The following is a 57,671-nucleotide window of genomic DNA, read 5'->3' as shown; positions in this document are numbered from 1 at the left end:
GAACCCGGATGGGAAGAATCCGCCTAAATATCGATAAAAACTACTTGTTGGTGAAACCGAGCAGGATTCCGCCCGTGATCTTCGTCGCGAGGTTGTACAGAACCGCGCTGATCGCTCCGAGAGCGGTCACGACGATCACGTTCAGGATCGCCACGATCACCGCGAAGCCCATGACCTGCGACAGCGACGCGAAGTCGAAGAGGTCGAAGTTGTCCTGACCGGCGATGTCTTTCAGCAGACCGTTCACCTGGTCGAACACGCCGGTCTGGTTGAGCAGCGACCAGACGAGGAACGACACGACGATCGTGATGATTCCGAGAATCACCGCGAAGAGGAACGACAGCTTGAGGATCGACCAGAAGTCGACATAGACCAGCTTGAGCCGCACCTGCTTGGTGGCTGCGGGGCGCGACGACTTCTTCGCGAGTTTCTCGGCGACATTACTCATTCGTCGATTCTTCCTTTCCGTCGGGCTCTGATTCGCCCTGTGCGGCGGCGGCGCTTTCTGGAACACTATCCGACGCCGCATCGGCATCGAGGTTTCGTTCTGTGTTCTTGGCGAGAGCGATGATTCTGTCTTCGTCTGCGAAACGGGCGAAGACGACACCCATGGTGTCACGGCCCTTGGCGGGTACTTCGGCCACGGCAGAGCGTACCACCTTGCCGCTGGCAAGAACCACAAGCACCTCGTCGTCCTCCTCGACGATCAGGGAGCCCGCGAGATCGCCCCGGGCCTCCTGCAGCTTGGCCACCTTGATGCCGAGTCCGCCACGACCCTGCACGCGATACTGCTCGACGTGGGTGCGTTTCGCGAAGCCTCCCTCGGTGACCACGAACACGTAGCCCTCCTCCGAGACGACCGATGCTGCGAGCAGGTAGTCGTCGCTGCGGAACTTCATGCCGATGACGCCGGCCGTGCTGCGACCCATGGGGCGAAGCGAGTCGTTCGACGCCGTGAAGCGGATCGACATGCCCTTCTTCGAGACGAGCAGCACGTCGCTGTCCTCCTCGACGAGCAGGGCCGAGACGAGCTCGTCGCCCTCACGCAGGTTGATCGCGATGATTCCGCCCGTGCGGTTGGTGTCGTATTCGTCGAGCGCCGTCTTCTTGAGTAGACCGCCGCGGGTGGCGAGCACGAGGTACTTTGCCGCCTCGTAGTCGCGGATGTCGAGGACCTGCGCGATCTGCTCGTCGGGAGCCATGGCGAGCAGGTTGGCGACGTGCTGGCCCTTGGCGTCGCGTCCGGCCTCTTGAAGCTCGTACGCCTTGGCGCGGTAGACGCGACCCCTGTTCGTGAAGAACAGCAGCCAGTGGTGCGTGGTCGTCACGAAGAAATGCTCGACGACGTCGTCGGCGCGCAACTGGGCGCCCTTGACTCCCTTGCCGCCGCGGTGCTGGCTGCGGTAGTTGTCGCTGCGCGTGCGCTTGATGTAGCCGCCGCGCGTGACCGTGACCACCATCTCCTCTTCGGGGATGAGGTCTTCCATGTTCATGTCGCCGTCGAAGCCGAAGACGATCTCGGTGCGCCGATCGTCGCCGTACTTGTCGACGATCTCGCCGAGCTCCTCGACGATGATCTCGCGCTGACGCGCGGGCGAACCCAGGATGACGTTGTACTCGTCGATCTTGAGCTGCAGCGCGTCGGCCTCGTCCATGATCTTCTGGCGCTCGAGGGCCGCCAGGCGACGGAGCTGCATCTCGAGGATGGCGCGCGACTGCAGCTCGTCGATGTCGAGCAGCTCCATCAGACCGTCACGGGCGTCTTCGACCGTGTTGGAGCGGCGGATGAGAGCGATGACCTCGTCGAGCGCGTCGAGCGCCTTGAGGTAGCCCTGCAGGATGTGCATGCGCTCCTGCGCCTCGCGCAGGCGGAACATGGTGCGGCGCACGATGACGTCGATCTGGTGCGAGACCCACTCGCTGATGAATCCGTCGATCGACAGGGTGCGCGGAATGCCGTCGACGATCGCCAGCATGTTGGCGCCGAAGTTCTCTTGCAGCGAGGTGTGCTTGTAGAGGTTGTTGAGAACGACCTTCGCGACGGCGTCGCGCTTGAGCACGATGACGAGGCGCTGGCCGGTGCGGCCCGAGGTCTCGTCGCGGATGTCGGCGATGCCGCCGACCTTGCCGTCTTTGACGAGATCGGCGATCTTGATCGCCAGGTTGTCGGGGTTGACCTGGTAGGGCAGCTCGGTGACGACGAGGCAGGTGCGACCCTGCAGCTCCTCGACGTTGACGACGGCGCGCATCGTGATCGATCCGCGGCCCGTGCGGTAGGCGTCGTGGATGCCCTTGGTTCCGAGGATCTGCGCGCCCGTCGGGAAATCGGGGCCCTTGATGCGCTGGATCAGCGCGTCCTGCAGCTCCTCGCGCGACGCATCCGGGTTCTCGAGCGCCCACACGGCGCCCGCGGCGACCTCGCGCAGGTTGTGCGGCGGGATGTTGGTGGCCATGCCGACCGCGATGCCCACGGAGCCGTTGACCAGCAGGTTCGGGAAGCGCGCGGGAAGGACGACGGGCTCGAGCGTGCGGCCGTCGTAGTTGTCCTGGAAGTCGACGGTCTCTTCCTGGATGTCGCGCACCATCTCGAGCGCGAGCGGGGCCATCTTCGTCTCGGTGTATCGAGGGGCGGCGGCGCCGTCGTTGCCGGCGGATCCGAAGTTTCCCTGGCCGAGGGCGAGTGGATAGCGCAGGCTCCAGGGCTGGATCAGACGCACGAGGGCGTCATAGATCGACGTGTCGCCGTGGGGGTGGAACTGACCCATCACCTCGCCGACCACGCGGGCCGACTTGGAGAACGCGCGGTCGGGGCGGTATCCGCCGTCGTACATGGCGTAGATGACCCGGCGGTGCACGGGCTTGAGGCCGTCGCGCACGTCGGGAAGCGCCCTGCCCACGATGACGCTCATGGCGTAGTCGAGGTAGGAGCGCTGCATCTCGAGCTGCAGGTCGACCTGTTCGATGCGGTCGGTCACCGCACCGGAGGAGTCGGGGGCCTGGGGGATGTCGCCCGTGGTGTCGTCAGTCATGGTGTCCTAGCAGTAGAGCCCGTCGCCGAGCAGAGCGCATCAAATGTCGAGGAAGCGAACGTCTTTGGCGTTCTTCTGGATGAAGTTGCGTCGCGACTCGACGTCTTCGCCCATGAGGGTCGAGAAGATCTCATCGGCGGCCGCGGCATCGTCGAGCGTGATCTGGCGGAGGGTGCGCGTGTCTGGATCCATGGTGGTGTCCCACAGTTCGCGGTAGTCCATCTCGCCCAGACCCTTGTAGCGCTGGATTCCGTTGTCTTTCGGAATGCGCTTGCCCGCGGCCTGACCGCTCACGAGCAGGGCGTCGCGCTCGACGTCGGAGTACACGTACTCGTGGGCCGCGTTCGTCCACTTGAGACGGTAGAGCGGCGGCATGGCGAGGTAGACGTAGCCGAGCTCGATGAGCGGACGCATGTAGCGGAACACGAGCGTGAGCAGCAGCGTCGTGATGTGCTGGCCGTCGACGTCGGCATCGGCCATGAGCACGATCTTGTGGTACCGCGCCTTGTCGGGGTTGAAGTCCTCGCCGATGCCCGCGCCGAACGCGGTGATCATGGCCTGAACCTCGTTGTTGCCGAGGGCGCGGTCGAGGCGCGCCTTCTCGACGTTCAGGATCTTGCCGCGCAGCGGCAGGATGGCCTGGGTCTCGGGGTTGCGGCCCTGGATGGCGGAACCGCCGGCCGAGTCTCCCTCGACGATGAAGATCTCGCTCTTCTCCGGGTCGCGGCTCGAGCAGTCCTTGAGCTTTCCGGGCATGCCGCCGCCCTCGAGCAGCCCCTTGCGGCGGGTCTGCTCGCGCGCCTTGCGGGCGGCGAGGCGGGCCTGGGATGCCTGGATCGCCTTGCGAATGATGTCGCGGGCCTGCGTGGGGTTGCGGTCGAACCAGTCGGTGAGCTCCACACCCACGACGCGCTGCACGAAGGCCTTCGCCTCGGTGTTGCCCAGCTTGGTCTTGGTCTGACCCTCGAACTGCGGCTCTGCCAGCTTGATCGAGATGACGGCGGTCAGCCCTTCGCGCACGTCGTCGCCCGAGAGGTTGTCATCTTTCTCTTTGATGATTCCCTTCTCGCGCGCGTACTTGTTGACGAGGGTGGTGAGAGCGGCCCGGAAGCCCTCTTCGTGGGTGCCGCCCTCGTGCGTGTTGATCGTATTGGCGTAGGTGTGCACGCTCTCGGTGTAGCCCGTCGTCCACTGCATGGCGACCTCGAGCGCGATCTTGCGCACCGTGTCCTCCTGCTCGAACGAGATGATCTCCTCGTTGACGAGATCGTTCTTCTTCGCCCGGTTCAGGTACTCCACGTAGTCCTGGAGCCCCTTCTCGTAGAGGTAGGTCACCGCGACGGGCTCGCCATCGTCGCCGGCGGTCGCTCGCTCGTCGGTGAGGCTGATGCTGAGCCCCTTGTTGAGGAAGGCCATCTGCTGGAACCGGGCCCGCAGGGTCTCGTAGTCGAACTCGATCGACTCGAACGTCTCGGCACTGGGCCAGAAGGTGATGCGCGTGCCGGTCTCGGTGGTGGACTCGTCTTTCGAGAGCGGCGCCTCGGGAACGCCGTTGCGATAGCTCTGGCGGTAGACGTTGCCCTGGCGACGCACCTCGACCTCGAGTTCGCTCGAGAGGGCGTTGACGACCGAGCTGCCCACGCCGTGGAGCCCGCCGGACACGGCATAGCCGCCGCCGCCGAACTTGCCACCGGCGTGGAGGATCGTGAGCACGACCTCGACGGTGGACTTCTTCTCGACGGGGTGCATGTCGACGGGGATGCCACGGCCGTTGTCGGTGACCTGGATGCCGCCGTCGCGTCGCATGACCACGGAGATGGTGTCCGCGTACCCTGCCAGAGACTCGTCGACCGAGTTGTCGACGATCTCGTAGACCAGGTGATGCAGTCCGCGGGGTCCGGTCGATCCGATGTACATACCCGGACGCTTGCGAACCGCTTCAAGGCCTTCGAGCACCTGGATCTGGTCGGCGCCGTACTCGCTGTCGGGGTTCACTTTGTCTGATTCAGACATATAGAAATGGGCTCCTCAGTGCCGCCTCGATGTCAGTCAGGAAGGCGACCCTTAATTCTAGCAAAGCCAACGTGTTTTAAACGGCTCTACGGCGATCTGAGCCGTTTATTCTGACCGGGTGACCGTATTTGCCACGTCAACCGTAGGTATCGCGAGGACCACGCCCTGGAATTGATCTGGAGCCCTTTTTCCAGGACGGTGCGTGGGGTGCCTGAAAGCGAACGGTCTCGATGCCCGCATCCGGGTAGGACTGGGCGATGCGCGTCATGATCATCGTGCGCATGTGCCTCAGCTGCGTCGCCCAGGCCGTGGAGTCGCATTGAACGGTGAGAACGGAGTCGGTGACGTCGAGGGGGAAGCTGTGCTCCGCGGTGTCGGCTCCCGCGATCTCGGTCCATGCGAGAAGCAGGTCGGACTTGGCCAGAGGGGTGGCCCAGCCGAGCTCGCTCGTCATCGCGGTCATCACGTCGGAGATGCCTTTCGGGTCGCGTCCCCGGCCGTAGGCCTCGCTCTCGGCGACCGGTTCCCGGATACGGCGCTTTCGCGTTCCGTATCTGCGGCTCGACGCGTCGCCGAACACCTCTTTGAATCTCAGGTATACAGAGGACGAGAGGCTGGGTCCGTTCCCTGAGCCTGTCGAAGGGCCGGCGTCGCTCACGGCGCCTCCCCTTCGACAGGCTCAGGGAACGGCACGCTCGGGTCGACGATCGTTCCCGCGCTGATGCGCACCGTGTGCGGCGTCAGCGACGGCGGCACGTCGTCGTAGACGGCGGCGGTGATCAGCACCTGCTCGTAGTCGGCGACCGCGAGGGCGAGTCGCTGCCGTCTCGCCTCGTCGAGTTCGGCGAAAACGTCGTCGAGAATCACGACGGGGTCGCCGGTGGGCGACTCGATGCGCAGGAGGGCGGCGGCGGAGAGTTTGAGTGACAGCGCATACGACCACGACTCCCCATGGCTGGCGTATCCCTTGGCGGGCAGTCCGTTGAGTTCGAAGACGAGATCATCGCGGTGGGGCCCGATGAGGGTGAGTCCACGGTCGAGCTCCTGTCGACGCACACGGGTGAGACCTTCGCGGAAGAGGCCGGCGATGACCTCGCGCGTCAGCGCGTCCTTCGTCGTGCCCTCGGGAACGGCGAATCCGTCGTCGCCCTGCTCATCGGCATCCGGATGCGCGGACAGCACGCTGAGGCGATTTCCGAGCGCCGGACGGTGATCGGCTCCCGCGATGGAGCGGTAGGCGTCGACCACGAGGGGGTGCAGTCTGCCGACCAGAGCGACCCGCTCGGCGATCAGTTCGCTGCCGAGCTCCACCAGACGCTCGTCCCAGATGTCGAGTGTCGAGAGATTCGCGCCGCGCAGGCCCTGGGCACGCGCCGATTTGAGGAGCGTGTTGCGCTGCTTCAGCACTCTCTCGTAGTCCGACTGCACGCCGGCCAGCCGAGGAGTTCGCGCGACGAGCAGCTGGTCGAGAAATCGGCGTCGCCCCGACGGCTCGCCGCGGATCAGGGCCAGGTCTTCGGGAGCGAAGAGAACCGACGAGAAATATCGTGGCAGTTCGCGCGGCTTGATGACCGAGCGGTTGACCTGGGCCCTGTTGGCGCTCGAGCGGTTGATCTGCACCTCGACCAGCAGCTCGCGGGCATCGTGCTCGAGCCTGGCTCGCACGATGGCGGCGTTCTGGCCGGCGCGGATCATCGCGTGATCGACCGAGACGCGGTGCGACCCCAGGCTGCTCAGATAGCCGAGCGACTCGACAAGGTTGGTCTTGCCCTGGCCGTTGCTGCCTACGAAGAGGTTCGGCCCCGGCTCGAGGCCGACCTCTGCGGTGACGTAGTTGCGGAAGTCGACGAGGGAGAGATGCCGAACGAGCACGGGGTCTCTCCTGTCTTCCTGATGTTCCGTTCCCTGAGCTTGTCGAAGGGGGCCCCTTCGACAAGCTCAGGGAACGACATCACTTCTAGTCTTCGGCCTTCTTGACGGCGTGGCCACCGAACTGGTTGCGCAGTGCGGCGACGGCCTTCATCGACGGCGAGTCCTCCTGGCGGGAGACGAAGCGGGCGAAGATCGACGCGGAGATCGTGGGCACGGGAACGGCGTTCGCGATGGCCTCCTCGATCGTCCAGCGGCCTTCGCCCGAGTCCTCGACGTAGCCCTCGATCTCTTCGAACTCCGGGTCCTGCTCGAGAGCCTGAACGAGCAGCTCGAGCAGCCAGGAACGAACGACGGTTCCACGCTGCCAGGCCTTGAAGGTTCCCGTGACGTCTTTGATGATGTCTTTTCGGGTGTCGAGCAGCTCGTAGCCCTCGGCGTAAGCCTGCATCAGCGCGTATTCGATGCCGTTGTGCACCATCTTGGCGTAGTGGCCTGCGCCGACCTCGCCCACGTGCACGAAGCCCTCCTCGCGGGGGCCTTCGGGCCGGAGCGCGTCGAAGATCGGCATGAGCAGCTCGACGTTGGCCTTGGTGCCGCCGACCATCAGGCCGTAGCCGTTCTCGAGACCCCAGATGCCGCCCGAGACACCGGCATCCACATAACCGATGCCCTTGGGCTCGAGCTCTGCGGCGTGCTTGAAGTCCTCGGTGAAGCGCGAGTTGCCTCCATCGATGACCAGGTCGCCGTCGGACAGGACAGTGCCGAGCTCGGTGATGACCGAGTCGGTGATCTTGCCCGCGGGAACCATGACCCACACGATGCGGGGGCTGGGCAGGGCGGCTGCGAGAGCCGCGAGATCGGCGACATCGGAGACGGCCGGGTTGTTGTCGTAACCCGTCACCTCGTGTCCGGCGTTGCGCAGGCGCGCACGCATGTTGTTGCCCATCTTGCCGAGACCGACGAGTCCAATGTGCATTACGAAATCTCCTTGACGAAATACGTGGGTGTTGGCGCCCGGGATCCCGGCCGCCGGCATCCGGTGAATTACCGCAGCAACAGGTTCGGCTGCAGCAGGTATTTGTAGTCGTCTGTGCCGGGCTGGTCTTTGGACGACTGGCTCGTGATGAGCACGGGGCCCGGCTTGTTGGGGTTGTCGGTCTTGGTGAACGAGATCCGAACGTATTCCGAGTGCACCGCACTCAGACCATCAAGCAGGAACTGTGGTTTCAGCGAGACGACGGTGTCGGAGCCGGTGAGAAGTGCGTCGATCGATTCGGATGCCTGAGCCTGCTCGGAGCCGATGGCCTCGAGGGTGACACCGTCGATCGTGAAGGAGAAGCGGAGCGCGGCCTCGCGCTCGAGAACGAGGCTGACACGACGGGTCGACTCGATGAGCTCTGCCGTGTTGATGACCGCGTAGTTGTCGACGGTCTCGGGAAACAGACGCTTCACCGGAGGGAAGTTGCCCTTGATGAGCAGCGACGTGACGGTCTTCTTGTCGGCGCGGAAGGCGATCAGCTCGCGATCGTCGGTGTTGGTGATCGAGACCGAGATCGTGCCGGCGTTGCCGAAGGTCTTGCCGACCTCCTGCAGAGTCTTCGCGGGAACGAGAGCGCTGGCCGTGGTGACTCCGGCATCGCCCGAATCCCAATCGATGTTGCGCACGGCGACCCGGTAGCGGTCGGTGGCGACGAGCGAGAGGGTGTTGTCGGACACCTCGAGCTGCACTCCGGTGATGACGGGGGTGACGTCGTCTCGGGATGCGGCCACGGCGACCTGGGCCACGGCGGCGGCGAACTTGTCGGCGGGCAGGATGCCCGACTCTTCACCGATCTGCGGAAGGCTCGGGTACTCCTCGACCGGCATGCTCAGGAGGGTGAATTTGGCAGACCCGCTGGAGACGGTGATGCGGGAGTCTTCGGAAGCGAAGCGTACGGGTGCGTTCGGGAGCTTGCTCGCGATGTCGGAGAGAAGGCGGCCTGAGACCAGGACGGTGCCTGGCTCTTCGACGTCTGCGGCGATCTGGGTCTGGGCCGAGACTTCGTAGTCGAACGACGACAGGGTGAGTCCGTCTTCATCGGCTTTGATGAGGATTCCGGAGAGGATCGGCAGAGTGGTTCGCTGAGGCAACAGCTTGACGGCGAAGGAGACGGCTTCGCTGAAGACGTCTCTGTTGGCTTGGAACTTCACGAAGGCACTCCATACGAGATCGGCCAGTTGAGATGGGTTGCTGATTGGGCTCAATGCTAGCGGGTGACGACACCGTCGACGGTTTTTGTGATTCGAGAGCGACGCCGTCGGAAAGGTTGTCGGGGGCTGGATTAATTGAATTAAACGTTAATGGTCTTAACCGCTGTGGATATGTGGATAACTTCTGTGGATTGCAGTCGTGCGTAGGGAACTACACGAGTGTGAGATGTAGAAATCGTGTGCGGCGCGCATCCACAACTCGACTCCGCGACGAACGTGGGATTAACGACTCCACAACTCGGGGCCATTCCCTCACACATTCGGAGCCGTTATCCACAGCTTCTGCACAAGCTGTGGAAAGTGCTGTGCGATGCGCGGGTGCGAGACGCGATCAGACGTCTTTGTAGCGCTGGTTGTGCTTGATGCGATTGCTCACTTCGGTGACCTGGTTGTAGATCGACCGCTTCTCGGTCATGAGCTTGCCGATCTTGTTGTTCGCGTACATGACAGTGGTGTGGTCCCTGCCCCCGAACAGCTGGCCGATCTTCGGCAGCGAGAGGCTGGTCATCTCACGGCACAGATACATGGCGATCTGTCGTGCGGTCGCGATGGCCTGTGATCTCGATGAGCCATAGAGGTCGTCGACCGACAGCTTGAAGTACTCGGCCGTGTGATTGATGATGTCGACCGGCGCGATGATGTTGTCTTCATCGAGGGTGATGAGGTCTTTGAGCACGGTCTGCACGAGCTGCATATCGACGGGCGTGCGATTGAGGCTGGCGAACGCCGTGACCCGGATCAGGGTTCCCTCGAGCTCGCGCACATTGGACGAGACCTTGGTGGCCATGTACTCGAGGATGTCGTCGGGGACGCGCAGCTTCTCGCTCTGCGCCTTCTTGCGGAGGATGGCGATGCGTGTCTCGAGGTCGGGCGTCTGCACGTCTGTGATGAGACCCCACTCGAACCGCGTTCGCATGCGGTCCTCGAATCCCGTCAGGGCCTTCGGCGGCAGATCGGAGGTGATGACGACCTGCTTGTTGTGGTCGTGCAGAGTGTTGAAGGTGTGGAAGAAGGCTTCCTGGGTCTCGGCCTTGCCCTGCAGGAACTGGATGTCGTCGATGAGGAGCAGATCGATGTCGCGATAGCGGGAGTGGAAAGCCGCTCCCCTGTTGTTCGCGATCGAGTTGATGAAGTCGTTGGTGAACTCCTCGCTCGACACGTAGCGGACGCGCACCCCGGGATAGAGGCTCATGGCGTAATGACCGATGGCGTGCAGGAGGTGGGTCTTGCCGAGCCCTGAATCTCCATAGATGAAGAGCGGGTTGTAGGCCTTGGCCGGGGCCTCGGCCACAGCCACGGCGGCGGCGTGCGCGAAACGGTTCGAGCCGCCGATGACGAAGTTGTCGAAGCTGTACTTCGGATTGAGCCGGGTGTCGTTGTTGCGCGGCGGCCCGACGGTCTCCTGTGCGGGAGTCGGCTGCTGCTGCACAGGCGGTGTCTCGATGTAGACGGGTTCGGATGCCTCGGCCTGGCCGGCCATCTCGGATCCGCTGATCTCGGGATTGACCACCACGGAGAAGTTCGTGACGTCGAGGCCGGAGTCGAGCTGGCCGATGGCCGTCAGCAATGACGGGCGCACTCTCAGCTCGAGCATGTCGCGGGTGAAGTCGTTGGGTACCTCGAGATAGAACGACCCGGCCATGATGCCCTTCGGCACTACCAGCCCGAGGAAGCCGCGGAGTTGCGGTGTGATTCGTTCGTCACGGGACAGTGCCTGAAGTACGGAACGCCACTGGCCCTCCGTCGAGGTGTCATCCTCAGCCATGGAACTCCCGTCGAACAATATGAAAAAAGCAATTCTGCCTGTGGAAAACGAGAGCAGATCGAGCCGGCGTGCTGAGCGTCCCCGAGCGCCAGCGGGCTGGATAACTAAGCTAGTTGCTGCCATGCGGCAGGGCAAGCTCACTGTATTGACTCTACGCGTGTCATGCACAGGCAGTTTCCACAGTCTGTGGATAATTGATTCTTTGTGCCCGTGAAGTTTGACCATTGGCATTCGAGGTCGTAGGTTTAATCAGTTGACTTGTGGCCAATCGGCCCGCACTTACTTTCCCGGTTCCCTGTCGTGCACACGCGATGAGGTCCGGGCCACGGAGAACACACCATGAGCAAGAGAACTTTCCAGCCGAACAACCGCCGTCGCGCCAAGGTGCACGGCTTCCGTCTGCGCATGCGCACGCGCGCCGGCCGCGCCATCCTCGGCGCTCGTCGCCGCAAGGGTCGCACCGAGCTCTCCGCGTAGCAGCCGACCTCGTTTCGCTGTGTTGGCTCACGCCAACCGGATCACGACCGCGGATGACTATCGCGGTGTGGTCCGGCGGGGAACACGCTTCGTGTCCCCCAATGCCGTGACGTACCTTCGTGCACCCAAAAACGACGAGTCCTCCGCCGGTGCTCCCCGGTTCGGGTTCATCGTGGCCAAGTCCGTGGGCGTGGCCGTCATCCGCAACAGGGTGCGTCGGCGACTGAAGGCCGCCAGCTACAGCATGCTCGATCAGGTGAAGCCGGGAACCGATGTCGTGGTCCGGGCTCTTCCCGGGGCTGCATCTCAGCCTTACGGCGTACTCTGCCAGGAGTTGGCCGCATCGCTCCGGAAGGGATCCGCACTCGTATGACGACGGTTCCGGTTTCCTCCATCTCGGCGAAATACGTGCTGATCAGCCTGTTTCTCCTGCCGCGCAATGCCGCTGTGCTTTTCCTGCGCGGGTACAGGGCCGTCATCTCTCCCCTGTACGGCGACGTGTGCCGGTACTACCCGTCGTGTTCCTCGTACACCCTTCAGGCAATCCAGCACCGCGGGCTGTCTGTGGGAACCGGCCTGGGGATCCTGCGCATCGCGCGCTGCCACCCCTGGGCCGCCGGCGGCGTCGACGACGTTCGACCGGCCAAGAACCCCCGATACGCGCTGACGCCGTTCGGTTTCGTTGTTCCACGTAGCCACGGAAAGGGCTAGACGCTTTGGATCTCCTCGGCACCATACTTTGGCCGATCAAATGGGTCGTCGAACTCATCCTGGTCGCATTCCACTACGTCTGGACGTGGGTCGGACTCAACCCCGACGACGGATTGACCTGGGTGCTGTCGATCGTGGGTCTGGTGCTGGTCATCCGTGCCGCTCTCATCCCGATCTTCGTTCGGCAGATCAAGAGTCAACGCAAGATGCTCGAGGTCGCGCCCCAACTCAAGAAGATCCAAGACAAGTACAAGGGCAAGAAGGACCAGTTCTCCCGCGAGGCCATGTCGCGCGAGACCATGGAGCTGTACAAGCGCACGGGCACCAATCCCCTGAGTTCGTGCCTGCCCCTGCTTCTGCAGATGCCGATCTTCTTCTCGCTCTTCTCGGTGCTCAACGACGCGCAGCACGAGAAGCCCGGTGGCGGCGTGGGTCTGCTCAATGAGTCGCTGGCCAAGTCGTTCGGCGAGTCCGATCTCTTCGGTGCCCCGCTCAAAGCGACGCTCGCGAACAACGAGGGCAGTGTGCTCGTCATCGTCTTCGCGGTCACGATGATCGCTCTGATGACCGCCTCACAGTTCATCACGCAGCTGCAGATCATGTCGAAGAACCAGTCGCCCGAGGCCAAGAACAGCCCGATGTTCAAGCAGCAGCGCATCCTGCTGTACATCCTTCCCGTGGTCTTCATCTTCTCCGGCGTGGCCTTCCCGCTGGGCGTCATGTTCTACTGGCTCACCTCGAACTTCTGGACCATGGGGCAGCAGTTCCTGGTCATCCGCAACATGCCCACACCGGGCAGCGAGGCCGCCAAGGCACGCGAGGCGCGACTCGCCAAGCGAGGCAAGCTCGTGATCAAAGACGGTCCTCTGAGCGACGAGGTCGTCGAAGACCAGACCCCGAAGACGACGCAGCGGCAGCAGCCCGTGAGCAAGAACCGAGCCAAGAAGCAGGGTGGATCCAAGTGAGTGACGTGACAACAGACGCCGCAGCCGTGTCGAACGATGAGACAGACGTGGCCGTCGAGGTCGTCGATGAGAACGTCGTCGGCACCGATCCTGTCGAGTCGCCCGAGTCGACGCCCGAGGCGAACCTCGATGACGAGGGCGACATCGCGGCCGACTACATCGAGGAGCTCCTCGACATCTGCGATCTCGACGGTGACATCGACATCGACACCCGCGGTGGCCGTGCCTATATCTCCGTCAACGCGTCCGGCGACAGCAACATCCGGGTGCTGTCGAAGCCCGATACGGTGAACGCCCTTCAGGAACTCACCCGCCTTGCCGTGCAGACCAAGACCGGTGCGTTCAGCCGCTTGATCCTCGATGTCGGCGGAAGCCGCGAGGCTCGGCAGGACGAGTTGGGCCGTCTCGTCGACGCCGCTGTGGCGCGCATCGAGGCCGGCGAAGAGTCGGCAGCGCTGGAGCCCATGTCGTCGTACGAGCGCAAGCTGGTGCACGACATCGTGGCCGAACGCGGATTCGTCTCGGCGTCGGAGGGTGACGGTCGCGATCGCCACACCGTGATCACGCGGGCCTGACCCACTCCCCCACGACCCCGGGCACCACACAGTGAGCATCCCTGAGAACACCGAAGCCGAGCCCGCCGTTGCGGCCGAGCTCTTCGGAGACCGCATCGAGATCGCACGTCGGTTCACGAATGCCCTCGCTACTCACGGCGAGGAGTACGGCTTGATCGGACCCCTCGAGCTGCCCCGCCTGTGGACCCGGCATGTTCTGAATTGCGCGATCGTGGCGCCGCTGCTTCGCGGAGGAACTGTCGGCGACATCGGCAGTGGAGCTGGCCTGCCTGGTCTCGTCTTGGCGATCGCTCGGCCCGATGTGCACTTCACGCTCATCGAGCCCATGGAGCGTCGGGTGAAGTGGCTCAACGATCAGGTGCGAGAACTCGGACTCGACAATGTGGCGGTGCTTCGTGATCGGGCCGAAGATGTTCGTCTACCCGAGGGCTTCGATCAGTTGACGGCCCGAGCGGTGAGCGCCTTTTCGAAGCTGATCCCCATGTGCGCTCCCCTGGTTGTTCCGGGTGGCGAGTTCATTCTGATGAAGGGCATCAACGCTGCGAAAGAGATCGAGGCGGCTGAGAAGCAGATCCGTCGCTTCAAGCTCCGCGACGTCGAAGTCATCGAGCTGGGCGAAGGAATATTGCCCGAGACGACCCGGGTGATCAGAGCCACCGTCGCCTGAGAGAGGCCGATGTTTCACGTGAAACATCGACCGTAGGGATGATCGCTGAAGTTCTCACTCCCCCAGAAGCCGGAGGGCTAGGGCTTCCGCGGCGCGGTTCCGCCTTCTCCGCGTGGAACGTCACGATCTCGGGCGTTGAGAAAAAATGGCGCACCGGCTCGGTCGAGACGTGGCGATCGGCCTGAAGTTGATCGGGTTCCGGTGTACGTGGATGCGGGGCTATGGGGTATCCGCAGCGATCCGTCAGCTGAGCGGGTGCGGGAGGATCACCCCGCATCTGGATCGGGTGTGCAGGCGAGGGTTCTCCCTTACCGAAAGAACAGGGTTGACCGTGCCGCTTTGGTCGTGATGCCCGCTTCTCGTCCCATCGATACTGCAGTAGAGGATTTCGATAGCCGGCTCGTTCCTCGCGCGGCTACTCGCTCGCTGAATTGGTGTGTGGCCAGCGAGGTCCGGCTCGCATTGTCAGGTCGACCCCGGGGTGCGGTTGTTCGCCCTGTTCCAGTGTGTATAACTAGTCAACGAGATGGTCGGGTCGAGTTGGTCGATCGTAGACGAGTCGATTTCGCTCGCAGTGGAGGATTTCGATGCGTCGGCTCGTTCTTCGTGGGCTACTCAATCGGCGCATTGGTGCGGCCAGCGAGATCCAGCTCGCATTGTCACGTCGACCTGGGGCGTGGTTGTTCACCCTGTGCCAGGGTGGATATCCACTCAACGAGATGGGTGGGTCGAGTTGGTCGCTCGTAGACGTATCAATGCCCCAGTGGATGATTTCGATACGTCGGCTCGTTCTTAGCGCGGCTACTCGATCGGCGAGTGGATGTGGTTTTCCGGTCGAACCGCGTGCGGACAGTACAGCTCGAGTCGCTGGTCGACTTGGTCGGTTGTGGTCGTGGCGATGCTGCTGCGGTGGGGAGTTCGGTTCGCTAAGTGGTTGACGTTCGATCGATCAATCGACGCCGTGGATCGAGAATCTGTCGTGATCGGTCGAGATGGATTGGTCCGACGACCACCCGTCACAGCCGCCATGTTTCACGTGAAACATCCGAAGTTCGGGGCCGAATGAGAAAGCTATACATCGAGCAGTGGAACGGGCGCCAGGCCAGGTTCACTTGGAGGCACTCGCTCAATCCGGTGCGCGAGACTCACCTACCGTGCCACACGGCTTGCAGTCAAGAGAGACAACGAATTTTTCGTTCGCTGAAACGGATCCTAAGCGATTTTCGGTCGCTCGGAAAATCTCCGAATCGGGGCCGAATTCGACCTATTTCGGTCTCAACTTAGAGTTTCCAGCGGCGACAGGTACTTTGGTCTAGGGACGATTTCGTTTCGACATTCGATCGCTTCAGTGGTCGATCGATGTCTCCCATCCCCCTCCCCCGACCTCGGGTCTCAACAGGTCGACAACGGAACTCAGCAAGTCAGGATTTGTGGATGTCAACGGAAGCAATCGGCGGAGCCGCATCATTCGATGCGTCGACGCCCCTGGCTCGTGAACTGGCCGACCTCTCGAACCGGCGACGCAACTTCGCCAAACGTGTCGTGCCGCTGCCGGAGACCACTAGGGTGTTCACGGTCGCGAACCAAAAGGGCGGCGTGGGCAAGACCACCACGACCGTCAACCTCGCCGCCGCCCTCGCGCGGAGCGGAGCTCGAGTTCTCGTCATCGACCTCGACCCTCAGGGCAATGCGTCGACCGCACTCGGAGTCGAGCACCGGGCGGAGACGCCGAGCGTATACGACGCGTTGATCCGAGATGAGCCGATGTCGGATCTCGTGCAGAAGAGCCCCGAGTTCGACACGTTGTTCTGTGTGCCTGCGACCATCGACCTGGCGGGAGCCGAGATCGAGCTGGTTCCCATGGTCGCCCGTGAGCAACGTCTGCGCAGCAGCGTCGACACCTATCTGCAGGAATCGTTCGACGCGGGCGTCGCCTATCACTACGTCTTCATCGATTGTCCTCCCTCGCTGGGGTTGCTCACGATCAACGCGTTCGTCGCGGCCCACGAGGTTCTCATCCCCATCCAGTGCGAGTACTACGCACTCGAGGGTCTGAGCCAACTGCTCAAGAACATCCAGCTCATCGAGCGTCACTTGAATCCGACCCTGGCCGTGTCGACGATTCTGCTGACCATGTACGACGGACGCACTCGTCTGGCATTCCAGGTCGCGGAGGACGTGCGCAGCCATTTCCCCGACCAGACCCTGGCCGCCGTCATTCCACGGTCGGTGAGAGTGTCAGAGGCGCCCAGCTATGGTCAGACCGTGATCAGCTTCGACCCCAATTCACCCGGCGCGCTCTCGTATTTCGAAGCCGCAGCCGAGATCGCAGACAGAGGAGCGCCCACCGATGGCAACTAAGAAGAGAACAGGCCTGGGCCGCGGAATCGGTGCGCTCATTCCCACGAACGATGCGGTCGACGCCGACGGCCGGCCGGGAGCCCGGCCTGTCGATGTCTTCTTCGCCGACCGCGGCGATGCGACGGTGTCGACGCTGCCGCAGGCGAGTCGGACCGAGACGGAGCTGGTCGAGGTGCCGGGCGCTCGGCTGGCGCATCTGAACCCCGCCGACATCGTTCCCAACGCGAAGCAGCCTCGCGCCGTCTTCAAAGAGGACGACCTCGCCGAGCTGGTCGTGTCGATTCGGGAGATCGGTGTGCTGCAGCCGGTCGTGGTGCGGCCTCTCCCCGTTGTAGACGGCGAGACGCCCAAATACGAGCTCGTCATGGGTGAGCGTCGCTTGCGGGCCACACGCCAGGTCGGCCTCGACACGATCCCGGCGATCGTCAAGGACACGGCAGATGAGAACATGCTGCGCGATGCGCTGCTCGAGAACCTTCACCGTTCCGAGCTGAACCCACTCGAGGAGGCGTCTGCCTACCAGCAGCTGTTGAGCGACTTCGGCATCACGCAAGACGAGCTGGCCACACGGATCGGTCGTTCGCGCCCGCAGATCACCAACACCATTCGCCTGCTTCGTCTGCCGGCCGCGGTGCAGAAGCGGGTGGCTGCCGGGGTGCTGAGCGCAGGCCACGCGCGTGCCGTGCTCTCTGCCGGAGATGCCGAGGCGATGACTCGTCTGGCTGACAAGATCGTGAACGAGGACCTGTCGGTTCGAGCTGCAGAGGCTGCGGCGACTGCCGTGCCGAAGCCGGCCAAGGCCAAGACGGTCGCGGGCACGAAGCGCGGGCACCTCGACGAGATCGCGGATCGACTGGGTGATCGCCTCGACACGCGTGTGAAGGTCAGTCTGGGCAGGGCGAAAGGTCAGATCGTCATCGACTTCGCGACCATCGGCGACCTGAATCGCATCCTCGCGGAACTGGGCGACAAGGGGTTCGGTCGGCCCTGAGCCTCTCCCCCTCAAGACAACAACCCCGATGTTTCACGTGAAACATCGGGGTTGCATCGTTAATGTGCATCACGGTCATGTTTCACGTGAAACATTCCGACTGCACGTCAGGCGGAGGCGTCTGCGATCGCCTTCTCACCGAGCGCCTCGTATACCTGGCCCAGGTTGAGTCCCGCTGCCTGAATGGCCTGCGGGACGAGCGAGGTCTCCGTGAGGCCGGGCAGCACGTTCGCCTCAAGGAACCAAACGACGCCGTCGTCGTCGACGATCAGATCGACGCGGGAGATGTGGCGAAGTGCCAGCGTGTTGTGGATCGAGAGCGCAGTGGATTGAGCAAGCTCCGTGATGTCGCCGGAGAGACGAGCCGGCGTGAAGAACCGCGTCTCCCCCGCGTTGTAGCGCGCGTCGTAGCCGTAGACACCGAGGCGCGGCTCGATCTCGACGGCGGGCAGCGCGTACGGGCCATCGCCGGTATCGATGATGCCGACGGAGATCTCGGTGCCGGAGACGCGACGTTCGATGAGTGCGACATCGCCGTAGGTGTAGGCCTCGACGACGCCTCGACGAAGGTCATCGGTATCGGCGACCATCGTGACACCCTGGGCCGAACCTCCCATGGCCGGCTTCACGACGAGGTCGGTGCCGAACTGGCTGGCGACGCGATCGAGAACCTGGGCGGAACCGAGCTCCCGGAATGTGTCACGAGGAAGGGTGATCGACTCCGGCGTGGAGAAGCCGGCACGCGCCACGATGACCTTGGCGGTGGGCTTGTGCCAGGCCAGCCGACTGGAACCCGGCTGCGACCCCACGTAGGTGATGTCGAGGGCATCCAGCAGTGCGCGCAGGGCGCCGTCTTCTCCGCTGGCGCCGTGCAGAGCCGGCCAGACCACGTCGGGACGATTCGTCTCGAGATACGACAGGAGCGACGCATCCGGTTCGCGCAGAATCACGGTGTGCCCACGATCGAGCAGGCCGTCGGCGACGCGCCGACCCGATCGAAGGGAGACGTCGCGCTCGTGCGAGATGCCTCCGGCCAGAACGACGACGGTACGAGAGGTCACGGTATTCATCCCTAATTGGTGTTGGGCGGCGGTGCTGTGTAGTTGTCGTCGCGTCGGACGGCGGAGAGGGGGCCTGTGGCCGAGAATGATTCGAGCAGGTCGCGCTCAGCGTTGATGACGCTGGTGAGACGTCGGATGCCGAGCTTGATCTGCTCCGGCGTGGGATAGCAGAACGAGAGCCGGATATTGTTGCGACCCTGGCCGTCGGCGAAGAACGCGGTGCCGGGCGTGTACGCCACCAGCTCGGTGACCGCGCGGGGCAGCATCTGCTTCGAGTCGAGATAGTCGGGCAGGGTGAGCCAGACATAGAACCCACCATTGGGATTCGTCCAGCTCAGGTCTGGCAGGTACTCGGTGAGCGCCGAGAGCATGGTCTCCTTGCGCTCCTTGTAGATGCCACGGAATCGGTCGATCTGGCCTTTCCAGTCGGCAGTGTCGAGGTATTGGCTGATGATGAGCTGGCTGAACGAACTCGGGCTGAGCACGGCGGCCTCGTTGGCGAGGATGAGCTTCTCGCGGATCGCATGGGGTGCGAGAGCCCAGCCGACACGAAAGCCCGGCGCGAGGGTCTTCGAGAACGTGCCCAGGTAGATGACGCCGTCGGTTTCGAGCGACCGGATGGCAGCGGGCGGCTTCTCTTCGAAGTAGAGCAGGCCGTAGGGGTTGTCCTCGAGAACGAGAATGCCTTCTGACCGGCAGATTTCGAGGATCTCGATCCGGCGTTCCCAGCTGAGTGTGACGCCGGCCGGGTTGTGGAAGGTGGGGATCGTATAGAGGAACTTGATGCGCTTGCCGGCGCGCTTGAGGCCGGCGATGTGCTCGCGCAGAGCCTCAGGGATGAGCCCATGCTCGTCCATGGGGACGTGCTCGATCTCGGCCTGGTACGACTTGAAGATGACCACGGCGGTGACATAGCTGGGGCCCTCGGAGAGAACGACGTCGCCGGGATCGAGGAAGAGCTTGCTGACGAGTTCGAGCGCGTGCTGTGAGCCCGTGGTGACGACGACATCGTCGACACCCGCCTTGATTCCCTCGAGCGCCATGACGTCGAGGATCTGCTCACGAAGAGCGGGAACGCCTTGGCCCGATCCGTACTGGAGTGCAGCCGCACCGTTGCCCGTCATCACACGATTCATCGCGTCGATGACGAGGTCCTGGGGAAGGCCCGAGACGAAGGGCATACCTCCCGCGAGCGAGACCACCTCGGGCCGCGAGGCCACGGCGAAGAGTGCACGCACCTCGGAGGCCGCCAGGCCTGCCGCCCGGGCGGCGTAGTTGCCGTACCAGGGGTCGAGGTTCGTTCCTGTGCCGCTTCGGGTGTTGTCGTTCACGCGCATGTCCTGACAGTGGGTCATTCTGATTCCAGATCGCCTGATACCAGACCGAAATTCCATACTAACCAGACCCGGGCGTGTCGAAAGCCGGGCCGACCGCATCCGGGGCCACGGGCATCCGACTGGCCCTTAACGCCGACAGGCCCCCCGCGATGAGCGGGAGGCCTGTCGAATCGAGCGATCTACGCGATGAAGTCTGCGAGGTCCTTCTCGAGCGCAGCCTTGGGCTTGGCGCCGATGATGGTCTTCACGACCTCGCCGCCCTTGTAGACCTTGAGCGCGGGGATCGACGTGATCATGTACTTCGCGGCGGTCTGCGGGTTGTCGTCGACGTTGAGCTTGACGATCTCGATCTTGTCGCCGTGCTCGTCGGCGATCTGGTCGAGGATGGGGCCTACGGCGCGACACGGGCCGCACCACTCCGCCCAGAAGTCGACCAGGATCGGCTTGTCGGACTGGAGGACGTCGGCATCGAAGCTGGCGTCGGTGACTGCCTTGGCGTTGGACATGATTGCTTCTTTCGTTGAAAGGGGAAAACTAGTTGACGGGGATGAGGTCTTCGGCGGCTGCGTCAGGAGCGACGTGCGCCGCCTGCGCTAAACCCGCGAGGTAGTGCTCCGCGTCCAGAGCGGCGACCGTGCCGGACGCGGCCGCGGTGACGGCCTGGCGGTAGGTGTCGTCGACGACGTCACCGGCTGCGAAGACGCCGGTGAGGTTGGTCTTCGAGCTGCGGCCGTCGACGGCGATGGTTCCGGATGCCGTGAGCTCGAGCTGGCCGTGAACGAGGTGCACCCGCGGGTCGTTGCCGATGGCGACGAACAGGCCCTGAACGGGAAGCTCGCTCTGCTCTCCCGAAACGGTGTTGCGCAGCGTGAGAGCCTCGACGGTGGTCTCGCCGGAGATGCCGACGACCTCGGAGTTCCAGACGAACTCGATCTTCGGGTTGTCGAAGGCGCGCTGCTGCATGATCTTCGATGCGCGGAGCGTGTCCTTGCGGTGAACCAGATAGACCTTGTCGGCGAAGCGGGTGAGGAACGTCGCCTCCTCCATGGCCGAGTCGCCGCCACCGATGACGGCGATGGTCTTGGTCTTGAAGAAGAAGCCGTCGCAGGTGGCACACCACGAGACGCCGCGGCCGCTCAGGCGCTCTTCGTCTTCGATGCCGAGCTTGCGGTAGGCGGATCCTGTGGCGAAGATCACCGACAGGGCCTCCTGGTCGCCGCTGTAGCCGGTGCTGACCTTCTTGATGTCGCCGGTGAGGTCGACGCTCGTGACGTCGTCGAGCAGCACCTCGGTGCCGAACTTCTCGGCCTGCTCCTGCAGCTTGCCCATGAGTTCGGGGCCCTGGATGCCTTCGGGGAAGCCGGGGAAGTTCTCGACGTCGGTGGTCTTCATCAGCTCGCCGCCGGCCTCGACACTCGACGCGATCAGGAGCGGGTTGAGCCCCGCCCGGGCAGCGTAGATGGCCGCTGTGTATCCGGCAGGACCGGATCCGATGATGATGATGTCGCGCACGTGCGTGTCAGCTCCTTGAAAGGGTGTCGCGAGGTCGCCCGGAAGAGCGCCTCACTTGCCTGGTACAACACATCCTATTCCGCGGATATTCCGCCGTCAGGGGACGGCGGGCACCTGGTCGGAAACTAGGAGGAACGGCGCGTGACGCGCGCGAGCAGGGGCATGAGCGCGTCGTTCAGCTCGGGCGACTTCAGCAGGCGAAGCGCGCCGACATAGAGGAGCGACAGCACCAGACCGATCACGATCATCGACAGCAGAACGCCGACGTAGCCGCTCACTCCGTAGCCCCCGTCGTTCGCGAAGCCGAACGCGACGGCGAGTGCGATTCCGGCGGCTGCGGCGGGCACGAGTGCGCCGAGGTCGCGCGCAAGGCTCCGGGCCACCGTGGCGCCGCCGAGCCCGCCGAGTCGGCGGCGGATGAGGACGGCCGCGAGGATCGCCTGAAGGATGCCGGCGACAGACAGGGCGAGGGCGACACCGACGCCGATGAACTCCTTGGGAACGAGAACCAGAACGAGGAGGGCGCCGAGGGAGAAGAGCACGGCCTGGAACAGCGTGATGAAGAACGGAGTGCGGGTGTCGCCGAGGGCGTAGAAGGCTCGCAGGATGACGAAGAGGATGCTGAAGGCGGGCAGACCGACCAGGAAGGCGATGAGAACGTTGCCCATGGCCACCGTGGTCGTGTAGTCGAACTTGTTGAAGAGACCGCTGAAGGGGTAGGCGACGACGATGAGCACCACGGTCGCCAGCATCATGATCAGCGAGATGACTCGGATGGAGGCCGACAGATCGCGCCTGACCTTCGCGAGGTCTCCCTCGGCCGCGTGCTCGCTCATGCGCGTGAAATAGGCGGTCGCGATCGACACGGCGACGATCGAGTGGGGCAGCATGAAGATGAGCCAGGCGGTCGACAGCACCGTCGTCGATGCATCGTCGCCCGAGGCCGTGATGACGACGCGCGTCTCGACGATTCCGGCCAGCTGGGTGACCATGAGCATCGCGAAGGTCCAGCCCGCGAGCCTGCCCGCCGTTCCGAGGCCGACTCCCCGCCACCGGAAGTCGGGACGGTAGCGCAGGCCGACCCGTCGCCAGAAGAAGAAGAGCACGAGGGCCTGCACCGCGACACCGAGCGTGGCTGTTCCCGCGAGAACGGCCACCTTGTCGGGCGTCCACCAGTCGAGGTCGCCCACGTTCAGCGCAGAGGGGCTGAAAGCGACGTTGAAGGCGACCAGTCCGAGAATCGCGACGATGTTGTTCAGCACGGGCGTCCAGGTGAACGGGCCGAAGGAGTTGCGGGCGTTGAGAACCTCGCTGAGCACCGAGTAGACGCCGTAGAAGAAGATCTGGGGCAGGCACCAGTAGGCGAACGCCGTCGCCAGCGCGAACTGGCCACTCGACGAGGGGTCGGCCACGATCGTGATGAGCACCGGGGCGAGCAGAGTGGCGATGAGAGTGGCGGCTCCGAGCACCACGAACGCCACGGTCACGAGTTTGTTGATGTAGCCCGCTCCCCCGTCGGCATGCCGAGCCGCGCGCACGATCTGCGGTACGAGGATGGCGTTGAGCATGCCGCCCGCCACGATCACGAAGATCGTGTTCGGCAGCTGGTTGGCGATCGTGAACGCGTCGGTTCCCAGGCCGATCGTGCCGATGGTCTGGATGAGGACGAACGCCTTGACGAAGCCCAGGACGCGCGACACGGTCGTGCCCGAGGCCAGGATCGCGCTCGCGCGTCCGAGGTTGGGCGCGGGTGTGGCGGAGGTGTCAGCCACGCGGCTCCTCGGTAGTGGATTCGGTGACGGAAGCGGCCGGCGCAGCCGCATCCGGGTCATCGTCTGGATCGCCGGCCGACCCACCTGCGGTCTCGGCGGCACGGGTGTGGCGCCGCTTCAGGAACAGGCGGATCGCGGCGAAGATGAGCAGCGCGCCCACCACTCCGCCTACGAGCCACGAGCCCGCGACCTCCCAGTCGGCGGAGACGTTCACGGGAATGAAGGTGGGCTGTGCCGAGATGAGGACTCCGGTGGGGCTGACGAGCTCGGCGCGCACGATGGTGTCTCCGTTGGCGACTCCGGCCGTGATCGGCACCTTCGCCTGCTTGCTCGAGGATGCCTCGACAGTGATGGACACCTCTCTCTGCACCACGAGACGGAAGTTCGAGGGCGAGAGTCGCACGGTGAGGGTCACCGGATAGGGAAGCTTGTTCTCGACGAGAACGGGCATGTCGCCGGTGTTGCTCACGAGGTTGATGGGCGACCCCGCGACGATGGAGACGGCTCCCAGTGTCTCTGTCGAGCGATCGGCCTGCGCCTGCATGGCCACGTTCCAGCCGCCCGTGTTCGAGGCCCAGGAGTTGGCCAGCAGCGACAGGATGTTCGCTCTGTTCTCACCGAGCAGGTTCGTCGGGTCGGTGATGATGCTCGAGAAGGCGGCGACCTGGTTCTCGGATGCGAGGAGCGCGGCGACCTGGCCGGTGCGTTCCGCGGGTTCGGGCTGGTCGACGACCGTGACGTCTGATGCAGGGGCCTGGGCGGCGAAGCCGTCGAACGCGGTGGTCGACGACCACGACAGCGCATCGAGCGAATTCAACGCGTCGGTGAGCGCGGTTCCGTCGGAGGGCGCCGCCCGGTCGAGGGTGGCCAGGATCGTGCGCGGGGTGCTGTCGTCTTCACTGGCGACGACGGCGAGGCCCGACGCGAGGTCTGAGAGCGATTTCTGCCGCTCGGTCGCGGTGAGTGCGCCCGCCGCCTCTCGAAGCGGCGTCGACACGGTGTCGTCGGAGACGAGCACCGTGCTGTCCCCTGCGCGTGCCACGCCGCCCACCGCAGACGACGTGGTCGACACGTTCGACGACGAGACGATCGTGGTCGTGAGGCCGTTGGCCGCGAAATAGGGCAGATCGGTTGCGGTGACGGTGTCGTCTCTCGGCCAGGCGATCGAGGTGCCCGTGTAGTCCCACGAGAGGAGCGCGCTCGTGTCGGGCACGGCATCCGGTGCGGGGCTCGGCGTGGGCGTCGGGGTATCGGTGACGACGCCACCGGGCGCGACGGCGGCGGCGCCGGTCGTGGGCGACGGACTGGTGGTGGGAGGAGCGAGGTCGACGAAGTCGGCCTTGTCGAGCGCGTAGTCGAACGAGGTGGGGGTGAGCAGCTGGGCGGAGCCGGCCTGGCTCATCGCGGCGACATCGGCGTCGGCGTAGCTCAGCGGATAGATGGGATTGGATGCGCCCTGAAGTCGTTCGAGCCAGGCGATCGCACTCGACGGCGCCGTGGTTCCCAGAGCCCGGATCGACACGATGATGCGCGGGTCGATGAGGATGCCGACGGGCCGGCCGATCACCGCGTCGAGTTCGCGGGTCAGCAGCCCGTTGTCGGCCGTGATCGTGGCGAGGGTGGCCTCGGGAATGAGACCCGTCTGCCCCGGCTGCGTGGTGAGGGGAACAGCGACCGCGACCTGGGTGGCCGCGGGGGCGTCGTCGCCGTTGAACACGACCGACGAGTGCGCGACCGTCTCGGTGCCGTCGCCCTGTAAGAGGGTGCCGGTGATGCCGTGCACGCCCCAGTCCTCGAACGGGACCGAGGCGGCCGGGATGGTGGCCTGCACGATGTGCTCCTCGCCCGGCTGCAAGGCGGGAACGGCGACGCTGGCGATGATGGCGTCGGAATCGACCGTGGAGGAGTCGTCTGCGGGAGCAAGCCACTCGTTCAGTTCAGCGCGGGTGGAGATGAACTCGCGATCGACGGCGATCTGCAACGAGGCCCCGTCGATCGTGGTCGACCCGGAGTTGGTGAGGGAGGCGGTGACCGTGAGGTCTGCGCCGGGCTGCGCCACTCCCCCGTTCGCCGGCGCGAGAACGACCTGCACGGGCTCCTCCGCGGCGTTCGCGGCAGCCGTCACGGGCACGATACCGAGCATCGACGACGCCACCACTCCCAGGCCCAGGAGGGCGGGGATGGCGCGCAGGCGTCGAGTAGGAGGCAGGTTCATAGGGGGCTTTCGTCGAGGCCGTGTGGGATACGGCCTCGCGTAGATTCTAGGTCGCACAGGCTGGGAAGCACGGGAGGCCGCTCTGCCCATGCCGCTCGGTGCTCGTCGGTAAACTGTCGGGATGCAGCGAACTGTTCAGGAATCCATGGTTCGGCTGCGCACTCTCAGCGAGTCGTCGCCCGTCGCCCGGCTGGCCGCAGCCTTCAGCGCCGCGGGCTTCGAACTGGCCCTCGTCGGCGGCCCGGTTCGAGACGCCTTCCTCGGGCGACCGGCCAAAGACCTCGACTTCACCTCGAATGCCACCCCCGACGAGACCCTCGTAGTGCTGAAGACACTCACGAAGAGCACCTGGGACATCGGCCGCGACTTCGGAACGATCGGTGCCCTCATCGACGGCGAACAGGTCGAGATCACGACCTACCGCTCCGACAGCTACGACCAGCAGACCCGCAAGCCGATCGTCGAGTTCGGCGACAGCCTCGAGGTCGACCTGTCGCGCCGCGACTTCACCGTGAACGCCCTCGCCCTCCGGCTGCCCGAACTCGTTCTCGTCGACCCGTCGGGCGGCGTCGAAGACCTGCTCGAAGGCATCCTGCGCACACCCTCGACACCGGCCATCTCGTTCGGCGACGATCCCCTGCGCATGCTGCGCGCCATCCGGTTCTCGGCGCAGCTCGGGTTCGATCTCGACGCAGAGACGATGGATGCCCTGAGAACGATGGGCGAATCGCTCACGATCATCTCGGCCGAGCGCATTCGCGACGAGTTCTCGAAGCTGCTGCTGACGCCGGCGCCGCGGCGCGGAATCGAGCTGCTCGTCGAGACGGGTCTCGCCGAGCTCGTGATGCCGGAGATCCCCGCCCTGCGCCTGGAGCGCGACGAGCATCATCACCACAAGGACGTCTACCAGCACAGCCTCACCGTGCTCGACCAGGCCATCGAGCTCGAGGAGTCGCGCGGATCGTTCGAGGGGCCGGATCTGGTGCTGCGCCTCGCCGCCCTGATGCACGACATCGGAAAGCCGGCCACGCGTCGGCTCGAGCCGGGCGGCGTCGTGACCTTCTATCACCACGACGTCGTGGGCTCGAAGATCGCCAAGAAGCGGCTGCGCGAGCTGCGCTTCGACAACGACACGATCAACGACGTGGCACGGCTGATCGAGCTGCACCTGCGCTTCTTCGGCTACACCGAGGGCGCGTGGACCGACTCCGCCGTGCGCCGCTACGTTCGGGACGCCGGGCCGCTGCTCGAGCGGCTGCACATCCTCACCCGGGCCGACGTGACCACCCGCAACAAGCGCAAGTCGCACATGCTGTCGTTCGCGTACGACGACCTCGAGACCCGCGTGGCCGAGCTCGCCGAACTCGAGGAGATGCAGGCCGTGCGCCCCGACCTCGACGGCGAGCAGATCATGGCGATCCTCGGCATCCGGCCCGGCCGCGAGGTGGGCGAGGCCTACCGCTTTCTGCTCGAGATGCGCCTCGACGACGGGCCCCTCGGAGAGGACGAGGCGACCCGCCGCCTGCTCGAATGGTGGGCTAGCCGTTCTTCTGGATGAACGATTCCAGTCTGGCCCGCGCCTCGTCGTCTGGCAGCTGAACGGCCGGCGACTTCATGAAATAGGCGCTGGCCGCCTCGACCGGGCCCGACAGGCCGGCGTCGAGAGCGATCTTCGCCGCACGCACGGCGTCGATGATCACGCCGGCGGAGTTCGGGGAGTCCCACACCTCGAGCTTGTACTCGAGGCTCACGGGGGCGTTGCCGAAGCCGTGGCCCTCGATTCGCACGTAGGCGAACTTGCGGTCGTCGAGCCACGGCACGTGGTCGCTCGGACCGATGTGGATGTCGCGCTCCGGCAGATCGATGTCGATGTTGCTGGTGACGGCCTGGGTCTTCGAGATCTTCTTCGACGCGAGGCGCTTGCGCTCGAGCATGTTCTTGAAGTCCATGTTGCCGCCGACGTTGAGCTGGTAGGTGCGGTCGATCGTGAGGCCGCGGCTCTCGAACAGGCGGGCGAGCACCCGGTGGGTGATCGTCGCGCCGAGCTGGCTCTTGATGTCGTCTCCCACGATCGGCAGGCCGGCCTCCACGAACTTCGCGGCCCACTCCGGGTCGCTCGCGATGAACACCGGGATGGCGTTCACGAACGCGACACCGGCATCGAGCGCCGCTTGCGCGTAGTGCTTGGCCGCTTCTTCCGACCCGACGGGCAGGTAGCAGACGAGAACCTCGGCGCCGCTGTCGCGGAGGGCCTGAGCCACGTCGACGGGTTCCGCCTCGGACTCCTCGACCATCTCGGAGTAGTACTCCCCGAGGCCGTCGAAGGTCGGCCCGCGCAGAACGGTCAGGCCGGTCTGCTCGACCTCGGCGAAGCGCAGTGTGTTGTTCTCGCTCGCCCAGATGGCGTCGGCCAGATCCTCTCCGACCTTCGCCGCGTCGACGTCGAATGCCGCGACGAACTCGAGATCGCGCACGTGGTGCGCACCGAAACGCACGTGCATGAGGCCGGGCACCACCTCGTCGTCCGCGGCGTCGCGGTAGAACGTGACGCCCTGGATCAGCGAGTTGGCGCAGTTTCCCACTCCGGCGATGGCGACTCTGATGCTCATATGACACGACTTTCACTTCGGGGACGGCAAACCCCACAATGCTAGCCCTCGTACAGAAGTCAAGGAATTTTCAAAACCCCGTAATAGCCGAGCGTTTGTCACATCTCTTAGATGACAGAGCACATTCCAGGCACACCGATGCGAGCGATACAGATCGCCGGATTCGGTCGATGACGATCGGGGAGCACCATGGCAACATCACGAGCACGACACGCGCAGAGGCCGCCGACCCTTCAGCGGTTGAGGAAGGTCGTCGCGTCACTCGCGGTCGTCCTCCTGGGCGTGTCCGGTATCGCGCTCGGCGCCACGGCCGCGAACGCAGCAGACGAGGGCTTCACTCTCACGAAGTCGGTCATCGCACCCGATACGACCGACATCGGCATCTCGAACGTCGCCGGCGTCAACAGCGAGGGTTTCACGTACCAGCTCGCCTACTCGTGCAGCACCTTCGACCCGGCCGGGTGTACGAACGTGCTCATCCACGACGCCCTGCCCGCCGGCATCGAGATCGTGGGCGACATTCCGAGCAACTGGACCGTCGTCGGTTCCGACGTCACGATCAACCTCGGCACCATCCCCGCGGGCAACGGCTCTGTCGCCATCCCCGTGCGCTTCATCACGAACCCGGCGCTCGCCGCGAACGACACCCTCACGGTGAACAACACCGCCGACATCAGCGGCGCGGTCGCCGGCGTGGCCAGGACGGCCGTCTCGCAGACCGTCGCGGCCACCGGTCGGGTGAAGCCCGTCGGTGGTGCGGATGCGCAGAAGACCGCGACACCCGACACCGTCGGCGAGTTCACTGGTCAGTCGGTCTCGTTCTCCGTCTCCGGCACGAACGCGGGCACGACAGCCGCGTCGAGCATCGGCATCACCGACCTCGATCCCGCATTCTTCGACGCGTTCGACGTCACCTCCATCGACGCGCCCACCCTTCCGGCCGGCGCGACCTCCGCCGTCGTCGAGGTCTCGACCGACGGCTCCACCTGGACGACCGTCACGACTCCCTACACCCCGGCCGCGCACATCCAGGGAATTCGAGTCACCTTCGACGGAGCGGCAGCCGGCAGCACGGGAACCCTGAACTACACGGCCACCCTGCGCGACAGCCTCGTGTCGAACGGCGCACAGGTCGTGTCTGGCGGTTCGACCGCCTACTCGAACGACGCCGATGTCGCCGTGCACTACACCGACAGCGCCCTCGACCGCTCGCTCAGCGCGTCGGCCGTCGTCACCGTCGAAGGCGAGATCGTCTCCGCCCCGAGCGTGACGAAGACCTTCAGTCCGGACAACGTCATCCAGGGATACTCCGGAACGATCGACACCACGATCTCCACCACCGGTGCGGGACAGGGAGGCGCCAAGACGGTCGTCATCTCCGACCCCGCGACCACGGGCGGTGTCACTCCGTTCCCGAACACGCTCGTGCTGAACGGAGCCTTCACGGTGGCCTGGCCCGCCGGCGCCGAAGAGGCCACGCTGACCCTCTCCGACGGGTCGACCGCCACGATCGTCAACCCGGCGACGACGTTCACCCTGCCGGCCGGCGTCGATCTCGCCACACTCACCGGCTTCTCGGTCGAGTTCGAGTCGACCTCCGGCACCCCGATCGACTCCGCTTTCACCGGCACGATCACCGCGGGCTCGACGCTCGCCGCCGGAGTGGCCAACGACATCTACCAGAACAACGCAGAGGTCGATGTCGACAGCGCATCGGGCAACTCGTCGGGCGAGACGGTCTCGCCGACCGTCGACTTCACCGTCGCCACGCCCTACGCCGAGATCCAGACCACGAAGGCATTCACTCGCCCGACCGTCGTTCTCGGTTCGCCCACGCAGTCGAACGTCGTGCAGCTGCGGACCGTCTACGGGCCCACGGGCTCCGGAACGAACGTTCCGGCGGAGAAGGTGGTCATCCAGGACCCGGTGACCCTGCCGACGACGGGAGTCGACGACTTCTTCGACGAGTTCGACATCAAGAGCATCAAGACCGCGGGCTGCGCCACCGGCGACAGCCTGCTGGTCGAGATCTACGACGGGTCGACCGGTGCGTGGGTCACGGTCACCACCGATGCGTGCGCGTCCGTTCCCGTCGCCATCACGAACCCGAACGCCCAGGGAGTGCGGTTCACGTACACCAACCCCGCCGGCATCCAGCCGGGCCGTACGTTCCAGCCCGAGTTCGTCGTGAAGATGCGCGCAACCAACCGCGAGACCGGCGCCCCCGTGCTCGATCAGGCGCCGCCGACCGAGCAGAACCCGATCGTGAAGTACCCGAGCGCCGGAAACTGCTCCGTGGCGTCCGCCTACCTCGCCGGATCCGCGGATCCCGCGTCGACCGACACCCTCGACGGCGACGAGTGCCCGAAGATCACGACGGAGGACCGATACAAGGCGGGCACCGTGAACATGACGAAGGTGCTGCACGGCGCCGACTCCACCGACTCGGGCACCGAGGGCTCTGGTGCGGCCATGCACGCCGTGCTCACTGTGACGACGCGTCCGTCAGAAGACACGAAGACGCTGACGATCCAGGACCCGCTGCCGGGCGACATCTACTCGCAGACCTTCGCGGCGGTCACCGACATCACTCAGGTCGGCCCCTACACGGTGCCGCAGTACGAGCAGGCGCACATCGAGTGGCTGAATTCGGCGGGTGCGGTCATCGCGTCCAGCCCTGTCGTCACAGGCGGAGCCGTGCTCACCGCAGCGGGCGACCCGAGTTACGCGGGCTTCCGCTTCGTGCTCGAGGAGAACCCGGCCGACCCCGGCATCGACGTGGGCATCGAGGCCGCGACGTTCGACGTCACGCCGATCGTCGAGGTGGACTACGCCCTGCGCGACACCTTCCGTGAGGCCGTCGCCGGCCACGCGGCGGGAAGCCTCGTGCGCAACAACGTCTGCTACACCGAGAACGACACCACGCTGAGCGAGGGCGCCGACGGCAACCCCGACAGCGACACCGCCTGCCAGCTCGACCAGGCCCCCTTCAACGAGTCCGGGTTCAACAACGACCTCGACAACATCAACGACGGTGGCTGGATCCTGAACAACGCCGAGACGGTCGCGACCTATGTGGCACCGAACGAAGACGGCGACACCAGCGAGCGGGCCGAGACCGACCTCTATTACCAGCAGGTCTTCCGCATCACCAACAGCATCGCCAATGCGGAGCTGACCAAGACGGTGGCGCCCGACGCATCGGTCTCGCTGCCCGACACGGGCACGCCGATCGGCAGTCTGCAGGAGCGCACGATCAACCTCAAGGCCGACAACATCTCGGGAAACCCGGTCAAGGGACTCGACATCGTCGACACCGATGCCGACTTCTGGGCGACATTCGAGCTGCTCTCGGTCTCGGCACCGATCACTCCCGCCGGATCGACCGTGACCTACGACGTCACCTACTCCGACGGAACGCCTGCGCTGGCCGGCGTGGATGCCGCGGCGATCACCAACCTCTCCGCGATCAACGGAATCACCGCCCACGTGACGGGCACGATTCCCACCGCGGACACGGCGACGATCGCGCTGCAGGTTCGCCTGCGCAGCACGGTGACCACCGAGACCCAGGTCGTGAACACGGCGACCGTGACGGCCGTCAGCCCCTTCGCGGACTCGCTGCCGAGCGACGCCGAGGCCACGATCACGGTGCGCAAGCCCGGCACCAAGGTCGACACCAGCAAGTCGCTCGACTTCGCGGCCGGCTCGTCCACCGTCGTCGACACCCACCCGGTGGTGAACGCGACCGTGCGCACCACCAACTCCGGTGAGCTCGGCCTCACGACCATCGTCTCCGAAGACGACGACATCCTGACGCCCTCCGACTACCCCGCGGGCACGAGTCTGCCGTCGAACGTCGACGGTGACTTCTGGGCCGACTCCGACTTCGTCGACGTGACCGCGATCACTCCCCCCGCCAGCGCCGAGTCCGTGACCGTCGACTACTTCGATGGTGCCGCGTGGGTTGCCGCCGCGAGCTTCCCCGCCGCATCCATCGATCTGGCGACGCTCAACGCGACGCTCGACGGAGTCGCCGTCGAGGGACTGCGCGTGACCTACCTGAGTACCGCGGGCACACCGATCGCCAACGGCGAGTTCGGCGAGCTGGCCTTCAGCGTCGCGCTCAACGATCAGGCGGAGCCGGACGTCGCCCTGACGAACTGCGCCGAGTCGGCGTACGGCACCGGCGCGGAACTGTCGCACCTCAACCCGTCGTGCGCCACGATCACGCCGACCGCCGGCACGCCCGAGGTCTCCGTCTCGAAGGTCTTCGCCCTGACCGGTCAGCCGACGGCGACCGACAGCGCGGGAACGACGCAGCGGTACTCGATCACGGTGACCAACACGGGGACCCAGAACATCGGCTCGCACGGCAACGCGTTCGAGGTCGACGATCTGCTGCCCAGCACGCTGAGCTACAACGTCGCGACCGCGAACCCCGTGATCACCCTGCCCGCCACGGCGCCGATCGACTCGACGCTGGCCGGTTCGCCCACGGCGACCGTCGTCGGCCAGAAGGTCGTGTGGGCCTGGCCCGCGGGTCAGTACCTCGCCCCCGGCGAATCGGTGGTCATCGCGGTGAGCCTCGATGTGGCCGCAGCGCTGCCCACGGCGACCACCGTCACCAACACGGCGGCGGTTCCCACCCACGGCGAGATCACGTGTGCACCCGGAACGGCGCAGCAGGGTGTGGACTACTGCGTCTCGACCGCCGTGCTGAATGTGAACGCGGGCGGCGCCATCCGAGCCACCAAGTCGATCGACGGCGCATCGAACACCGGCGCCGCCGGACCGGACGCGTCGTGTGAATCGATCACCGGCTTCGTCTCCAACCCCTGTGCGGCCGTCACCCCGGCGGGCAGCACCTACACCTGGAAGCTCGACCTTCAGAACGCCGGCAACTCGACCATGGGCGACCTCGTCGTGATCGACCGCCTGCCGGCCGTCGGCGACACCGGCGCATACCTGAACGTGTCGCGCGGAACGGAATGGCGCGGAACTCCGGTGACCGCTCCCGTCGCATCCGGCGTGCCTGCGGGCGTCACTGTCGGCTACGAGTACCTGCCCGCGGGAGCCGACCTGGCCGCCTGCATGGGCGAGGTCGCCACGGGCGCCGCGAAGTGCACCGATTGGGTGGCTCTCGCCGCCGGCACGGTCATTCCGGCCGACGCCCAGGCGCTGCGCATCGCCGCAGACTACGGCGTGGGCTCGAACCCGGTGTTCGCCGCGGGCGACCGCATCACGATCACGTGGGATGAGACGGCTCCCGAGAACCTCACGGGTGCCACGGACTCCACCAACGCGAACGGTCAGCCCACTCCCGACGGCCGTCTCATCGAGTGGAACAGCTTCGGTTTCAGCGTGAGCGAGATCGACTCGGGCGAGGTCTACCGCAACGAGAGCACGAAGGCCGCGGCGCTGTTCGACAGCGCGGCGTTCACCGTGACCAAGTCCGTCGCCAACGACACCATCGCGCCGACCGCATTGTTCGGCGAGTTCACGGTCGACTACTCCTGTGCTCCCCCGGCAGGATCCTCGGGTGCCGTGATCACCGGATCGTTCGTGCTCTCCGATGCAGAGACGGGCACCGCGGTCGGCCTGCCGACCGGCAGCGTCTGCACCCTGACCGAGCAGAACGCCCCGGCGAACTTCTCCTGGTCGACCCCGGATGCCGACACGGCGACCGCGGGCTACCAGCTGGTGCTCGCCACGGCGTTCGGCACGACCGCCACCACGCTCACCAACCCGATTCCGGCGCAGAGCCTCACGATCACCAAGAGCGTCGCCGGTGAGGTTCCCTCCGACACCGTGTTCGAGTACACCGTGATCTGCACCTTCGCCGGCGAGGAGCTCGCGCTCGCCGACGGGTCCGACTACTCGCTGCCGGCAGCGGGTGGCCAGATCGTCATCGACGGCCTGCCCATCGGTGCGGAGTGCGTGGTGACCGAGACGAACACCGGCGGAGCGCAGACGGTCACGATCAGTGACCAGAACGGCGGTACCCAGGTCGGCGACGGCATCACCGTCACCATTCCCGACGGCGGCGACCAGGTGACGATCACGAACAACTTCGGCACCAACGCCCTGACGATCGCGAAGGACGTGAAGGGAACGCTCAACGGCGACATCGCGCTGGGCGACTTCTCGATCACGCTCGTCTGCACCGACCCGGTGAACGGGGAGTCGACCCAGACCCTCACGCTCGCCGACGGCGGCTCGCAGTCGATCTCCGGCATCGCGAACGGCACCGCCTGCACCGTCTCCGAGCCCGCCCCGGGCAACAAGCACGCGCATGCCACGAAGATCTTCGTGAACGGCGTGGAGTCGGCGGACGGAACGCTCGTCTTCGACGGAACAGGGCTCGGACAGACCATTCAGGTGGTCGTCGAGAACAACTACGACACCGGTGCCCTGACGGTGAACAAGGTCGTCGAGGGTGACACCGACGCGGTCGACTTCACCTTCGCGGTGACCTGCACCTGGTTCGACCAGACGATCTCGGAGGACATCGTCGTGCAGAACGGTCTGTCGGGCACCGTCACCGGCATCCCTGTCGGCGCCGAGTGCACCGTCGTGGAGCAGGACGGCGGCCAGAGCCGAGTCGTCTACGACGTCGAGGGTCCCTACGAGATCACCGAGGCCGGAACCGACATCGCCGTGCAGGCCACGAACTACTACGAGGCCGACCTGACCGTCGAGAAGATCGTGTCGAACGACACCGTCCTCACCGACGAGCAGATCGCCGACCTCACGTTCACCATCGAGGTCACCTGCACCTACGGCGACACCGTCGTGAACGAGACGTTCGAACTCGCGAACGGCGAGCACGCCACACTCGAGGGCGTGCTGGTGGGCAGCGACTGCATCGTCACCGAGACGGATGCCGGCGGGGCCACCTCGACGGTCGTCACCATCGCGGCGGGCGACGCAGACGGAACGGGCACCGAGGGAACCTCGGCCGAGTTCGTGCTCGGCGCCGGCAGCACGACGGCCACGGTCGAGAACAGCTACGAGTCCACGGCGCTGGAGGTCACCAAGACCGTCGAGGGCCCGGCACCGGCGGGAGCGCAGTACGCCTTCCTGGTGCTCTGCACCTTCGAGGGACGCACTCTCGACCTCTCCGATGTCGCGGGACTCGTGCCCACGCTCGTGAACCCGGCCAGCCGGTTCGACCTCGCCGCCGGCGCGACCCAGGTCATCGGCGGCCTCCCGGTCGGAACGAGCTGCGACATCACGGAGTCCGATGCCCATGGCGCCGCCTCGACCAGTTACACGGTCGAAGGATCGGCCGCTGCGGACAACGCGAAGGCGATCGTGCTGACGACCGCCGCCGCGGGCGACGACAACGTGCGGTCGGTCACCGTGAAGAACACCTTCCCGACCGTCGGCACGGGCGGCACCGGCAACCCGATCGTCGATCTGGCGCACACGGGGTCGGGCGCGGTGTTCATCGCGCTGCTGTCGCTGATGCTGGCGGTCGCGGGACTGGTGCTGCTGGTCGTGCGTCACCGCCGCAGCCGGGAGCACGCCGAGTAGCGCGGGTCGTATCCCGAAGGGCCCGTCACGCAGCATCTGAAGCGTGACGGGCCCTTCGGCGTCGCCGGTCCGGGCAGGTTTGTTAGGGTTGCCTTACTCACAAGCCGAGGAGATGAGAACGCATGGCACGGACGACGGCGCAGGCGCGCAGGATCAAGCCCGAGATCTCCGAGCTGCTGACCCTCCACGTGATCCGCCGTGAGCAGATCACGCCCTCCATGGCCCGCATCACGCTCGGCCAGGGCGATATCGCGAAGTTCGTGCCGATGGGGTTCGACCAGTGGTTCCGCCTCTTCATCCCGGTGGCCGACGACGACTCGCTCTCGCGGCTGCCCCAGAAGCTGAACACCCTCTCGTACGCCAAGTACCTGACCATCTCGAAGACGCGTCGGCCCGTGCTGCGCAACTACACGGTGCGCGCCTATAGAGAGGCCGGCCAATCCGGCCCCGAGCTCGACGTCGATTTCGTGCTGCATGGCGACGAGGCATCGGGCACCGCGGGCCCCGCGGCCAGCTGGGCTGGCCGCTGCGCACCGGGCGACGCCGTGGCGATCCTCGACGAGGGCATCGGATTCGTGCAGCCCGCCGGCACCGACAGCGTGCTGCTCGTCGCCGACGAGACGGGCCTGCCCGCCGTCGCGGGCATCCTGGCCTCGCTGCCGGCCGACACCGTCGGTATCGCGCTGGTCGAGGTCGCCGCGACCGACGACATCCAGAACCTCGACGGCCCGGTCGGCGTCGACGTGCGGTTCGTCGTGCGGCCGGATGCGCGCGACACCCCGGGGGTCGCCGTTCTGAAAGCGACCCAGGCCCTGCCCGCCCTGGGCGAACGTTGCTTCGCGTGGACCGTGGGCGAGTCGGCCCTGGTCGCCGGCGCACGCAGGCACTGGATAGCCACCGGGGTACCCAAGGACAACATCATGTTCTGCGGGTACTGGAAGGCGTCTCACCACTGATCAGGGCCTTCTGCTAAGCTTCCAAGGTTGTCCGTTGCCAGTGGGAATCTCCTACGCGGCGGCGGGCCGATGCAGATACACCCTCCTGTCACAGACCGTCTGTGACCGAACTAGTCCGAAGGAGGTGGGTTTGTGACGCATCAGTACGAACTCATGGTGATCCTCGATCCTGAAATCGATGAGCGCACCGTGGCCCCCAGTCTCGACAAATTCCTCAACGTCATCCGCAAGGATGGCGGCACCGTCGACAACGTCGACATCTGGGGACGCCGTCGCCTGGCCTACGAGATCAACAAGAAGACCGAAGGCATCTACGCGGTGGTCAACCTGACCGCCAGCGCAGACTCGACCAAGGAGCTCGACCGCCAGCTGAAGCTGTCGGAGGCCGTCATGCGCACCAAGGTGCTGCGTGCCGAGGAGGCCATCGCCATGGTCGCCACCGCCGACAAGCTCGCCGCCGAGAAGGCCGCCCGAAAGGCTGCCAACCCGAAGGCCGCTGCCGCGCCCGCCGAGACCCCCGCTGCCGCTCCTGCTGCTGCCGTCAAGGCCTCACAGAGTGCCGCGCCGAGCGCCGCGTCGAAGGTCGCTGCTGCCGCCAAGGCTCCGAAGGCTGCCGCCGAGCCGGCCGCCGCCGACGAGTCCGCCAAGTAGTCGATCATGGCTGGCGAAACCGTAATCACCGTGGTGGGCAACCTCACCAGCGATCCCGAACTGCGCTACACGCAGAACGGGCTGGCGGTTGCCAACTTCACCATCGCTTCCACGCCGCGCACGTTCGATCGTGCTGCGAACGACTGGAAAGACGGCGAGGCTCTCTTCCTGCGCGCGAGCGTCTGGCGTGAATTCGCCGAGCACGTCGCCGGATCGCTGACCAAGGGAAGCCGCGTCATCGCGACGGGCCGCCTGCGCCAGCGTTCCTACGAGACGAAAGAGGGCGAGAAGCGCACCTCCATCGAGCTCGAGGTCGACGAGATCGGCCCCAGCCTGCGCTACGCCACAGCGAGTGTCACCCGGGCAGCCGGGGGCGCACGTCAGGGCGGCGGCCAGGTCGGTGGACCGAGCGGTGGAAACGACGAGCCGTGGGCCGCTTCGGCGCCCGCGCAGCCGGCTGCCGGAGCTGGAGCCGACGTGTGGAACACGCCGGGCAACTTCAGCGACGACACCCCCTTCTAACAACTTCGTTCTTTACTAGAACTCATCTGAAAGCAGATAAAAATGGCTGGAAAGTCAAGCGGCGACCGCCGCAAGCCGCTGCGCGGTGCCAAGGGCGCCAAGAACGCAGCTCCCGCGAAGTCCATTCGCGTCGGCGTCATCGACTACAAAGATGTCGCAACCCTCCGCAAGTTCATCTCCGAGCGTGGAAAGATCCGCGCTCGCCGCATCACGGGAGTCTCCGTCCAGGAGCAGCGCCTCATCGCCCGTGCCGTCAAGAACGCCCGCGAAATGGCTCTCCTGCCCTACGCCGGCTCGGGCAGGTAAGGAACCGACATGTCAAAACTCATTCTCACGCACGAGGTCTCCGGCCTCGGTTCAGCGGGTGACGTGGTCGAGGTCAAGAACGGCTTCGCTCGCAACTACCTGATCCCCCAGGGCTTCGCGGTCTCATGGAGCCGCGGTGGCGAGAAGCAGGTCGAGCAGATCAAGGCCGCCCGCGTTTCGCGCGAGCACGCCACGATCGAAGAGGCCCAGCACCTCAAGCAGGTTCTCGAGGCCGCCGTCGTCAAGCTGACCGTCAAGGCCGGCGAAGGCGGACGCCTGTTCGGCTCGGTCAAGACCTCCGACATCGCAGACGCGGTCTCGGCTCAGGGTCTCGGCTCGCTCGACAAGAAGAAGATCGAGATCAGCCAGGCGATCAAGCTCACCGGAACCCATGAGGCCACGGTCAAGCTGCGCGACGACCTGGTCGCGACGATCACGTTGAACGTGGTCGCTGCCAAGTAGCGTCACCCGCACTCGACGAGTGCACAACGAATGGCGGTGGATTCTTCCACCGCCATTCGTCGTTGAAAAGCCCGTGCGGTCGGCAGGACCAGACCCACTTCGGGGGTAAGAATCGCTCGATTTTATGCACAGGTCAAATGTCAAATCCAAACCCTCAAGCTCTGCTGGAGGGATGTATTTATCCACGGTTGTGGAATCTCCATAAAAGCTGGTCAAGCTGCTTTTAGGCTCGCATTCGGGTTTGAGTTTCCACAAGACTTTCCACAGTTTTACCCCAGACCTTCCGGCGTTTCTCCCACACTGTCCACATGGTTATCCACAGGCCCTGTTGGGGATGTCCGACGCTGCGAGTAGAACTGTGCAAGAACGATTCTGCGTGCGAACGCAGACGAAGGAGGACCCGTGTCGATAGCCCATCTCGGACTGTCCGGCCCGAACGACGGCCAACGAGGCGGCAACGCGGCGGGCGGCTCCTCGAGCGAGTGGCGGGCCGACTCGCGCGGCGATCGCACCCCTCCCCATGACCTCCTGGCCGAGCAGAGCGCTCTCGGCGGAATGCTCCTCAGCAAAGACGCTGTGGCCGATGTCGTCGAGGTCGTGCGTGGTGCCGACTTCTACATTCCCAAGCACGAGATCATCTTCGACGCCGTGCTCACCCTCTACTCGCACGGTGAGCCCACCGACGTGATCGCCGTCACCGACGAACTCACGAAGATCGGCGAGCTGAGTCGCGCCGGCGGCGCGGAATACCTGCACACGCTCACGGGTCTCGTGCCCACCGCGGCCAACGCCGGCTACTACGCCAACATCGTCTCCGAGAAGGCCGTGCTTCGCCGCCTCGTCGAGGCCGGCACCCGCATCGTGCAGATGGGCTACGCCAGCGAGGGCGAAGTCATGGACCTGGTGAACAACGCCCAGGCAGAGATCTACGCCGTGAACGGCAACGTCGAGACCGAAGACTACGTGCCGCTCACGATCGCCCTCACCGCGGCCACCGACGAGATCGAGGCGGCGGCGGGCAAAGACGGCCAGATGACGGGTGTGCCGTCGGGGTTCACCGACCTCGACAACCTCACGAACGGGTTCCACCCGGGCCAGCTCATCATCGTCGCGGCCCGCCCCGCCCTCGGAAAGTCGACGCTCGCGCTCGACTTCTGCCGGGCCGCATCCATCAAGCACGACATGCCGGCCATCTTCTTCTCGCTCGAAATGGGCCGTGCCGAGATCGCCATGCGCCTGCTCTCGGCCGAGGCATCCGTGCCCCTGCAGATCATGCGCAAGGGCCAGGTCAACGGTCAGGACTGGACCAAGATCGCGTCGACCCGGTCGACCATCAACGACGCGCCCTTCTACATCGACGACAGCCCCAACATGACGCTGGTCGAGATCCGCGCCAAGTGCCGCCGTCTCAAGCAGAAGGTCGGCCTGAAGCTCGTGGTCATCGACTACCTGCAGCTCATGACCAGCGGCAAGAAGGTCGAGAGCCGCCAGCAGGAGGTGTCGGAGTTCTCGCGTGCCCTCAAGCTCATGGCCAAAGAGCTCCAGGTTCCCGTGATCGCGTTGTCGCAGCTCAACCGTGGTCCCGAGCAGCGCGCAGACAAGAAGCCCGCGATCAGCGACCTCCGTGAGTCCGGATCGCTCGAGCAGGACGCCGACATGGTCATCCTGCTGCACCGCGAGGGCGCCTACGAGAAAGACAACCCGCGTGCGGGCGAGGCCGACTTCATCGTGGCCAAGCACCGCAACGGCCCCACCGCCACCATCACGGCCAGCTTCCTCGGCCACTTCTCCCGCTTCGCGGACATGCCGCAGGCGTAGCTCGGCGGCTGGCTTACGCGCGCGTCGTCATGCGCAGCTCGAGCGCGGACTCGGATTGCTGCGCATGCAGGGTCACCTGCGGGGCGCTGAGCTCCGCAAGGGTCGCCACGTGCGTGCCTCCGCACGGAATGCTCACGGCGTGGCCGTCGAGCGACGTCGTCCAGTAGCGGCGGTCGGTGAGACGCTCGCCGTCTCGCTCGATGGCGGCCGCCGCGCCCGAGGCGACCCACGCCGACAGGCGCGCATCCACGCCCGTCTCGACCTCGCCCAGATCGTCGACCAGGCGGGCGGGCGCGAAGCCCTTCTTGCGCAGCGACTTTCCCACCCGATACACGTCCACGGAGCCGCGCTCCTCGATGCGCGAGGTCTCGATGGCCAGCGCGTCGAAGTTCGGCCGATCGAGGGCATCGGTCGACACGGGCTTGCTCCACGACCCGGCCAACTCGGCGTTGAGCGCGAGCGAGGCCAGGTGGCAGGCAGTGTGACCCACCGAGAGGGCGTGTCGGTAGTCGGCGTCGACGGCGATGGATGCCTCGGACCCCTCGACGAGGCCGGCGTCGGTGGCGAGGGCGTCGTCGACGACGTGCGCCGTCACGAAGGCCCAGCCCTCGGTTCCCTTGCGCACCGGAACATCCGCGCCGAGGAACAGCGCGGTGCCGTCGGTGGCCCCGACGACGCACTCGATCACCTCGAGAAGGGTGCCGTTCACGGTGAGCGAGGCCCGGTCGGCGGGCTGATCGGGCCAGGCGGAGTCGACGGGGTGGCAGGCCGAGTTGTCGAGCAGCACCACGCGCCGCCCCTTGCCCACGGCCTCGGTGTGCAGCACGGTTCCGGTGGACCTGAGAGCACCCGCCGGATAGCTGACAAGTGTGTCGAGGCGTGGAAGAGTCATGCGTGACAGCGTAATCAACAGGCAGGGAGTCGAACATGACCGCAGTAGAAGTGGCAACAGTCTCGTACACCGTTTCGGCCGACTATTTCGCAGAGGTCGGGGCAGATTTCAACAGCGAGGCCGTCGACGACGCGGTGCTCGCCGAACTCAACCGCATCGTTCCAAAGGGTGTGGTCGTGCACCGCAACGGCAAGGCGTTCGCCGATCCCGAGGTGGCCGCGGCCGCGCGTGACATCGACTGGGATGCGCTGCTGAAACGCATCGACGTCGACCAGATCATGGCGACGCACGGGCGCTGATCGCCGCGACGCTCAGCGGTTCAGGGGTGAACGCCGCTCGCGCGGTGAACGGATGCGACGGCGCTCGCTCCCTCCCCCACGGCGGCGGCGACCCGCTTCATCGAGCCGTGCCGGACATCCCCCGCCGCGAAGAGCCCGGGAACGCTGGTCTCGAACGGGAGCGGGACGCGGCCGAGTGAGGCGAAGGTGTCTCCGAGCGCCGCGGCGTCGAGCTGCGTGTCGGTGAGGAGGAAGCCGTTCTCGTCGGATTCGACCCCGGTGAGCCACTCGGTCGCGGGGGTGGCGCCGATGAAGCAGAACAACCCCGTGTTCGGCAGGGCCGAACTGACGCCCGTCGCGCGGTTCGTGAGCGTGATGGACTCGAGCGAGTCTCCACCATCGAGGGCGCTCACCTCGGTGTGCGTGTGCACGGTGACGCGCGGGTCGGCGAGCAGCCGGTCGACGAGATAGCTCGACATCTCGGAGCGGATGTCGGCTCCGCGGATCACGAGGCACACCGGGCTCCCCCGCTCGGCGAGGAACAGTGTGGCCTGGCCGGCCGAGTTCGCTCCCCCGATGACGGTCACCGGTTGTCCTGCCACGGCCCGAGCCTCGATCTCGGTTGCCGCGTAGTAGATGCCGGCCCCCTCGAAGTCGGACCATCGGGCGAGAGGGAGAGCCCTGTACTGCGCGCCCGTGGCGATCACGACGGCCCGGGAGTGGATTTCTGTTCCGTCCTCGAGAACCACGCGCAGGCGTTCGCACCGGGAATCGAGCGTGGTGACCGTGCACGGGCTGTAGATGCGGGCGCCGAACTTGAGCGCCTGCACCGACGCGAGCCCGGTGAGTTCTGACCCGCTCAGGCCGTTCGGAAAGCCGAGGTAGTTCTCGATTCGGGAACTGGCGGCGGCCTGCCCGCCCGGCCCCGTGGCATCCAGAAGAACCGTGTCGAGGCCTTCGGATGCGCCGTAGACGGCGGCGGCGAGGCCCGCCGGGCCGGCACCGATGACCGTGAGGTCGACCTGCTCGCCGGATGGGCGGGAGTAGGAGAGCCCGATCCGCTCGGCGAGGTGCCCGGGCGTCACCCGGGTGAGCACCTCGGTGCCGAGCAGCACGACGGGCAGCTCGGATGCCTCGACGCCCGCCGATTGCATCAGGGCGATTCCCGCGGCTCCGTCGGCGTCGAACCAGTGGTGGGCGAGCTCCAGACGTGCCGCGTAGGTGCGCAGGGCGAGCGATGCCGACGAGAGCGGGCTGCCGATGATCTCGATACTGCGCGACGCGGTTCCCTGCAGGAGGGTTCGCCGAGCCTGGAAGGAGCGCAGCAGGATGCTCGACAGCTCCGGGTCCTCGTTCATGATGCGGCGGAAGCTGTCGGGCGAGATGCGATGCATCACCCCGGCCGACGTGACGCGGGCCGTGAGGAAGACGGTCTGGCCGGTGAGCAGGTTGAGCTCGCCCACGAACCGCCCCGGCCCGTGCTGCGCGACGATGAGCTCGGGGGAATCCCGAGTGGCCTCGCGAACGATGTCGATCGCGCCGCTGTCGATCAGCACGAGGTCGTAGCTGCGGTCTCCCACGCGGAACAGGGTGTCGCCCACCTCGACCGCGACGGCTCGACCGTAGGAGCGCAGCCTCGACAGCTGCTCCTCGGTGAGCACGGGGTTGGATGCGCTGGGCTCGGTCGTCACACGCCCACCGTAATGCGGCACGGGTCGGTAACGCTCCTCGAATCGTCGCATCCGGGGTGCCGTGGCGGTGCGTTCGTAGACTGGGGAGCCGCTGCGACTTTCGTCGCCCGACCGATTGGACCTCATGGACACCGGCCTGCTCGCACTCATCGGCATCGGAATCGTGGTTCTCATCATTGCGATGAACGCCTTCAAGTACTGGACGCGTCGCAAGCTGCGGGCCATCAACACGGAGCGCAAGATCACGGTCACCGGCGAGGCCGTCGCCGAGTTCGGTCGGTCGGTCGTGCTCTCGGCCGATGCTGCGACGGCGACCGCTCTCATCGAGTCGATCCCGAAGAACAAGCTGGTGAGCCTGCGGCCCGGCGTCTGGGGACTCAAGTACGTGGAGCGCGATGACGTGGTACTCGAGCTGCGGGATGTCGACGGCGGGTCGGAACTGCTCGTCACGTCGATGCGCGAGTACTGGGATTCGCCGCAGGAGCTGCCGAAGTGGACGAACCTCGTCGAGAGGGTGGGCCAGGCCGCCGAAGCGGCGGGCGTCACCACGCGACGGGGCGCGTACGGCTTCGCCTTCGAACCGCCGTCGAAGGGCACGAACGGTCACGGGCGCTGGGTGCTCGCGGCATAGCGCACAGGCAGCGCGCGCGTGCCTGCTAGCCGGCCCGCCGGCCCGCCCGCTCGGCCTGCTCGCGGATCGAGGCGACCTCGGCCGCGTAGAGCAACCCCGCATCGATCCCGGTGGCGGGCAGGTGGCCGCCGAGTTCGAGGCTCATGATGCCGTGCAGCCTGGTCCAGGCGGTGAGGCCCAGCAGCAGAACGGAGCGCGGGTACTGGGCCAGCTGTGACCGCTCGGCCCACGCTTGGAGGGCGGTGTCGAGAGCGGGTTCGGTGTGCGCCACGGTCTCCGTCTCGATCGCCGAGGGTGACCCCGCCTCGGCTTCTGCTTCGGCTTCTGCCACGGCTGCGATCGCCTCGACGATGGTCGTCATGCTGCGGGATGCGGCGGGGATCGTTCGCTCGGGGGCGAGCTCCTGGCCGGACCCGATGCCGGTCTGGAAGATCAGGCGGTAGGCGTTCGGATTGGCGAGAGCCCAGTCGCGGGCCGCGTTGAGCACATCGACCAGATGCCGGCCGGCGTCACTGCGATCCGAGGCGCCGTCGAGTACGGAGTCGGCGAAGTCGTCGTAGGCGTCGACCACGAGGTCGGCCAGGAGAGCGTCGCGACTGGCGAAGTAGCGGTAGAGAGCCGCCGGCGACATCGCCATCTCCCGCACGATTCCGCTGAGAGTCACGGCATCCGGGCCCCCGGCGCTGACCTGCTGCAAGGCAAGGGTCTTGATCTCCTGAACGGTCTGGGAGCGTCGCTCCTGCCGCCGTGTGGGTCTGGGTGCCTGCTCGCTCATGGCGCATCCATTCTGTGAAATGTATTGACACCGTAACAGGCGCTACATAGTGTGAAGGGTATTCACAAAACAAATACCATTCACATAACTAAGGATGACCGCCATGGACACGATCGCCGAAGCCCGCCCGAGCACCACCACACGAGTCGTTCTTCCCGGACTCGTCGAGCCCGAGGGCCTCGACATCGTCACGGGCCCTCTCGACGCACCTCGACGAGGCCAGCTGCTGGTCGCCGTCGAGGCCACGGGCGTCTCGTTCGCCGAGCAGTCGATGCGCCGGGGTCGGTACTTCGGCCAGCCGGCCTTTCCGTTCACACCCGGATACGACCTGGTCGGCCGGGTCATCGAGGTCGGGCCGGGCGGCGACACGGCACTGCTCGGTCGACGGGTGGCCACCATGACCAAAACGGGTGCCTGGGCCGCGCACGTCGTCGTCGAGGCGCGTGACAGCATCCCGGTGCCCGACGGGGTGACGTCGGAGGATGCCGAGACGGTGGTCGTCAACGGCGTCACAGCCTGGCAGATGCTGCACCGTTCGGCCCGGGTGAAGCCCGGCCAGACGATCCTGATCTTCGGCGCGAACGGCGGTGTCGGGGGAATCCTGATCCAGCTCGCGCGGCTGCACGGCGTGCACATCATCGGCGCGGCGTCGCCCCGGCATCACGAGGCACTCCGTGCCGAGGGTGTGGCGCCCGTGGACTACGCCGACCCGGAGCTGGCCGCCCGTGTGCGCGAACTCGCGCCCGCCGGCGTCGATGCCGTGTTCGACAACGTGGGAGGCGAGATGACGAAGACCGCCTTCTCCCTTCTCGCCCGGGGCGGAAAGCTGGTGACCTACTCGATCATCACGGCCGTGAGCGGTGACGGGCCCCTGATGCTGCCGTTCGTCAAGGCGATCGGCCAGGCCCTGCTCTGGAGCGCACTCCCGAACGGTCGCAGCGCCACCTTCTACGACCTCTGGTCCGGCCATCGCATGCGCCCCGCGACGTTCCGGCGACGCCTGGAGTCGGATCTCGGTCGCGTTCTCTCCCTTCTCGAAGACGGCACCATCAGCGCCAACATCGCGGCCCGTTTTCCTCTCGCCGAGGTCGTCGCCGCGCTTCGCCTGGCCGAGTCGCGCACGCTCAACGGAAAGGTCATCCTGCTTCCCTGACGCGCCTCTAGGCTGTGGTTCATGACCCTGCCCGTGATCCGCATGCGGCCCCGTGACATCGGCGAGAAGCACCGAGCATCCACACCGCTCGAGCTGCTGTTCGACCTCACGTTCGTCGCCGCCGTGCAGGCAGTGGTCACGCAGTTGTCCCACGGCATCGAGGGCGACCACGTCGTCGAAGCACTGCCGAACTTCTTCATGGTCTTCTTCGCCATCTGGTGGGCCTGGCTCACCTTCACCTGGTTCGCGTCGGCCTACGACACAGACGATGTGCCCTACAGGCTGCTCACCATGCTGCAGATGGGCGGGGTCCTCGTGCTCGCCGCGGGCGTGCCCGCCGCGTTCGCCGACGGCGACTTCCTGCTCATCACGGTGGGGTACTTCATCATGCGCGTCGCGTTGATCGCGCAGTGGCTGCGCGCCGCCGCGCAGGACCCCGAGGGCCGGGCGACGGCCCTGCGCTACGCCGCGGGAATCGGCTTCGTGCAGGCCACGTGGATCGCGCGACTGTTCATCGCCGCCGAGCTGCCCCTTGCCGGTCGGATCGGAACGTTCGCATTCCTCGCCGCGTGCGAACTGGCCGTTCCCCTGTGGGCCGAGCGTCGTGGGTACATCCGGTGGCACCCCCATCACATCGCCGAGCGCTATGGACTCTTCACGATCATCCTGCTCGGCGAGTCGGTGCTGGCCGCGACGGTCGGCGTGCAGGCGATCATCACGGCAGGCGATGCGTCGGGCGAGTTCGTTCTGCTGGCCGCGTCGGGCCTCGCGCTGCTCTTCGGAATCTGGTGGATCTACTACCTCGAACCCGCGGGCGACGGACTCGAGCGGCGCCGACAGCGCAGCTTCGTGTGGGGCTTCGGGCACTACTTCGTCTTCGCGGCGCTCGCGGCGCTCGGGGCGGGACTCGAGGTGGCCGTGCAGTCGCTGAGTCATCACGCCGAGATCGACGGCACGACGGTCGCCTATTCGGTCGCCGTGCCCGTGGCCGCGTTCCTGGTGGCGATGCTCGTGCTGTACCGACCGCTGCTCGGCGCCGACACCGTGATCCGGCCCGCAACGATTCTCGTCGGCGCTGCGGCCGTGCTGATCATCCCCCTGCTCGCTTCCGTGCTGTCGTTCGGTGTGACCGTGCTGCTCATCACCCTCGTGGTCGCGGCGATGATCGCCGTCACAGTGCTGCAGCAGCGCTCGCGCGCACTGACCGGGAGGAATGCTTCGTGACCGACGATGACCGTCGTCCGAAGTCCGTCTACGGTGTCGGCGACGAGCCGGATGCGCGATTCTCCCTGGCGAACGAACGCACGGCGCTCGCGTGGATGCGCACGGGCCTGGCTCTCGTCGCCGGCGGCGTGGCATTGACGACACTGGCCGTCGTCGCGGATCTTCCCGTCTTCGTCGACATCATGGCCGCACTCGTCTGCCTGAGCGGTGGCCTGCTCGCGATCTCCGCCCTCGTCGGCTGGCGCCGGGTGGAACGCGCGATGCGCCTGTCGCTGCCCCTGCCCGCTCCGCGCATTCTCACCGGTGTCGGCGTGGGCATTCTCGTGCTCGCCCTCGTCTTCGCCGGGTATGCGGTGTTCGAGGGGCTGAGCAGGTGAACGGACGAATGGATGAATGGATGAACCGGTGAGAGACCCGGGCCTGCAGCCGGAGAGAACCGCTCTCGCCTGGCGGCGCAGCGCACTGACCGCCGCCGGGGTGGCCCTGGTCTGTTCGATCACCGCGATTCGCGGAGGCGTACCCGTCGTCGCGTTCGTGGCCGCCCTGGTCGCGGCTGGAATCGTGATGGCATCGCTTCTCCCCGTCGTTCGGTCCCGGATGTCCGCCGGCGCTGGCGGCGCACACCCGTGGCCGGCACTGGCGCTGCTCGCAGCCTGCGTCTGCACGGTCTCGATGCTCGGATGCGCGCTCGCGGTCGTCGGCGCCCTGCACCGCTGACGCCGTACGCCCTTCACTCGGTGCTCTGGGGTGTTTCGGGCGCGCGGAAACGCGGAACGTGCTCGTGCTGGCGTTCACGGAGAGGGTTCGGGTTCCGGACTGATCTCGATACGCGGTGCTCGTTCCTCGCGCCGCTACTCGATCGGCGCACTTATGCGCTGGTCGAGTGGGCCGCTTGCGGCCGTATCGAGACCCAACGTGACGGGTTAGAAGGGGCAGCCGGCGAGGGCCTCCTCTTCCGTGATCGTCCTCGCCGCGACCGCGGCTGCTGCTGCCGCTGTGGCCTTGATGAGGGCTTGTGGTGCGGGCCGCATCCGGCCTTCGGGCCGGACCGTGTAGACGTGTCCGGCGGGAGAGGTCGCCGTGAGGGTGTCGTCTCCGTTCTGGATGAACTGCCACCTCGTGTGGTGCTTCACCCGATGATGCCCCGCGCTCAACGGGGCCAGGTTCCCGGGGATGGTGTCGCCACCGTAGGCGTGGTCTTCGGTGTGGTCCATGTCCGCCTGCTCCGACGGAACCGTGCACCCGGGAAACACACACTCCGGGTGGACGAGCCTGGCGTGGTCGATCATCGCTGCGGTCGGCCGGTAGTCGCGCGGGTCGGTGGCGAGGATCCGTCCCGTGATGGGGTCTGTGAGGATGCGCCGCCACGATGTCGCGTCTGCGGTGAGCTGGGCGGCGGTGGCCGGGTCGATGGGACCGTACCCGCGGAGAATCGCCGCCTCCTCACCCACGCCCAACAGTGTCATCGCGGGAACCATCACATGCACCCGACCCCGAACGCCCCGGGTGGCTCCGGGGATCGACGGTTCCCCGTTGAGAAGCAGGTCGGTCAGAACGTCGACTTTCAGGTGCCCCATGCTCCGCGGGTCACCACCTGTTTTCAGTCCGGCCGCCAATCTGACGGCGCGGTCTGCGATGGCGTGGATCTCCGGCGCGGGCGCGAAGAGGGTGAGGCAGGCCATGCCGTCCGCTGCCGGGTCGACATAGATGCGCCGGGTGCCGGCGGCTTTCTCCGCTCGTTTCACCGCGGTGGTGGGTTGGGCGAGTTCGACCTCGTGGCGGGCTTTCTTCTCGAGCTGCTTCGGGTTCACCTCGACAGCGAGCACCGCCAAGCGAGCGTCGTACGTGGTCAGGGCGTCACCGTCGAGTCCGTCGGCGTGCTTCGCGATGACCTCAGCGTGCTCCCACGACACCACACCAGCAGCGACCGCGGCCAGGGTCGCGGGGAGCCGATCGACGAGGGCGGTGCTGGTGTCGACGAGAACGGCGGTGCGGTACTCGGTTCGTCTGGTCAGCAGGGCGAGCTCGGTAAGGAGCTCGACGCGTTCGACCCGGGCGGTGGACCAGACCGGTCCTGCGGTGGACGTGTCGACCGGCGCCTGCCGGTGCAGGTGGTTTCTGGCCGCGGTGACGCGTCTGGCCCTGACCGCGGACAGTCGGGCTATCTGCGTGTCGAGGGCGGCGACCTCATCGAGCGCGACCATATACGGATCAGGCTCGAAGGGTGGGGTATCGAATGTCATGGGGCAAGTCAAACAGTGACCACCGACACTGGGTCGATGCGAGCATTTGATGCTTGATCAGGGGAAAGGGCTGTGGATAAGTGTGGTGAGGGGTGGGTTGTGGAGGAGTGGACGCGGACTGGATGGGTGCCCTTCGACAAGCTCAGGGAACGGGTCTCGATACGGCTGCGAGCGGACTGCTTGACCGGCGCGAGGGCTGGGCGGGCGACCTGCTCGACCAGCGCAGAAGTGGTGCAGGTAGACCGGGCGGGCCCTTCGACTGGCTCAGGGAGCGGGACCCGGAGGCAGCTGACGGCGCGCGCATGTCCCCCGCGAGGGGGATGCGGGTGTCGGAGGCCTCCCCCTAGGGTTGAATCCACGAGCCGGGCTCGCAGCACTGCGGCTCGATTGTCCATCGCAAGACGGAAAGCAGGCGCCATGTCTCTGACAGACCCAGCACACACCGACCCAGCACAGGCCGCTCCAGCACAGGCCGCTCCAGCACAGGCCGCTCCCTCGCAGGCCGATCCCGCCCAGGTCCTCCCCCCGGTTCGGGATGCCCATGGCCCGGCCCTCGAGATCCGGGGACTCACGAAGCGGTTCGGCGCAAAGGTCGCCGTCGACAACCTGTCACTGACCGTGCCGTCGGGCTCGTTCTACGGCCTCGTCGGCCCCAACGGAGCGGGGAAGACCACCACGCTCTCGATGGCGACGGGCCTCATGAGACCCGATGCGGGAGACATCGCCATCCACGGGGTGAGCGTGTGGCACGACCTGCTGAAGGCGAAGCGCCTGGTCGGCGTGCTCTCCGACGGCGTGCGGCTCTTCGACCGCCTCACCGGAACGCAGCTCGTGACCTACGCCGGCCTGCTCAGCGGCATGGACCGCGCGACCGTGGCCGAGCGCACCAACGACCTGCTCAACCTGCTCGACCTCGAGTCGGCCGGCGGCACCCTCGTGGTCGACTACTCGGCCGGCATGACCAAGAAGATCGCCCTGGCCTGCGCCCTCGTGCACGCCCCGAGCCTGCTCGTGCTCGACGAGCCGTTTGAGTCGGTCGACCCCGTGTCTGCCGCGAACATCCGCGACATCCTCGACGGCTTCGTGAAGTCGGGAGGAACCGTGATCGTGTCGAGCCACGCCATGGACCTGGTGCAGCGCATGTGCGACCACGTCGCCGTGATCGCCCAGGGCCGCGTGCTCGCCGCGGGCACCACAGAAGAGGTGCGCCAGGGCTCCACGCTCGAAGACCGTTTCGTCGACCTCGTCGGAGGACGCCGCACAGGAGAGGGACCGGAATGGTTGCGACTCTCGTAAAACTGCGCTTTCTCATTCTCGCGAACAGCCTGAAGGGAAAGCCCTGGCAGATCGTCGCCGTGGTGATCGGCGCGCTCTACGGAATCGGTGTGCTCTTCGGCGCGGTCATCGGGCTCAGCGCCCTGAGTCTCGCTCCCACCGAGCTGGCGCGCACCATCACGGTGCTGGCCGGTGCCGTCACGATCCTCGGCTGGATCGTGCTGCCCCTCATCGGCCCCGGAACCGACCAGACGGTCGAACCCTCGCGCCTCGCCATCTTCCCCATCCCCCTGAACAAGCTCGTGCTCGCCCTCGCCGTCAGCGGTGTCCTCGGCGTTCCCGGAATCGTCACCTCGATCGCCGCGCTCTCGACGGCCGTGACGTGGTGGGCGCATCCGCTCGCCGCCCTGGCGGCAGTCGTGTGCGCCGTGGTCGGTGTGTTCACGTGCGTCGTCGGCTCGCGGGCCGTCACCGCCCTGAGTACGGGCCTCGGCTCGGGCCGCCGCTTCCGCGAGGCCAAGGGAATCCTGATCTTCATCCCCTTGGTCCTTCTCGGCCCGATCATGATCGGCCTCACCGCGCTGCTGCGCGGGTCTCTGGATGCCCTCCCCGGCATCGCGGACATCGTCGCGTGGACGCCGCTCGGCGCGATCTGGTCGGTTCCCGGCTACATCGTCGAGGGGAATGCCGGCCGGGCCGCGGCCGGATTCGCCATCGGTCTCGCGACCCTCGCCATCCTGACCCTCGTATGGAGGTCGAGCCTGCGGCATGCCCTCGAGAACCCGGCCCGTGCGTCGTCGCCCACGAAGAACGGAACCCGCAAGCTCGGTCTCTTCGGTCTGTTCCCGGCCACGCCGTGGGGCGCCGTCGCCGCGCGGGCGCTCACGTACTGGCTGCGCGATCCGCGCTATGCGCAGTCGCTCATCGTCATCCCGCTGGTGCCCGTGCTGCTGTTCGTGTACTCGGGCAACATGGGCAGCCAGGGCGTGCTCAACGCGCTCGGGCCGATCGTCGCCCTGCTGCTGGCGCTGTCGATCTTCACCGATGTCTCGTACGACAACACGGCCTTCGCGCTGCACCTGTCGACGGGAGTCTCCGGCCGCGACGACCGCCTCGGTCGCGTGGTCGCCCTCGGCGCCTTCGCCGTTCCCGTCTCGGTGCTGCTGACGGTCGCGTCGGTGTGGTTCACGAACTCGTGGCAGGTGCTGCCCGGCCTGCTGGGCATGGTGTTCGGCCTTCTGCTCTCGGGCTTCGCGCTGTCATCGGTGATCTCGGGTCGGTTCGTGTTCCCCGTTCCGGCGCCGGGCGAGAGCCCCTTCAAGGCGCGGCCCGGCGGAGGCTTCATGCTGACCCTCTCGACCTTCGCCACGTGGGGCGGCCTCATCGTTCTCGTGCTTCCCGAGTCGGTTCTGGCCGTCGTCGGCTTCGTCACGGGCGAGGCGATCTACGGCTGGCTCGCCCTGATCGTGTCTCTGGTTCTGGGCACCGTCATGCTCGTGATCGGAGTGCGCTGGGGCGGATCGATCCTCGACCGGCGCGGCCCCGAGCTGCTCGTCGAGCTGCAGTCCAACAAATAGGCGAGCAGTACTCTCGAGGCATGCACGGCACCATCGACTCGCTCTACCGCTACCCGGTCAAGGGGCTCACTCCCGAGCGCCTCGAGCGGGTCGCCCTCGAGGCGGGCCGGGCGTTCCCGGCCGACCGCCTGTTCGCCCTGGCGAAGCCGTCGGGCGCCTACGACGCACAGAACTTCGTTCCCCTGTCGAAGCGCGAGTACTTCGTGCTGCTCAACACCGAGCGGCTGGCGGGCCTCGCCGCGAGTTACGACCCCGAGAACCGCACGATGCGCGTGACGGTGCAGGGGCATCCGGTGCTCGAGGCCGACTTCGACACGACCGAAGGGCGGGCCGAGTTCGTCGAGCTGTACGCCCGCGTGGCCGACCTGCCCGACGACGTGCGGCCCGTGCTGGCCGAACAGCCCGGCTACAACTTCACCGACAACGCGAACGACGGCCCGCGCATGATGAACACGATCTCGCTCATCAACCGCGCATCCATCCGCGACCTCGAGCAGAGGATCGGGCGCGAGCTCGACCCCCTGCGCTTTCGAGCCAACGTCTATCTCGAGGGTCTTGAGCCGTGGGCCGAGCGGCAGTGGATCGGCCGTGAGCTGCGGCTCGGCGGCTCCGGTGGCTCCGGCGGCGCGTCCGTTCGAGTCGTCGAGGAGACCGAGCGCTGCGCCGCCACCGAGGTCGACCCCACGACCGCCCGCCGCGACGTGCCCGTCGTTCGGCTGCTGCACGAGAACTACGGCCACGAGATCATGGGCGTGTTCGCCGAGGTGCTCTCGGGTGGCGAGCTCGTCGTCGGCGACACGGTCTCGGTGAGCGACGAGGAGGCGGCGTGAGCGACGACGAGACGGTCGTCGTCTCAGCCCGCCGGATGCTCACGGCCGACGTGTGCGAGTTCGAGTTGCGTCGCGCAGACGGCGCGCTATTCGAACCGGCCGGGCCGGGCTCGCACATCACGGTGCACACGCCCTCGGGCGAGGCCCGCAGCTACTCGCTCACCTCGGATGTGAGCGACCGCAGCCGCCGGGTGATCGCGGTGCGTCGCGACGAGAACGGTCGCGGCGGCTCGCGCAGCATGGTCGACGAGGTGCACGACGGCGACGAGCTCGTGATCTCCGCCGCGCGCAACGCCTTCGAACTGGTCGAGGCCCCGTCGTACCTGCTGGTGGCGGCAGGCATCGGCATAACTCCGATCCGGGCCATGCTGGTCGAGCTGCTCCGTCGCGGGGTCGCGGACGTCAGGCTCGTCTACCTGAGTCGCTCGCGCGACGAGACGCCGTATCTGGAGGAGATCGAGGAGATCGCCGAGCTGACCGGCGCGGGAGCCGACTCGATGACCCTGCACCACCGCACGATCCACGGCGCCTTCGACTGGTGGCCGCTGCTCGAGGCGCCCGGGGAGCGCCACCTCTACGTGTGCGGACCCGAGCCGTTGCAGAACGAACTCCGCGCGCTCACGATGCACTGGCGCCCGAGCCGGGTGCATATGGAGGACTTCGCCGGAGTCTCCGCGTTCGGCGAGATCAGCCTGCCGTTCGAGGTGGACTGGCAGCCCACGGGAGCCCGCATCCCCGTGACGAGCGACCAGACGATGCTGGCGGCTCTCGAGGGCGCGGGCATCGACGTCGACAGCTCGTGCGGCAGTGGAACGTGCGGAACCTGTCGGCTGAGTCTCGTCGAGGGCGAGGCCGATCATCGCGACGTCGTGCTCACCGAGAGCGAGCGTGCGCACTTCGTGATGCCGTGCGTCTCACGCGCCGTGAGCGATCGACTCGTCGTCGCCCCCATCACCGTCGTCCCCCAGTAGTGGGGTGACATGGGGAGTTCTCCCCATTTACTCTCGGTGGTGTCCCCGTGTTTGAATGTCCCGGTGCCCCCGTGCCCAGTTGTTGGGGTGCGCGACGTTCATAAATGACTCGACCGACGTGAAGATGAGGACCGTGTGAGGCTGTTCGAGGCACTGCGCCGCCGCAAGGCGACTGCTGCGTCGGTGGCGACCGTCACGGTCTTCTCGCTCGCGGTCACCACCATGGCGTTCCTGTATCAGGGAGTCACCACCGCCGATGTCGAGCTCAACGACGGCGGGGTCTGGGTCACGAAGCCCTCCGGCCTTCTCGTGGGCCACCTCAACTACCAGGCCCAGCTGCTCGACGGCGGCCTGAAGATGGCGTCGAGCGACTTCGACATCCTGCAGCACGACGAGACCGTCATCACGGTCGACAACGCGACCGGATCGCTGGCGCCCATCGACCCCGTGTCGGTGACGCTGGGCAATGCCGTGGCCCTCCCGGCCGAGTCATCCGTCACCATGGGCGGCGACACGCTCGCCGTCGTCGACGACAAGACCGGCGACCTCTTCACCACCCGCGCCAGCGACGTGGCCAACTTCCTCCCCGACCCCGAGAAGCCGCAGCTCGCCCTCGGCTCCGGCGCGGCCGCCACGGTGGATGTCGATGGCGGGGTTCACGCACTGTCGCCGGCGTCTGGCGAGATGGTCACCATCGCGCTCGACGAAAACGGCGTGCCGCTCGAACCCGTCACCGACGGATTCCCCGAGACCGAGGACGACGCCGCGCTGACGATGACGACCGTCGGCGACCAGGCCGTGGTCTTCGACTCGGCCAACGGCATCGCCTACCTGCCGGGCGGCAAGAAGGTCGAGGTCGCCGACTCGACCGGCGGCGTGCTGCAGGAGACCGGCCCCGAGTCCGACGCCGTGCTCATCAGCACCGATACCTCGCTCATCCGCCAGCCCCTCGACGGCGGCGCGGCCACCGCGACGTCGGCCGGAAAGCCGGGCAAGCCCGCCGCCCCCGTCTACCTCGCCGGATGCGCCTACGCCGCCTGGGCCATCTCGAACGCCTACCTGCGTGATTGCACCGGCGACGACAAAGACGTGCAGACCACGATCGACGGTCTCACGGCTCAGGCCCAGCTCGTCTTCCGCGTGAACCGCAACGTCGTCGTTCTCAACGACCTGACCTCGGGCGCCGTCTGGCTCGTGAACCAGGACATGAAGAAGGTCGAGAACTGGGACGACATCGTTCCCCCGCCGGACGAGAACCAGACCGAAGAGGAAGACGACAGCACCGAAGAGGAGCTGCAGGTCATCCTGCCCGAGCGCAGCGACGAGAACACTCCGCCGATCGCCGAAGACGACCAGCTCGGCGTGCGGGCCGGCCGCACCGTCGTGCTGCCCGTGCTCGACAACGACTCCGACCCCGACGGCGACGTGCTCACCGCCACGCTGAAGGGCTCGCAGCCCTCGATCGGCGAGGTGCAGCCCATTCTCGGGGGCGTGGCCATGCAGGTCATCGTCGACCCCGACGCAACCGGAACCGGCACGTTCACCTATACGGCCGACGACGGCCGCGGCGGCACGGCGGATGCGACGGTGACGCTGACCGTCAAGGCTCCCGGCACCAACGAGGCGCCGGTGCAGAAGCGTGTTCCGAAGGTGCTCTCCGAGGTCGGGTCGACCGTGAGCTACAACCTCCTGCCCGACTGGATCGACCCCGACGGCGACGACATGTTCGTGCGCTCGGCGACCGCCGATGGGGCGAACCAGATCCAGTTCCGGGCCGACGGAGAGCTCACGTTCACCGCGCTCGATCCCGATCCGGGCCGCAAGACCGTCACGGTCGTGGTCTCCGACGGCGTGACCGACACCGAGGGCACCGTGGCCTTCGAGGTGCGCGAGTCGGGAACGCTCGTTCCCGTCACCAACGCCGACCACGTCGTGACCCGGGCCGGCCAGCAGGTCACCATCTCGCCGATGTCGAACGACTACTCCCCCAGCGGCGCGCCACTGCGCCTCGCGAAGGTCAATCCGGTTCCGGGCGGCGAGATCGCGCCCGACTACACGACCGGAACATTCGACTTCACTGCGGCCGCGCCCGGCGACTACTACGTTCAGTACCTCGTGACAGACGGGCCCAAGACGGCTCCCGGAATCGTGCGCATCACGGTCGTCGGTGAGACCTCCAGCGAAGATCCGCCGATCGCGGTTCGAGACGTGGCCCTGCTCACCAAGGGGCGCTCGGTTCTCACCGACGTTCTCGCGAACGACTTCGACCCCGTCGGCGGCATCCTCGCGGTGCAGTCCGTGCAGGTGCCCGAGGGGCTCGGAGTGAGCGTCGAGGTTCTCGAGCACCAGGTTCTGCGCATCACCGACACGGGCATCTCCGAACCGGCGAGCATCACCTACACGGTGACGAACGGGGTGAAGTCGGCCCAGGGCGAGGTCTTCGTCATCCCCATCCCCGCGCCCGACAGGCTCCTGCCTCCCGTGGCCGTCGACGACACCGTCACGGTCCGCGCGGGCGATGTGGCGACCATCCCGGTGCTCGACAACGACTACCACCCCAACGGCGACACCATCACGCTCGCGCCGCAGCTCATCGAGCCTTTCGTCGACCCCGCCGACGGCGACATGTTCGTGGCGCAGGACACGCTGCGCTTCAAGGCCGGGCCGGTGGCCAAGACCGTCTACGCCACCTACGAGGTCGTCGACAGTCAGGGCCAGCGCGACGCCGGCTACGTGACCATCCAGATCGTGGGCAACGACGAGGGAGCCAACTCGCCGCCCCGCCCGCGCGACGTCACGGTGAGGGCTCTCGAGGGCACGACCGTACGCATCCCGATTCCGCTCGACGGCATCGATCCCGATGGCGACTCCGTGCAGCTCGTCGGTCAGGGCGACGCCCCCAGCAAGGGCCGAATCACCGAGGTCGGGCAGTCGTGGCTGCAGTACGAGGCCTACCCGACGTCCGTCGGAACAGACGTGTTCACCTACACCGTGCGCGACCGCAAGGGAGCCGAGGCCTCGGCCACCGTGCTTGTGGGAATCGTTCCCTCGTCGAGCGCGAACCAGCGACCCTACGCGGTGAAGGACACGGTCTCGGTGCGTCCTGGACGCACCGTCGCGGTCGACGTTCTCGCGAACGATTCCGACCCCGACGGCGACCCGATCGCCATCCGTGAGAACGGCCTCGAGGTGCCCGAGGGCGTCACCGGCGAGATCGACCGCGGCCGCGTCACCGTGACCGCGCCCAAGACGCCCGGCGACTACCCGGTGCAGTACACGATCGTCGACCAGTACGGCGCCACCGCCGTGGGCCAGCTGCTCGTCTCGGTGAGCCCGGATGCTCCGCTGCAGGCCCCGATCGCCCGTGACGACCTCGTGCTGGTCGCCGACGTGGTGGGTCGCACGACCACCGACGTCGACGTGAAGAAGAACGACGACGACCCCGACGGCACCATCGACGCGCTCGACGTGTCGGTGACCAGCGGAACGGCCACCGTTCGCGGCAACGGCGAGCTGCGCATCCCGCTCACGCCCGAGTCGCAGATCATCACCTACACGGTGACCGACGTCGACGGCCAGAAGGCCTCCGCATTCGTGTTCGTGCCGGGCCTCGAGGGCGCGCATCCGGCCCTGAAGGCGGGAACCAAGCCCATCGTCGTGAACAGCGGCGAGACCATCAGCGTGCCCCTCTCCGA

At 66.3% G+C, this 57,671-nt stretch carries 45 protein-coding genes and 1 pseudogene (1 of these 46 only partly in view); 27 read left to right on the top strand and 19 right to left on the bottom strand.

What is annotated here, in order from left to right; all coding sequences use genetic code 11:
* Positions 1-40 precede the first annotated feature (40 nt).
* The 8 genes from QCD70_RS09780 to dnaA all read right to left on the bottom strand — a co-directional run bounded on the left by QCD70_RS09780 (position 41) and on the right by dnaA (position 10,929).
* Positions 41-448, bottom strand: a complete 408-nt coding sequence (locus QCD70_RS09780; protein WP_055943880.1) for a DUF3566 domain-containing protein — start codon at positions 446-448, stop codon at positions 41-43.
* Complete coding sequence (gyrA, locus tag QCD70_RS09775; RefSeq protein WP_301215603.1) at positions 441-3,029, bottom strand: DNA gyrase subunit A; 2,589 nt, start codon at positions 3,027-3,029, stop codon at positions 441-443. Before gyrA ends, QCD70_RS09780 begins: the two co-directional genes overlap by 8 nt.
* Before the next feature lie 39 nt (positions 3,030-3,068).
* Complete coding sequence (gyrB, locus tag QCD70_RS09770) at positions 3,069-5,042, bottom strand: DNA topoisomerase (ATP-hydrolyzing) subunit B (RefSeq protein WP_301215601.1); 1,974 nt, start codon at positions 5,040-5,042, stop codon at positions 3,069-3,071.
* A 136-nt stretch (positions 5,043-5,178) separates the two neighbouring features.
* Positions 5,179-5,700: a DUF721 domain-containing protein gene (locus tag QCD70_RS09765; RefSeq protein ID WP_301215600.1), complete on the bottom strand. Its 522-nt coding sequence runs from the start codon at positions 5,698-5,700 to the stop codon at positions 5,179-5,181.
* Entirely contained in the window at positions 5,697-6,914 is a 1,218-nt protein-coding gene (gene recF, locus QCD70_RS09760; RefSeq protein ID WP_301215598.1) for a DNA replication/repair protein RecF, read from the bottom strand. Before recF ends, QCD70_RS09765 begins: the two co-directional genes overlap by 4 nt.
* Before the next feature lie 85 nt (positions 6,915-6,999).
* Positions 7,000-7,890 carry a phosphogluconate dehydrogenase (NAD(+)-dependent, decarboxylating) gene (gene gnd / locus QCD70_RS09755; RefSeq protein WP_055932583.1) on the bottom strand — a complete coding sequence of 297 codons (891 nt, stop codon included), beginning with the start codon at positions 7,888-7,890 and terminating at the stop codon, positions 7,000-7,002.
* Positions 7,891-7,958: 68 nt separating this feature from the next.
* A complete protein-coding gene (gene dnaN / locus QCD70_RS09750; protein WP_055932586.1) occupies positions 7,959-9,104 on the bottom strand; it encodes a DNA polymerase III subunit beta in 1,146 nt (381 codons plus the stop codon).
* Positions 9,105-9,495: 391 nt separating this feature from the next.
* Positions 9,496-10,929, bottom strand: coding sequence for a chromosomal replication initiator protein DnaA (gene dnaA, locus QCD70_RS09745; protein ID WP_055932589.1), 1,434 nt, complete (start codon positions 10,927-10,929; stop codon positions 9,496-9,498).
* Positions 10,930-11,268: 339 nt separating this feature from the next.
* Here dnaA and rpmH point away from each other — a divergent pair, with 339 nt between their 5' ends.
* From rpmH to QCD70_RS09705, 8 genes are all read left to right on the top strand, one after another.
* Positions 11,269-11,406, top strand: a complete 138-nt coding sequence (gene rpmH, locus QCD70_RS09740; protein ID WP_010204566.1) for a 50S ribosomal protein L34 — start codon at positions 11,269-11,271, stop codon at positions 11,404-11,406.
* Positions 11,407-11,425: 19 nt separating this feature from the next.
* Entirely contained in the window at positions 11,426-11,779 is a 354-nt protein-coding gene (rnpA, locus tag QCD70_RS09735; protein ID WP_301215560.1) for a ribonuclease P protein component, read from the top strand.
* On the top strand, positions 11,776-12,117 hold the full coding sequence (gene yidD, locus QCD70_RS09730) for a membrane protein insertion efficiency factor YidD (protein ID WP_301215558.1): 342 nt from the start codon (positions 11,776-11,778) through the stop codon (positions 12,115-12,117). The genes rnpA and yidD overlap by 4 nt, the downstream gene beginning before the upstream one ends.
* A gap of 5 nt (positions 12,118-12,122) precedes the next feature.
* The gene (gene yidC / locus QCD70_RS09725) at positions 12,123-13,082 is read left to right on the top strand and encodes a membrane protein insertase YidC (protein ID WP_301215556.1); all 960 of its coding nucleotides are present in this window, start codon (positions 12,123-12,125) and stop codon (positions 13,080-13,082) included.
* Positions 13,083-13,129: 47 nt separating this feature from the next.
* Positions 13,130-13,657 (top strand): Jag family protein, encoded by a 528-nt coding sequence (locus QCD70_RS09720; RefSeq protein ID WP_441004935.1) that lies wholly within the window; start codon positions 13,130-13,132, stop codon positions 13,655-13,657.
* Between the two features lie 37 nt (positions 13,658-13,694).
* Positions 13,695-14,324, top strand: coding sequence for a 16S rRNA (guanine(527)-N(7))-methyltransferase RsmG (gene rsmG, locus QCD70_RS09715; RefSeq protein ID WP_301215837.1), 630 nt, complete (start codon positions 13,695-13,697; stop codon positions 14,322-14,324).
* A 1,434-nt stretch (positions 14,325-15,758) separates the two neighbouring features.
* Positions 15,759-16,685 carry a ParA family protein gene (locus tag QCD70_RS09710; RefSeq protein ID WP_301215553.1) on the top strand — a complete coding sequence of 309 codons (927 nt, stop codon included), beginning with the start codon at positions 15,759-15,761 and terminating at the stop codon, positions 16,683-16,685.
* A complete protein-coding gene (locus QCD70_RS09705; RefSeq protein ID WP_301215551.1) occupies positions 16,675-17,676 on the top strand; it encodes a ParB/RepB/Spo0J family partition protein in 1,002 nt (333 codons plus the stop codon). The genes QCD70_RS09710 and QCD70_RS09705 overlap by 11 nt, the downstream gene beginning before the upstream one ends.
* Positions 17,677-17,783: 107 nt before the next feature.
* On the opposite strand, the gene QCD70_RS09700 is transcribed toward QCD70_RS09705, so the two are convergent.
* The 6 genes from QCD70_RS09700 to QCD70_RS09675 form a co-directional block, all read right to left on the bottom strand.
* Positions 17,784-18,746 carry a D-alanine--D-alanine ligase family protein gene (locus tag QCD70_RS09700; RefSeq protein WP_301215549.1) on the bottom strand — a complete coding sequence of 321 codons (963 nt, stop codon included), beginning with the start codon at positions 18,744-18,746 and terminating at the stop codon, positions 17,784-17,786.
* 2 nt (positions 18,747-18,748) lie between these two features.
* Complete coding sequence (locus QCD70_RS09695) at positions 18,749-20,074, bottom strand: aminotransferase-like domain-containing protein (protein WP_301215547.1); 1,326 nt, start codon at positions 20,072-20,074, stop codon at positions 18,749-18,751.
* 179 nt (positions 20,075-20,253) lie between these two features.
* A complete protein-coding gene (gene trxA / locus QCD70_RS09690) occupies positions 20,254-20,580 on the bottom strand; it encodes a thioredoxin (RefSeq protein ID WP_044440958.1) in 327 nt (108 codons plus the stop codon).
* Between the two features lie 28 nt (positions 20,581-20,608).
* A complete protein-coding gene (gene trxB, locus QCD70_RS09685; RefSeq protein WP_301215543.1) occupies positions 20,609-21,586 on the bottom strand; it encodes a thioredoxin-disulfide reductase in 978 nt (325 codons plus the stop codon).
* Between the two features lie 125 nt (positions 21,587-21,711).
* The gene (gene murJ, locus QCD70_RS09680) at positions 21,712-23,358 is read right to left on the bottom strand and encodes a murein biosynthesis integral membrane protein MurJ (protein ID WP_301215541.1); all 1,647 of its coding nucleotides are present in this window, start codon (positions 23,356-23,358) and stop codon (positions 21,712-21,714) included.
* Entirely contained in the window at positions 23,351-25,573 is a 2,223-nt protein-coding gene (locus QCD70_RS09675; RefSeq protein WP_301215539.1) for a DUF6049 family protein, read from the bottom strand. The genes murJ and QCD70_RS09675 overlap by 8 nt, the downstream gene beginning before the upstream one ends.
* Positions 25,574-25,694: 121 nt before the next feature.
* Here QCD70_RS09675 and QCD70_RS09670 point away from each other — a divergent pair, with 121 nt between their 5' ends.
* Entirely contained in the window at positions 25,695-27,131 is a 1,437-nt protein-coding gene (locus tag QCD70_RS09670; protein ID WP_301215537.1) for a CCA tRNA nucleotidyltransferase, read from the top strand.
* Here QCD70_RS09670 and QCD70_RS09665 read toward each other — a convergent pair.
* Positions 27,112-28,182 carry an inositol-3-phosphate synthase gene (locus tag QCD70_RS09665; RefSeq protein WP_301215535.1) on the bottom strand — a complete coding sequence of 357 codons (1,071 nt, stop codon included), beginning with the start codon at positions 28,180-28,182 and terminating at the stop codon, positions 27,112-27,114. The genes QCD70_RS09670 and QCD70_RS09665 overlap by 20 nt on opposite strands.
* A gap of 189 nt (positions 28,183-28,371) precedes the next feature.
* Here QCD70_RS09665 and QCD70_RS09660 point away from each other — a divergent pair, with 189 nt between their 5' ends.
* The 7 genes and pseudogenes from QCD70_RS09660 to dnaB all read left to right on the top strand — a co-directional run bounded on the left by QCD70_RS09660 (position 28,372) and on the right by dnaB (position 40,436).
* Complete coding sequence (locus QCD70_RS09660) at positions 28,372-35,721, top strand: DUF5979 domain-containing protein (RefSeq protein ID WP_301215534.1); 7,350 nt, start codon at positions 28,372-28,374, stop codon at positions 35,719-35,721.
* A gap of 122 nt (positions 35,722-35,843) precedes the next feature.
* Positions 35,844-36,677, top strand: coding sequence for a siderophore-interacting protein (locus QCD70_RS09655; RefSeq protein ID WP_301215533.1), 834 nt, complete (start codon positions 35,844-35,846; stop codon positions 36,675-36,677).
* Positions 36,678-36,830: 153 nt separating this feature from the next.
* A pseudogene (rpsF, locus tag QCD70_RS09650) lies at positions 36,831-37,178 on the top strand (30S ribosomal protein S6); the annotation flags it as partial.
* A 156-nt stretch (positions 37,179-37,334) separates the two neighbouring features.
* Positions 37,335-37,850, top strand: coding sequence for a single-stranded DNA-binding protein (locus QCD70_RS09645; RefSeq protein WP_055932630.1), 516 nt, complete (start codon positions 37,335-37,337; stop codon positions 37,848-37,850).
* 42 nt (positions 37,851-37,892) lie between these two features.
* Complete coding sequence (gene rpsR, locus QCD70_RS09640; protein WP_022895757.1) at positions 37,893-38,156, top strand: 30S ribosomal protein S18; 264 nt, start codon at positions 37,893-37,895, stop codon at positions 38,154-38,156.
* Positions 38,157-38,165: 9 nt separating this feature from the next.
* Positions 38,166-38,618, top strand: coding sequence for a 50S ribosomal protein L9 (gene rplI, locus QCD70_RS09635; protein ID WP_301215528.1), 453 nt, complete (start codon positions 38,166-38,168; stop codon positions 38,616-38,618).
* 402 nt (positions 38,619-39,020) lie between these two features.
* Positions 39,021-40,436, top strand: a complete 1,416-nt coding sequence (dnaB, locus tag QCD70_RS09630; RefSeq protein WP_055932636.1) for a replicative DNA helicase — start codon at positions 39,021-39,023, stop codon at positions 40,434-40,436.
* 13 nt (positions 40,437-40,449) lie between these two features.
* On the opposite strand, the gene QCD70_RS09625 is transcribed toward dnaB, so the two are convergent.
* Entirely contained in the window at positions 40,450-41,328 is an 879-nt protein-coding gene (locus tag QCD70_RS09625; protein WP_301215523.1) for a metal-dependent hydrolase, read from the bottom strand.
* Between the two features lie 35 nt (positions 41,329-41,363).
* Between QCD70_RS09625 and QCD70_RS09620 the strand changes: the two genes are divergently transcribed.
* Positions 41,364-41,627: a hypothetical protein gene (locus QCD70_RS09620; protein ID WP_301215521.1), complete on the top strand. Its 264-nt coding sequence runs from the start codon at positions 41,364-41,366 to the stop codon at positions 41,625-41,627.
* Between the two features lie 20 nt (positions 41,628-41,647).
* On the opposite strand, the gene QCD70_RS09615 is transcribed toward QCD70_RS09620, so the two are convergent.
* Entirely contained in the window at positions 41,648-43,297 is a 1,650-nt protein-coding gene (locus QCD70_RS09615) for an FAD-dependent oxidoreductase (RefSeq protein ID WP_301215520.1), read from the bottom strand.
* A gap of 124 nt (positions 43,298-43,421) precedes the next feature.
* Between QCD70_RS09615 and QCD70_RS09610 the strand changes: the two genes are divergently transcribed.
* Entirely contained in the window at positions 43,422-43,928 is a 507-nt protein-coding gene (locus tag QCD70_RS09610; protein ID WP_301215518.1) for a hypothetical protein, read from the top strand.
* 25 nt (positions 43,929-43,953) lie between these two features.
* Here the strand turns inward: QCD70_RS09610 and QCD70_RS09605 are convergent, their stop codons facing one another.
* Positions 43,954-44,703 carry a TetR/AcrR family transcriptional regulator gene (locus tag QCD70_RS09605; RefSeq protein WP_301215517.1) on the bottom strand — a complete coding sequence of 250 codons (750 nt, stop codon included), beginning with the start codon at positions 44,701-44,703 and terminating at the stop codon, positions 43,954-43,956.
* A gap of 103 nt (positions 44,704-44,806) precedes the next feature.
* Between QCD70_RS09605 and QCD70_RS09600 the strand changes: the two genes are divergently transcribed.
* From QCD70_RS09600 to QCD70_RS09585, 4 genes are read left to right on the top strand one after another with little or no spacing between them, the layout of a single operon-like run.
* On the top strand, positions 44,807-45,856 hold the full coding sequence (locus tag QCD70_RS09600; RefSeq protein WP_301215515.1) for a medium chain dehydrogenase/reductase family protein: 1,050 nt from the start codon (positions 44,807-44,809) through the stop codon (positions 45,854-45,856).
* Positions 45,857-45,877: 21 nt separating this feature from the next.
* A complete protein-coding gene (locus tag QCD70_RS09595; protein ID WP_301215513.1) occupies positions 45,878-47,080 on the top strand; it encodes a low temperature requirement protein A in 1,203 nt (400 codons plus the stop codon).
* Positions 47,077-47,457 carry a YidH family protein gene (locus QCD70_RS09590; RefSeq protein ID WP_301215511.1) on the top strand — a complete coding sequence of 127 codons (381 nt, stop codon included), beginning with the start codon at positions 47,077-47,079 and terminating at the stop codon, positions 47,455-47,457. The genes QCD70_RS09595 and QCD70_RS09590 overlap by 4 nt, the downstream gene beginning before the upstream one ends.
* A 16-nt stretch (positions 47,458-47,473) precedes the next feature.
* A complete protein-coding gene (locus tag QCD70_RS09585; RefSeq protein WP_301215509.1) occupies positions 47,474-47,797 on the top strand; it encodes a DUF202 domain-containing protein in 324 nt (107 codons plus the stop codon).
* A 206-nt stretch (positions 47,798-48,003) separates the two neighbouring features.
* On the opposite strand, the gene QCD70_RS09580 is transcribed toward QCD70_RS09585, so the two are convergent.
* Complete coding sequence (locus QCD70_RS09580) at positions 48,004-49,323, bottom strand: HNH endonuclease signature motif containing protein (protein ID WP_301215508.1); 1,320 nt, start codon at positions 49,321-49,323, stop codon at positions 48,004-48,006.
* Between the two features lie 417 nt (positions 49,324-49,740).
* Here QCD70_RS09580 and QCD70_RS09575 point away from each other — a divergent pair, with 417 nt between their 5' ends.
* The 5 genes from QCD70_RS09575 to QCD70_RS09555 all read left to right on the top strand — a co-directional run.
* On the top strand, positions 49,741-50,619 hold the full coding sequence (locus QCD70_RS09575) for an ABC transporter ATP-binding protein (RefSeq protein ID WP_301215507.1): 879 nt from the start codon (positions 49,741-49,743) through the stop codon (positions 50,617-50,619).
* The gene (locus tag QCD70_RS09570; RefSeq protein ID WP_301215505.1) at positions 50,601-52,175 is read left to right on the top strand and encodes a transporter; all 1,575 of its coding nucleotides are present in this window, start codon (positions 50,601-50,603) and stop codon (positions 52,173-52,175) included. The genes QCD70_RS09575 and QCD70_RS09570 overlap by 19 nt, the downstream gene beginning before the upstream one ends.
* A 20-nt stretch (positions 52,176-52,195) precedes the next feature.
* Positions 52,196-53,005 (top strand): MOSC domain-containing protein, encoded by an 810-nt coding sequence (locus QCD70_RS09565; RefSeq protein ID WP_301215503.1) that lies wholly within the window; start codon positions 52,196-52,198, stop codon positions 53,003-53,005.
* Entirely contained in the window at positions 53,002-53,976 is a 975-nt protein-coding gene (locus QCD70_RS09560) for a PDR/VanB family oxidoreductase (RefSeq protein WP_301215500.1), read from the top strand. Before QCD70_RS09565 ends, QCD70_RS09560 begins: the two co-directional genes overlap by 4 nt.
* Positions 53,977-54,111: 135 nt before the next feature.
* Positions 54,112-57,671 carry the 5' portion of an Ig-like domain-containing protein gene (locus tag QCD70_RS09555; protein ID WP_301215498.1) on the top strand. Its footprint extends 2,509 nt past the window's final position, so 3,560 of the gene's 6,069 nt are visible here — the first part of the coding sequence; its start codon is at positions 54,112-54,114; the stop codon falls past the right edge of the window.

Origin of the sequence: Agreia sp. PsM10, from assembly GCF_030433855.1 — a bacterium.
Taxonomy (GTDB): Bacteria; Actinomycetota; Actinomycetes; order Actinomycetales; family Microbacteriaceae; genus Agreia.
This window is presented reverse-complemented; position numbering and strand designations above follow the sequence as displayed.

Coding starts and splice junctions, on each gene's coding strand:
- QCD70_RS09625 (WP_301215523.1), bottom strand. CDS start 41,328: ATGACTCTTCCACGCCTCGACACACTTGTCAGCTATCCGGCGGGTGCT.
- QCD70_RS09610 (WP_301215518.1), top strand. CDS start 43,422: ATGGACACCGGCCTGCTCGCACTCATCGGCATCGGAATCGTGGTTCTC.
- QCD70_RS09655 (WP_301215533.1), top strand. CDS start 35,844: ATGGCACGGACGACGGCGCAGGCGCGCAGGATCAAGCCCGAGATCTCC.
- gyrA (WP_301215603.1), bottom strand. CDS start 3,029: ATGACTGACGACACCACGGGCGACATCCCCCAGGCCCCCGACTCCTCC.
- QCD70_RS09570 (WP_301215505.1), top strand. CDS start 50,601: ATGGTTGCGACTCTCGTAAAACTGCGCTTTCTCATTCTCGCGAACAGC.
- gyrB (WP_301215601.1), bottom strand. CDS start 5,042: ATGTCTGAATCAGACAAAGTGAACCCCGACAGCGAGTACGGCGCCGAC.
- trxA (WP_044440958.1), bottom strand. CDS start 20,580: ATGTCCAACGCCAAGGCAGTCACCGACGCCAGCTTCGATGCCGACGTC.
- rplI (WP_301215528.1), top strand. CDS start 38,166: ATGTCAAAACTCATTCTCACGCACGAGGTCTCCGGCCTCGGTTCAGCG.
- QCD70_RS09670 (WP_301215537.1), top strand. CDS start 25,695: ATGCAGCGAACTGTTCAGGAATCCATGGTTCGGCTGCGCACTCTCAGC.
- rpsR (WP_022895757.1), top strand. CDS start 37,893: ATGGCTGGAAAGTCAAGCGGCGACCGCCGCAAGCCGCTGCGCGGTGCC.
- QCD70_RS09565 (WP_301215503.1), top strand. CDS start 52,196: ATGCACGGCACCATCGACTCGCTCTACCGCTACCCGGTCAAGGGGCTC.
- QCD70_RS09675 (WP_301215539.1), bottom strand. CDS start 25,573: ATGAACCTGCCTCCTACTCGACGCCTGCGCGCCATCCCCGCCCTCCTG.
- QCD70_RS09705 (WP_301215551.1), top strand. CDS start 16,675: ATGGCAACTAAGAAGAGAACAGGCCTGGGCCGCGGAATCGGTGCGCTC.
- yidD (WP_301215558.1), top strand. CDS start 11,776: ATGACGACGGTTCCGGTTTCCTCCATCTCGGCGAAATACGTGCTGATC.
- QCD70_RS09620 (WP_301215521.1), top strand. CDS start 41,364: ATGACCGCAGTAGAAGTGGCAACAGTCTCGTACACCGTTTCGGCCGAC.
- QCD70_RS09595 (WP_301215513.1), top strand. CDS start 45,878: ATGACCCTGCCCGTGATCCGCATGCGGCCCCGTGACATCGGCGAGAAG.
- QCD70_RS09575 (WP_301215507.1), top strand. CDS start 49,741: ATGTCTCTGACAGACCCAGCACACACCGACCCAGCACAGGCCGCTCCA.
- QCD70_RS09580 (WP_301215508.1), bottom strand. CDS start 49,323: ATGACATTCGATACCCCACCCTTCGAGCCTGATCCGTATATGGTCGCG.
- QCD70_RS09660 (WP_301215534.1), top strand. CDS start 28,372: ATGGCAACATCACGAGCACGACACGCGCAGAGGCCGCCGACCCTTCAG.
- QCD70_RS09710 (WP_301215553.1), top strand. CDS start 15,759: ATGTCAACGGAAGCAATCGGCGGAGCCGCATCATTCGATGCGTCGACG.
- QCD70_RS09665 (WP_301215535.1), bottom strand. CDS start 28,182: ATGAGCATCAGAGTCGCCATCGCCGGAGTGGGAAACTGCGCCAACTCG.
- QCD70_RS09700 (WP_301215549.1), bottom strand. CDS start 18,746: ATGAATACCGTGACCTCTCGTACCGTCGTCGTTCTGGCCGGAGGCATC.
- rpmH (WP_010204566.1), top strand. CDS start 11,269: ATGAGCAAGAGAACTTTCCAGCCGAACAACCGCCGTCGCGCCAAGGTG.
- QCD70_RS09585 (WP_301215509.1), top strand. CDS start 47,474: ATGGATGAACCGGTGAGAGACCCGGGCCTGCAGCCGGAGAGAACCGCT.
- QCD70_RS09600 (WP_301215515.1), top strand. CDS start 44,807: ATGGACACGATCGCCGAAGCCCGCCCGAGCACCACCACACGAGTCGTT.
- dnaA (WP_055932589.1), bottom strand. CDS start 10,929: ATGGCTGAGGATGACACCTCGACGGAGGGCCAGTGGCGTTCCGTACTT.
- gnd (WP_055932583.1), bottom strand. CDS start 7,890: ATGCACATTGGACTCGTCGGTCTCGGCAAGATGGGCAACAACATGCGT.
- QCD70_RS09780 (WP_055943880.1), bottom strand. CDS start 448: ATGAGTAATGTCGCCGAGAAACTCGCGAAGAAGTCGTCGCGCCCCGCA.
- QCD70_RS09645 (WP_055932630.1), top strand. CDS start 37,335: ATGGCTGGCGAAACCGTAATCACCGTGGTGGGCAACCTCACCAGCGAT.
- QCD70_RS09605 (WP_301215517.1), bottom strand. CDS start 44,703: ATGAGCGAGCAGGCACCCAGACCCACACGGCGGCAGGAGCGACGCTCC.
- QCD70_RS09695 (WP_301215547.1), bottom strand. CDS start 20,074: ATGCGCGTGAACGACAACACCCGAAGCGGCACAGGAACGAACCTCGAC.